The organism is Comamonas sp. HJ-2 (assembly GCF_053615495.1).
The window spans coordinates 1-57306 of the sequence record NZ_JBSIFD010000014.1; the positions used below are offsets into that span (position 1 = coordinate 1).

Sequence of the window (57306 nt, forward strand, 5' to 3'; positions counted from 1 at the left end):
CAGGTGGGCCTCATTGGCCAGGGTGAGTGGATCACCGAGGAAATGCGCACGTTTGCGGGCGCGATCATTGAGCGCTGTGCTCGAAATGCGTACAAGGCCGTGGAAGTGGGGGAGGTTCCGCAGGAGTTCATCGAGCGTGAGATGCGGCCTGAGCCCCTGGAGGAAATCAGGAAGGAAGACAGCTACACCTTCTCAAAGTCCAAAGTCGCGCTGCTGAATGGACTTGCAGCGGATGCTGGCCTCATTGAGCAAGGGGCCTGGATCTCAGAAGAACTGCGTCGGCTTGCCGGCGCGGTCATTAAGCGCTGTGCCTGGCATGCGAGACTTGCCTTGCTGGTTGATGAATCCCCGAGCGAATGTGTCCAGCGCGACATGAAGCTGGAGACTCTGGAGGAGGCGCGGCAGGTCATGGCCGAGTATTGGCGCGAGCTTGACGAGGAGCTTCAGTACGCTGGCGGCGGCAACATCAACGATGGCGACTGATGTGCAACCGCTATAACACCCCCACAGAGATCGAGATTGAGCGTCACTTTCGCATTGGCCGGGAATCGCCGGGCTGGTGGAAGGATGAGCGCCTGGACATATTCCCTCGAGCGCCTGGCCCGTTCCTTCGCCGCGCGGTCGATGACCCTGGCTACAGCATCGAGGGTGTGGCGGGCCAGTGGGGCCTGATCCCCTGGTTTGCGAAAGAGCGCACGCTGAAGTACAGCACCAACAATGCGCGCTCTGAGGAGCTGGCCAGCAAAGCCAGCTACAAGGCACCCTGGGCGCGCGGCCAACGCTGCATCATTCCCGCCTGGAGCTTTGATGAGCCGTGCTGGGAGACGGGCAAAAACGTATGGTGGAGATTTCGCCGGGCCGATGGCGCGCCGTGGGCGCTGGCCGGACTGTGGAATCGTTGGAATGATCCCAAGACGGGCGAGCTCGTGGAGAGCTACACCATGCTGACCATCAATGCAGACTCACATCCCCTTATGAGTCGCATGCACAAGCCTGACCCCAAGCTGCCGGCGGACCAGCAGGACAAGCGCAGCGTGATTGCGATCGAGATGCAAGACATTGATCAGTGGTTGGCGGGGACGGTGCGGGAGGCTGGGCAATTGCTTAGATTGACGCCAGTTGGTATGTTTGAAGCAGCCCCAGCCTAGTCCAGGAACCTGCCGGAGGCCATGAATAGATGCTCCGTGGAACGCGCTGCTGGCACTGTCTTTCCACAGCTTGCTCACATTCATGAAACTGCTCAATGAATGCTCCTGAAAAGCCGCCGCAAGTGCTCGGCAGCACTTGAGCTTGAATTAGGCTTTTTGGCGGCTTGTGGCGGCCTACTGTTGTTTGTTGCATGAATAGGCGCTCGGAGTTGGTATGGCGGGTTGGTGTGCTTCATAAGTGTTTGATTTATATGATAAGTGTAAACCTTTACACGGAGTAGGTCGGCGGTTCGAGACCGTCAGGACCCACCACTAAAAAACTAAAGAAATCAAGGGCTTAGAGCGATCTAAGCCCTTTTTCTTTGCCCTCTCTACCAACCCGAATAGCCTCCACAAGCCGCCTCTACCAACCGTAAATCGTTGCTTACCAAGCAACCTGAGCCTGGCGTGGCGCCCGGCAGGAGAGCTCATGGCCGCTTGAGAAAAGCCCGCGGCGGCGGGCCGGGGTTACATCTTTTCGGGCTTCTTACGCTCTCGCTCTCATACCTGCTTTTCAAGTGTCTCCGGAGCTTTCTAGATTTGTATCTCGCTCATCGGACAAGCATAAATAAGGTGAAATCAGAGCGAATACTGATGAGTGTCTCAGGGTGTGAGTTTTGCAAAATTGGCTCCATTTCGCGTAACTGGTCGGCCTAGCATGCTCATGTGTTCGATGACAGGAGGCCAATCATGAAATCTCTATCTGCTATTGCGTTGCTGGTGGCCGCTGGCGCGCTGAGCGCCTGCGATGACAAAGCACCAAAGCCTGAACTGGAAACGCGGCCGCCGGCAATGGAGGGAATACAGCGACCACAGCCAGATCCTGGGGCAGTAGTGCCGAGGCCTGAGCCATCTCCTGCGAATCCTAATCCACGGCCTTAAAGACTGGGACTTGGATAGGACTGCTAGGAAGTCTGCTCATTTGGTTGTTTGTGCGGGCTCGCTTCGTTGTTGTTCCCGGCCACGATCAGCCAGAGGGCTGACGCTGTTGCCGGCTGTTCGCTCCCGAGCCGTTTTTGCGGAAGGCTAGTCTGCAGCCGGGTGATCGATGATGTAGCTCGGCGGGAAGTCCTGGGTGCTATAGCGCTCACGCTGCATGAGCATGCGCAGCATATGTCCACGGTTACCTCGCGTTTGCCGGTGAGCCGGATACGTTCAGCAGGTCTACGGCTACCCGCCTGTAGCTTCGCGCGGTACATCTTCCGAATGTCCGCGCGATAGTGGCGAGTCTTTAGGGGCGGTGTTGGCATCGTGCGCGCCGACTGCGTCAGGTCATGGTTGATCCCCGTGTCAATGGAGCGGCCGCTGGCCTGCTCAATGCCTGTGCAGGCATCACAGGCACCGGTCAACAGGTCAATCATCAGCTTGGCAGGCAGTGCCCGCACGAATTGAGGTGTAAGCATTGGCTCCAGAAAACGAGCCTGCTTGGTGGCTGGCTGCTCAGCTTGAGAAGCTGGAGATTGCTGGTGCTGAAGATTCCAGTCCAGCGGTTTTGCTCATTGGGCTCATGGTGTTGGGTAGCGCCCACTTGTTGTGGGCTGGGCAGATGCGGTACCTTATAGATTAGGGCAACGGCGAGGGAATGGCTGATTTGATGGGTGTGTTCCGAGAGAACCGGAATATCAACCAGTTTGGCAGGACTCTTCACGCGACGGTCCCTAGCTAGGAGGTCGCCATGGAAACGATCGAACAGATGGCTGAAAGACACATTCGCGAGTCTGAAGCGGACTTGGTTCATATCGATGTGTTGATGAAGCGTGCACAGAAAATGAGTGCGAACGCTGCTGATCAAGTGGAAGCGGAGAGGCTTTTGGATCAAGCCATGAGGCAGCGCGCTAAGTTAGATCTGCATCTCGCGGCCCTAAAGAGCAAGCAAGAGTCCGATTGCGAGCAGCTGGCCGAGGAGGGCAAGCGCTTTAAGGAGACGCTTGAAAAAATACGGTCGAATATTGAAGTGATGCTGGCTTCCTGGCTTTGACCGCCAAGCGGTTGCGAAGATGGGCGACCTCCGAGCGCTCCTGTGTGGAGCAGCAGCAGTCGGCAAAAAAGGTCTGTTGTGGGGCACATCCTCCTGTGCCTGTAGATCGCCCTGCCAGTCGATGGCTGGGCACTAAATGGTCATGTTCTTGAGCATTGCTCGAACGCCAAAAGCCCGCTCAGTGGCAGGCTGGGAAAGCTCCCGCTACAGGGTTTTCACAAAGCGCTGCGGCAGGTCTCTTGCAACTATGGGTCGAGGCTGGGATGAGTGCTCTCGAGAGAGATATCTGGATAACTCACTCCCGATACATGCACTTGATCACGTCCGGCATTTTTTGCCTGATAAAGAAGCTGATCGGCTTCTCTCAAGGCATGGTCCAGCTGGGATGGATCGGTGATCGATGAAATCCCAAAGCTCATGGTCAATTTTGTGCCGGAGAGAAGAGTGTCTCTATTCGAGCTGAGGTCTTGTCGGATGCGTTGAGCAATTTCTTCTGCATCTCGCAGTGCGATGTCGGTCAACAGAATCACAAACTCTTCGCCACCGAACCGTGCGACGAGGTCGCGCTCTCGTACATGGTTTTGCAGAGTCGTGGAGACAAGCTGCAGCACCTTATCGCCACATTCGTGGCCCCAGGTATCGTTGATTCGTTTGAAGTGGTCTATATCACAGGCCAGCACTGCCATGGGATAGAGTCTCATATCGGTTAAAAGCTTCAAGGCATATTCATGGAAGGATCTGCGATTCAATATCTGGGTCAAAGTATCAAGGTCACGTTCTTTCTGTAGTTTGCCAACAGTTTCCTTTGCGGCAATGGCGGTCATGACCACGGTAAAGAGTATCGCGAAGTTCAATATGCTCACCAGTGTCAAGAGCCAATACGGCGATCTTGGAAATGACTGCGGATCCGGGTATCCCAGCAGCGAAATAATCATGGGTCGAGTAAGGGTGTAGGCTGTGAAAATGATGCTCAGCCAGAGCAGTGACTTGTCGAGCCAGTCAAATGAGCTCTTCCTTGAATAGACCTGGAGGATAGGTAGCAGTAAAACAAGGCCTGAACCAACACTGAAGGAGTTCACTCGAGCCCAGACGTTGGGGTTGATCCGGCTAAAGTAATACAACGCAGCTAAAGTGATACTGGCAATCAGTAGCGCTACAAGTGGCTGGGCCGATACACGCCATCTCTCTGCCCAACTTTTCGCAAGGCACCAAGCGCTCAGCAGGTAGAAACTGCCAATCAGGAGTGCGTAGCGAGTGAGCTCCTCCAGGGGCATCAAGGTTTGAGCTGCAAGAGGCAGTGCAGTGAGTGAATAGGCGCAAGCTTGCCAAAGCAGAAAGCGCTGAGATCGTTGGGCGAGCCAGGCCACGACCAATATGACTGCCAGAACAAAGATCGCCAGAGGTGGCGTCAGAACCAAGAGGTCGTTATTCGCGAACATATGACCAGAGCCTCCTCGATCGAAGAGCGGTAACGCCTGTTCCTTGAGCGCAAAGCGACAATCTACTTGCACCGCAAATGTGTTCCGCTATTGGCGTCACAATTTATTACAGCGTGCGTCCTCCCTCATCCATGTCAGCCTGCTTCTTGTTTGGAGTGGTAAATCAGTCAAAAATTGTCAATGCCAAGACTTTCTTCCATGAATGAAAATCGTTCCAGGTTATTGATTCGCATTCATCGCTGGCATGCAACTTCCGTGCGATTTTTGAAGCTTATGCAGTGACCTTTTTAATCTCCTGAATGTGAATAACCAGCCTGCCTTTATGGCCAGCTTCTTGTATTGCTGGGCGGCCTTTTGAAGGGTGTACGGCTTGCTGTGCACTGCAGTGCGAAGCCATGAGGCTTCGTGAGGGCTCCGGTGGCTTGTCGTCTGCCTTCTGTGTCATCTGGCAAAGCCGCTCATGGGACTGCATTGCCTCATCCAGCTTCCCGGGCCGGATGCCGGAGACCCGCCAGCCTTTGTGAACAGACACAGGTTTCGCCTTGGATGCCAGGCGACGCTGGCGCTAGAACTCCGCTCCTTGGGCGCGCATGTCAGCCATTGGCGAAGACCATGGGCAGCAGATCCAACTTAGGCTCATCCTTGAGATCGCGGAGCTCTTTCTTGCCAGGCTTGCGGCGGTTGGCCTTCTTGTTGACTTTGCGGTTGAGCCGCTGGCGGGCAGCACTTTGGTCTCGGTCATGAAGCGCATGGCTCATTGCTCAGCCAGCGGCGCGTTCGTGGGGCGCGTCGCACTCCTCGAACATTGTCTTTGCAGGCCATCCTCCTGCACCTGCAGATTGTTTTGCCAGCTCTTGGCAATGCGGTAAATGATCATGCTCTTGAGCACCTGAGTTCCAGAAAAGCGAAACCCCTGAGCAGCGGGTCGTGTTGTCGTTGAGGTGGGGGTGGGGGGAGCTGCGTGCCGTTGGGGTAGATCGGCAGGCCATGGGTGCGGCTTGGCAGCTCAAACACACGGAAGCGGCTATCAGGAATGCCCAGTGTGCGCCGCAGCTCTTTGCCGTCATAGCTGTCCTGGGCGGGATGTAGCGCTCTGCAGGCTCTCCAGGTGACAGGACTGACCAGACGAGCACCTTGCTTCACTGGGGATTCTGGTCATTGTTTCACTTTCAGGCATTGAACGGTCTTTTCATCCAGCCGCCCGGTGTGCATGCCGGGGCACGCGAATTCTTCGCTCAGCGTCTTGATGGGGAGGGTTGGCTCATCTGCTTGTGCGGGCAAGTTGCTGATATTTTTGAAGGTATAAACCTTTGCGCAGAGTGGCTAGGCGGTTCGAGACATTCAGTACCCGCCGCTACAGCGCAAAGAAGGCTTGGAGAGCTCAAAGCCTTCTTTGAGTTTTGGCGTCTATTGCTACTGGAGGTGACGGTTGTTCGGGGTATTTCTATGCAAGATGCCCTGGCTAGACAGCGGCAATGGAAAAGCTGGCAGTTAGAATGGACAGGATTAGCCTAACCCTGTTGGTGGAGGTTGGATGGCAGTTCTGTAGAGCATCAGTGCCCTGTAGAGGCCCGGTCGGTGGCGCAAGCGGGTCGCACGGCTTTCACCATTGTTAATGAGGCGAACGCAAGTTCGCCTTTATTTTTGCTGCCGCAGAAAGATTGACCATGTTCGAATCCATCCGCAAGCATTCCAAGTTCGTGATGATCTTGTTGTTCTTGCTGATCATTCCCTCTTTCATTTTTGTCGGAGTCAACCAGAACTACTTCACCGAGTCCAGCCAGACTGTGGCCCGCGTGGATGGGCATGACATCACCCTGCAGGACTGGGACAACGCTCACAGGGCTGAAAGCGACCGCCTGCGTGCGCAGAATCCGACCATGGATGCCAAGCTGCTCGACTCGCCAGAGGCGCGCTATGCCACGCTGGAGAAGCTGGTGCGTGATCGCGTGCTGGCAGCTGCTGCCGCCAAGATGCACCTGACAACGCCCGATGCACAGTTGGTGCGTACCTTGCGTGAAATCCCCGCGATTGCGTCCTTGCAAAAGCCAGATGGCTCGCTGGATGCGGAAGCCTACAAGGCTTTGGTAGGTTCGCAGGGCATGACTCCCGAAGGGTTTGAAGCCAATCTGCGTCGTGAACTGGCACTCAATCAGGTACTGGGTTCCGTCTCTTCGACCAGCTTCACGACTGCCGCGCAGTTGCAGCAGGCCATGGACGCCCTGTATCAGCGCCGAGAAATTCAAGTTGCCCGGTTTGATGCCAGTGCCTTTGCAGGCAAGGTCCAGCCCACGGAGGCCGAGCTCAAGGCTTTCTATGAAGCACACACCAACCAGTTCAAACAGCCAGAGGCAGCAACGGTGGAGTATGTCCAATTGGACCTGGCCGCTGTACAGCAAGGCATTGTTCTGAGCGAAGACGACCTGCGCACCTATTACAAGGAAAATGCTGCCCGTCTTGCCGGTCCCGAAGAGCGTCGTGCCAGCCATATCCTGATCAATGCGGCCAAGGATCTTCCGGCTGCAGAGCGTGAAAAAGCCAAGGCCAAGGCTGAGCAATTGCTAGCCCAGGTACGCAAAGATCCCAAGAGCTTTGCCCAGGTAGCCAAGGCCAACTCGCAGGATCCCGGCTCTGCTGCCAATGGCGGTGATCTGGGTTACTTTGGCCGCGAGGCCATGGTCAAGCCATTTGAAGAAGCCGTTTTCAAGATGAAGCAGGGCGACATCAGCGATGTGGTCGAGTCTGACTTTGGCTTTCACATCATCGAGCTGACCGGCATCAAGCAGCCCAAGGTGCCCTCGTTCGAGGAAATGCGCCCCAAGCTGGAAGCAGATCTCAAGCAACAACAGGCTCAGCGCAAGTTTGCAGAGGCGGCCGAAGCCTTCTCCAACGCCGTTTACGAGCAGTCCGAAAGCCTCAAGCCTGTGGCCGAGAAGTTCAAGCTGAGCATTCACAAGGTCGAGAACGTGACGCGTGAGCCAGCCCCTGATGCGCAAGGTCCTCTGGCCAACAAGCGTTTCCTTGAGGCATTGTTCTCCGCAGACTCTCTGGAGAACAAGCGCAATACCGACGCAGTGGAGCTGGCCCCCAGCAACCTGGTGGCTGGACGTGTGCTGAGCTATGCTCCTGCGCACACCCAGTCCATGGATGAAGTGGGTGAGAAACTCAAGCAGCTATATGTGGCGCACCAGTCCGCAGAGCTGGCCAAGCAGGAAGGCAAGGCCAAGATGGCCGAATGGAAGGCCAAGCCTGAAGCAGCTCAACTGCCTGCGGCTGTCGAGGTGGGTCGCGATCAAGCCAGGGACCTGCCGCGTGAAGTGCTGGATGCGGCATTGCGCGCCCCCACGAATGCCCTGCCTGCATGGGAGGGTGTCGACCTTGGCAATGCAGGTTATGCCGTGATCAAGGTCAATCGCATTGCCCAGCGTCCTGCGCAAGATGCTCAGGTGCTGGAGCAGCAAAAGGCGCAGTTCACGCAGTGGTCTTCCATGGCTGAAGTCATGGCCTACTATGAACAGTTGAAGAAGGCCTTCAAGGTCCAGATCAAGGTGCCGCGTCCTCAGTAAGGCATTTAAATCAGGCATGAGTTTATTTCCGGCCTGATTTATGCATTACAATAGATGCTTCTACGGTGGCTGTAGCTCAGTTGGTAGAGTCCAGGATTGTGATTCCTGTTGTCGTGGGTTCGAGTCCCATCAGCCACCCCAGAATTTCAAAAACGCTCTGCAGCGCAGAGCGTTTTTATTTGATGAGAGGTGTTTGCCTTGAATCGTTGCTAGTTCAGTGTTTATTGCTCTCAATTTTGATTTGATGGCTCAAATTCTGAAGTAGAATAGAGACTTCTACGGTGGCTGTAGCTCAGTTGGTAGAGTCCAGGATTGTGATTCCTGTTGTCGTGGGTTCGAGTCCCATCAGCCACCCCAGTTTATAAAATGCCCCACAGGTTTGCTTGTGGGGCATTTTTGTTTTTTGCAGCGCGCTGCTATGCAGCGAGCGCAGACTGTTTTGAGGCTCTACTTTCTCGCTAAACAGGCTGCCCGGTGCTTGAGAGCCTCGTGACAGTGGTCGGGCTTTTGCATTGCGCTACCTGCATGCGGTCAGCGGCGCGCACCTTCAAGTGCTGTCAGGACAGAGCTGCGGCTGCCTCGCCAGCAGACGGTGTGCGGCATCACTACGGCAAGCGCAGCGCCGTGCCAGCCATCCTTTCCTGCGGCCCCGAGGGGCGCTCGCTCATCATCCGTGGTGGATTTGTAAATGTGTGGCAGTACCTCGGCGAATGAAATCGGTGGACATGGCGGCTTGAATGCAAAGGTTTTTGGCTCATCTGCTTCACGACTGCAACTGATGGTGCAAAGTGCTCTGCCAGTGCCTTGCTGATCTGTCCAAGGGATTCGGCGGGGGAAGGCTTGGCGTTGCACAGGCGGCACAACTATTCAGGAGGCAAGGCCTCATAGATTGATTGCCTCTCCAGAAAAGAAAGACCGGCTGCGGCGGAAGGGCTGGGGCCAGAACTGCTAAGGACTTGCCTTCAGTCCGCTGTGTAGTCGATAGGGTCATAGGCATGTTGCCGGCCCAATGCTCCAGCCATGGATAGCAGGAACGCCAACCCACGGCGCACATCTGGCTCACCCGCCATGCGAAGAAGGCCAATTAAAGTAGGTGTTGTCTCGAGTCGCTCCATGCGGGCTGCGGCCATGCGGGCCGCGTTTCCGGCTGACCATGCTGCAGATACGCTTTCTTCAAAAGCTCTGGCCAGCTTTTCGACCATGTACGCATCGCTCATATCGACCGCATCGGCAGCCACGGAAAGCATGTCTACGACACGGTTCAGGCGGCGCCCTGCCAATAGAGGCTCGAGTTTGCTCATGAGTTCGGCCAAACCCTGAAGAGCGGCATCGTCGTTCAGCAGGCCTGCACTGAGTTTCATGGCAGATTCGTGCTCGGCCATCGGAATATCGGTAGTGCTATTCATCTCGAATCTCCTTGTGTACATCCATGAAGCTGGCTTAGACCAGGGCGCGTGCTACCGCCCAGTACAGGCCTCGATTGAAGCCCTTGCGCATCATTCCGCCGATCTTGGTGGGAGGCGTTGGCTTGACATCTACTTTGTAGTCATACCAAAGAGGCATTCCGTCATCGAGCCCCATCTGCGCGATGGCCACAACTCGGCCGTCGTATGCGTCGCAAGTACGGTCGAAGCGGATTTGCGATGCGATGTTGTTGACGACAACAGGTGACTGGCTGTGGCAGGAGCCATCGGCCTTGCTGACAGGAAGATCCACGGTGTCGCCGAGCACGTAGACATTCGAGGTGCCCAGCATTTGCATCGTCTCGTGGTCAGTGGGGAGCCAACCTTCGCCATCCTGTGCCTGGGACATACCGCTATCGCGTACGGCCTGTACTGCTCGAATGGGGGGTGTGGCCATGAGAATGTCGAAGTCTTCTGATTCGCCCTCTTCCGAATAGGCGATCTTTGCGTCCGGGTCCACGTGCGACAACGTGAACCCGCGCTGATAACGTATACCGCGTTGCTCGAACACCGTGGGGAGGATCTCGCAGGTATCCCTCTGAAGGAACAGGCAGTTGCGCAGCAATTGCGATACCGTGGGGTAGGTATAGATGATCTCCACTTTGTCTCTCACTCCGCGGCGGCGCAACAGATCGTCGAGCATCAGAGTTGTCTCGATCGGTGCGATGCCGCACTGGTGGGGGACGTTCGAGGTCTTGGGGAAGGTCACGGTGATGAATATTCGACCCTTCTCGATACGAGTCAGCTTGTCGGCCAATTTGCGGGCAGGCCCATGCTGGTAGAAATGGTCGCCGCCCTCGGCCAAGCCGGCAATGCGCTCTGGGGAAGGAACGCAGCCCGTGGATATCACAAGGTGGTCGTAGTTAAAGCGTTTTCCGCTTTTACATTGGACTGATTGAGCCGAAAAATCAAAGCTCTCCACTTCCTCGACTTGAAAGTCGATTTCAGGCCTCAGCAGTCCGCGTTGTTTACGTCTCAGTTCATCCCGGAAAAATGCATTGAAAGCCACATACATAAAGGCTGGCTTGTAATAGTGCCAAGGAGAATTGGAGAGCATGGTGATGCGCACCTTGCCGCTTAGCAATTCCGGATATAACTTGATGACCAGATGATTGGCTGTCATGGTTCCGCCAATGCCGCCGCCAATGATCAATATGTGATGCGCCATCCTGCTACTCCTCTTAACATTCAGTCGGAAAATGGCCGGCACCTGATAGGTGTCGGTTCGTGAAACCAAATTCAATCGGGCCGAAGTGAGCGCCATACTCCTTCCCACAAGGAGTCAAAGAGTTGTTCGAGCGGTGTGTCCACCAATCCGTCAAGGCGCAGGCAGATAATGCGGATGGCACTGCCATACATCAAACTGGCGGCAACCATGGGTTCCATTGAGCGAATCTCGCCGTCTTTCATGCCGGAGGACACAAAGCCGCGCATACGGACGAATGCGGAAGCGGAACAGATCGCTTGCTCCTCTGGCAGAAACTCGCGGTGGCGTGCGTTGACCACAAAACCCATTGCATCAGGCTCGGCTTCAGCCAAGGCGAACAGCATGCGCAGTACGGCTTCACAGCGTTCACGGCTGCTTGCGTGCTGCACTTCAATTTCATCCAGCAGCGCATTCATGCGGGAGAGCAGGTGTCGATAAAGCTCCCTGGCAATGCCTTCTTTATCAGCGAAGTGGTTGTAGAAATATCCGATAGAAACTCCGGCCTCGGTGCATAACTCTTGGATTGAAGTGTTAAAGAAGCCATTTCTTACAAAAAGCCTCAGAGCCACACTAAGCGTTTGAATATTGCGGGAGCTGGAATTTGGAAAGAATGTCCAAGTTTCTTTTTGCATCGTAAAAATAGAATGAATCTTCGTTCTATTTTTGACGTAATGATGATAGGGAAAAACAGGAGTAAACCCTGTTTACAGACAGTCGAAATTTAAAAATATTTGGAGATTGCAATTTGGCCGGGCATGCCTCTCGCCTTTTGCTTTTTGTTGTATGGAGAGGTCGAAACTCTATGGGGCTCTCTATCTGATGAGTTAACTTTCTTGCGTCTGGCTACCCGGCAGATGAATGCGTTGGTCATATCAGCTGGCTCGAACATGACGCGAACGGTTTCGGTTCCAGGCGGTCATCTTCTCGATTTCTGGAATTGCAATAGCCGTCACAAAGGGCTTTCATCTGCAATCAGCCTTTTGCTCCAGCTGTCCTTTGGACTATCCGGCAACGCCGCTCTTGGGCATGCTTTTTGTCCTCCTGCTTCCAGGGCTTGATACCCGAGACGCGCAAGGGGCGCGGTATCGGACCTGGTGACAAGGCACTTCTGACGCCTGAGCCTCATTCCTGGGCTCGTATCGCAGCCATCCTGGTCCTGGAAAGAGGGGCTGTGGGCTGTTGGGGTTCACTAAATTCGAGGCCACATGAGGCTACAGAAACAACAGCCAGTTCAAGGCTGGCTAGGCATGGCAGGAGCTTCACTTGCTTACACATCGAGTACCCGCAAGCGATTGAATAACCTAGACTTATTGCTATGAAAAAGTTACTTGGAGTCTCGGCATTTGCGCTGTTCTTGTCTGGCTGCTATGCACATCACGGGCATGGTTATGGGCACCGTCACCATGATGGGTACTACGGGCATCCGCACGGCCACAAGCATCATGGCCATCGGTCAGGTGGTCATGGAGGTGGGCATAAGCACCACGGCGGGCGTGGGAACGGTCGGCGCTAGACCTGAAACGCAAACAAAAAAGCCACCTTCGGGTGGCTTGGTTTATCTGGAGACCGTTTAGAAGGCGTCGGCGCTGTACTCGCCTTCGGGTGGGGTCTGGGACAGTATCCGCAGAACCTCTTCGGGAGAGTGGGGGTCAGGCATTGGCGTCATGATCTCTTGATTCGTCGCTTTGAGTTCGGGATAGGCGGCGTACAGGTAGGTCATGGCTACTCCTTGCAGGGGGGATGGAAGCTGATGAGTCCCTTTTTAATGCTTGACTGTGTCAGTTCGTTGACAGGAATGTAAGTTGTGAGCTGTGCTCGCGAATTCTCAAACAGGCATTGCACGGTCTTGTTGTCCAGTCGCTAGGCTGTTTGCACGGGTCGGAAAAGGCAGTGCGTGCAGCGATTCGGATTGCACTGCCAGAGAGGAATGAAGTTGCGGAAGAGGGGGGCGTCCGCCCAAGCCGGGCCAGAGGCTCATGGTATCGCGGCAGCGGAGGGGCGGGCAGCAAGCGCGATCGCGCCAAGTGGTTTAGCCATGGGTTTTCATCCTCTTCGGGATCGTTGCCGCGACGCAGGGCGGTGGATCAGTAGCGGCGATGGCCGGGTTTTGCAGGATGCTTGCCGTCAATCTGGTGCAGGACTCTGCCAGCCATATGCGGTGCGTGATGGCGCAGTCGAGAAGCTCTGGCCGGTGCTCCAGCCGGGAGACAGGCTTGTGGTTGCGCAACGGTATTTGGCCGTGCTGCTGTGGCTGACGACTTGATTGGCTCGATCGTGGAAAAAAGGCTTGGCTAATAGGAGAGGGCCGCTGGCTAGCTAAAACGCTGCAAGCCCCTGCTTGTCAGCGCCCCACGATGAAGAGGCGGTACAGCGACTCGCTGCACCATGGGGTGAATCATAAACGCAATTGAGAATCGTTTGCAAATAACCGTGTAATTCTCAGGACTATAAAAAGAGAGGATCGATGCCTGGAGGCATGAAACTGAATGGCACCAAGAGTTACCGGATAGATGCGGGCGCTGGGTTCAGGGCGGTTGGAAGAGGCTGCGAGGTGTCAGTGCCGAGGAGCGGTACCAGCCTCTGCGGCAGGAAGATGAGGCATTGCCTTCAATTCCGGACTGGGTGCTGGACAGGCTCAGCTTGTGCTGCAAGCCGCGTCCATGAAGCTCCATCACGTGCTGTTTGCAGCCTATGTCCTGGAGAAGGAGCACTTGAACTCTGTGCGCTGGCGTCTGGTCAGGGCTGGCATGATGTCGAATCCACGGTTTGCGTTCCCTCTGGTCGATATTTCGGATGCTGCTGACGTATCTTGATAAGGAACGCCCCGATAGCGGCCATTCATCGCAATACTGAGGCGTATGCCCAGGCTGCCTGGGGTAGCCAGCGGCGTGACCATAGTTTCAAGCATGATCAGCGGGCGCCTTTGTTTTGCGTTTGCCGTTGTGAGCAATTGATAGCGCGCAAGGGTTTGCATCACATGGATGCCCTGGCAGGTCCCACGGCCGTAGGCCTCACTAGCGCTTAACTTTGACCCAAGCCGCATTTTGCGGCTTTGTTCATAAGGAGGGTGTCATGAATACTGATCAAGTCAAGGGCACGTTGAAGGATGTGGCAGGCAGGATTCACGAGGAACACATAGATAAATCGCCCCGGCTTTTGAGGAGGTCCAACACTCTGAGAGGATTGAGCCATGAAGAAGTCAAACAAGTTCTCGTCAGAAGTCCGTGAGCGGGCAGAGAGGATGGTACAGGAGCATCGTGGGGAGTTCCACATCGCTGGGGGTGGCCTCGAGTCCATTGAGCCCAAGATTGGCTGCGTGCCGCAGACCTGAACGAATGGGTCAAGTGCTATGAAGTCGATGTCGGCATGCGTGAACCGGTGAGGTGCAGCGGATGAAGGAGCTTGAGCGCGAGGTCAAAGAACTGCGGCGGGCCAACCGGATACTGAAGCTGGCCGTTGCGTTTTTGCCCAGGCGGAGCTCGACCGCCGACTCAAGTCCTTCATCGACAAGCATCATGATGCCTTCGGAGTCGAGTCGCTCTGCAAGGTCTTGCAGGTCGCTCCGTCGGCCTAATGAAGACATTTGGCGCTGCTGCGCGAGCCACATAAGTGCGGTGCCCGCGCTCATCGCGACGAGATGCTGGTGTCACAAATTGAACATGTCTGGCATGTCAACATGCAGGTCTATGGCGCCGACAAGGTGTGTGGCAACTGGCACGCGAGGGCGTTGTCGCAGCTCGTTGCACGGTCGAGCGATTGATGTGCAAGCTGGGGCTGCGTGGTGTGATGCGCGGCAAGGTCGTGCGCACCAGCGCCGGTGATGCCAAGGCACCGTGTCCGCTGGACCGGGTCAATCGGCAGTTTCGGGCGCAACAGCCGAACCAGCTGTGGGTCAGCGACTTCACGTATGTTTCGACCTGGCAGGGCTGGCTATACGTAGCCTTCGTCATTGACGTATTTGCCCGGCGTATCGTGGGCTGGCGAGTGAGCAGTTCGATGCGTACGGACTTCGTGCTCGATGCGCTGGAGCAAGCTCTGTATGCGCGACAGCCAGAGCGTGAGGGAGTCCTAGTTTGTCACTCCGACAGAGGCCCGCACTACGTCAGCATCCGCTACACCGAGCGGCTCGCCGCAGCGGGCATCGAGCCTTCGGTGAGCAGTAAGGGCGAAAGCTATGACAACGCCTTGGTCGAGACCATCAACAGGCTCTACAAGGGCGAGTTGATTCACCGCCGAGTGCCGTGGAAGACAAAGGAGACCGTGGAATTAGCAAGACGCTCGAATGGGTGTCGTGGTTCAATCACCACCGTCGCTCAACCCCATCGGGTATGTGCCGCCAGCAGAAGCCGAGGCAAACTACTAACGGCAACTCGTCAGTAAGAACACAGCAGTGGTGGCCTGACTTAAACCAAACAGCCTCCTAAAAAGCCGGGGCGATTCAGTTCTTGGCAGCTCGGAATTTTGGCGATACGCCCGCCGGCCACGCTCATGGCCATGATGCCGTTTTCGATATCGCCGTCCACCAGGGCCTTCTGGATCAACATTGACATGGTCGCGGCCATCATTGCCTGCGTGAGTGGCATGGCGCCATGCGAGGTCATGCCCCTGGCCAATTTCAGCAGTTCGATCCACGAAGCGCAGGACTGCTTCTTCATTAACATGCTGGCTTCGATCGCCCGCATCCACATGTCGATCTTGCCCGATTTTTCGATCCGGTCCATCAGCTTCGAACGAACCATGCGCTGTGGAATACCGTCGAGCTTGGCGGTCAGGATGGTGCCATCGGTCGATGCACGCAGGTATTCACCTTTGGTCACGCCGGGGTCCGGGTGCCCATGGCGATACCCACTGCTGGCGATCATCGGCACGTTAACCGTATCGAGCACCTGCAGCAGCAGCACGGTGGTCGGCACCGAACCGGTGTGGCCATCGCTGCGATCCGACTTGTTGACCTGTTGGGCCTGGAGCATCGCCTTCATATGGCGTGTTTCGACGCATATCATGGGAAAGCCCGAGACGATCAGCCCGTTCGCCAGACACTGGGGCAGCGGACCAGCTTCGATCCCCACCCGGCCATATTCCTCGCCGATCGAGGCGAGGAGGGTACCGATGTCATCTGGTTCTGTCGGTACCTTGCGCTCGCAGACAACCTTGCTGGTTTCATCGACTACGTATACCGATGTCCCCTCCAACGAGACATCCAGACCCACAAAATGTGTCATCGCTCTCACTCCTTCCCTCTATGCACGAGGTTAGACGCGACCCCGATCAATCATCGTATGTGAAGGAGGCTGCGCTTCATTGCGTTCCAAAACGCAGCCGCAGTGATACACCATCTTTGTTCGCGAGGTTGGTTTGTCGATTGGATTGAGCAAGTTCGGAAACTCTGCTTTTGGCAGCAGGGAGTCCCCTTGTATGCACAGTTGCTACTCTGCCATTTCGGTCAGCAAAGTGATCATGCGGCGATGGCTGCGTAGATAGCTCGCCCGCGCTTGGCTACGAGTTTCGGACTCCGAAAGCGCAGGCAATCGCTTTGCCAGTTCACGGAAATTCCTCACCCAGGTGAGATGCATCTCCTGCGTGGATACCAACAATTCGACCGCATTGGCGACAAACAGGGAATGCGGTTCAATTCGATCTTCAGCGAGTATCTGTCCCACACCTTCCACTGCGCCCCGCAGGTAATGGAGCACCTCATCTTCCATCCGCGCAAGAGAGTCCGCAATGCCCTCCGGACTGCCTTGATCCTGAAAGAGAAGGCGCAGCATAGTTTCCCAATCGTTGGTCGCGGGTGTCGTTTCGCCACCCAGAAGCCACGCTTCAAGAGCGGAACGACCGGCCTCGGTAATGGTGTACACCTGACGTTTCCGCTTGCCATGGAAGTCTTCGCTGACGTCAGCAAGACCGTGCTTTTCCAGCTTTTTTATTTCTGCGTACAAATGGCTTGGCGCACGACTGTTGAACGCCGTCACCACACTTATCTGCATGTGCTTTGTCAATTCATATGCGCTCCAGGAACGCCGAGCCAACAGCCCCAGCAAGGCATAAGCGGTAGAAGTGAGCTTCATCATCGAGGCCAATCGTCCGTTGTCCGAGGCTTAGTTGTTATCAGTAAACTTGACATTTAATACTCCATACAGGACTATATGATGATCAAAAATGGATTAAGGATCCGCAATGAAATCTGCTCTTCGGTCCCTGGCTCTGGCCGCCTGCCTCGTGACTGCCACTGCCGGGGCGCAAACGCCTGTGTCAGATCCCCTTTGGGGAGATGGCCGGGTTTCCGACTTCTATACGTGGAGCGAAGCGATCCCTTCGACTCCAGGCGTACCGCTTCGTAAAGAACCTCTTCCCACACCTCTCGGACTCGCTGGAGCGGGCGCGCAGTTCCGCGTTCTTTATGGATCCACCAGTGGGGTCGATGGAAAGACCCCTGTCGCCGTCTCTGGGGCTGTTTTCGTTCCCAAAGGAGAGGCGCCCGCTGAAGGATGGCCGATCGTCGCTTGGGCGCACGGCACAGTGGGGGTAGCGGACGCTCTCGCGCCTTCATGGCATGGTCGATCCTATCGCGATGTGCAGTATTTGAACGCTTGGCTGAATGCAGGCTTTGCGGTTGTCGCGACCGATTATGAAGGGCTGGGGGTAGCCGGGCTTCACCCTTATATGGATATGCGCTCGGAGGCTTACAGCGTGCTCGACAGTGTTCGTGCAGCGCTGAAGAATATACCTCTTCTTTCCAATAGGATTGTCATTGTGGGGCAATCGCAAGGGGCTGGCGCCGCTTTCGCAACCGCAGGTTTCGCTCCCCAGTATGCACCGGATCTCCATATCCTGGGGACCGTTGCGACTGGTGTGCCTTATCCTACAAGCGATGTGCGTGCCGCAGCGCAGTTTTACGATCAAAAGGGACCTTTGGGTTCCTAAATGCTTTATACGGTGCTCACGGCTATGGAGGCCTCTCCTGGACTGAAAGCATCAGACGTCCTCACCGACAAGGCACTTCCCTTGCTGGACTTGGCACGCATCAAACATATCGCTTTGCTGCAGGCTGATATCGATAGTGTGGGTTTGACCTGGGCGGATAGCTTCAAACCGGGCGGACTCGAGAAGATTTGGGGCAGAAAAGCGGCGGAGTATCCAACATTCAAGCTGCAACAACCGCTTTTCGTAGGTTCCGGCACTATTGATTTGATGGCACCGCCACAAATGCAACGTAGGCTTGTGCAAGATGCCTGCAAGGCAGGCACCATTGTTGAAGTGCATCTCTATCCGGGCTTGGGGCACGATGAAACGGTGAACGCCTCCCTGAAGGATTCCATTCCCTTCGTGCGCAAGCTGTTGGCCGGACAGCCAATCGCTCCGATCTGCGAACCCTAGGGCCAGGACTCGTTGATTAGAGCCAGAGGATGACGGTGGCGGCAAGCTGATGGCAGAGAAGAAGACGGTCGGGCAGCCATTTCGCTTTGGGAAGCTCGTCCAGCAGAGCAGCGGCTGCGGTGTAGTCGCTGATCTGCCCTGCGGTCATAAAGAAGCTGAGTGGGCGGTCGTTGGCGTCGGTGATGGCGTGGAGCTTGGTGTTCATGCAGCCCTTGGTACGGTCGATCAGCCGCCCGAGATCACCTTTTAAACTGCAGGCTCGAAGCCGTGCGGTGCGCCTTCAAATATGTCGTATCAGTCATGACCGTCGCTGGTTTGGCGCCTTCAGAAGCCAGCCCTTCCATCATGCGAAGAAACACGCCCATATCCCCCATCGCAACCTGTCGCGGTTGACGAACACGATATCACTCAGAACTCGTCGATCGTCAACGCGCGGCTTGCCGTGGCTCTTGGGAAAGTGAGGACGCAGACGATCCATCTGCTCGTCGGTCAGCCAGTACAGGTCGCTCATGCTCAGTCTCCTCACGGAGCCTGGAGCCATAGGCGTGCAAAGCAAAATCAGAACGCGCCTCTCACATCAATGAGTCCTGACCCTGGTAACTGTCGCACAAATTCCTATTTCGAAAGGCGTTGCATTGCTCGTCAGGGTGTCCCGTAGGTGGCGGACCTAATTTTGCACTTTTCAACGATACGCCCAGCCGCCGAGTTGGGTAGGCTATGCTCAGGGAAGGGCTGGCCAGAACACCCATTTTCAAATCGATATTGCCAGTGAATAATAAGTATCGGTGGTTGCGTGCCCTCGCAACCAATAAAGCCCTGGCCGGAAACGGTCAGGGCTTTTTGCCATCTGTCTGTCATATTTCGAGAGCAAGATACGCATCGCTAGGTTCAGGTTGTAGCACTGAAAGATGGCTTAACCCCTGGCGCCAATTCCAAAGCCCTGGCCGTAGCAGCCGGGGCTTTTTCTTTTGTCTTCTGCCTGCCGAAAACTGGTTGCTGCGGCCCTGGTTCTGCCTCGACGGCTTTTCTTATTCCCTTGAGCCAGCCAAGGCCGCGCCCGGGTGGCATGTCGCGCGGATGATGCGGGCTGCTTCATCGCTCACGGAGAGCTCTTGCATGTGTCACTTTGGGCCGAAGGAGTGCAAGCTCGAATTAGGAGGGAGGCGTCAGCCTTCTTGCCATGAGGGCGCAAAGCATCGATGCTTCGTGCCGGCCTCAAAGAGGGTTAAGGCGGTTCTTAGTCTGCCAAGCCGCAAATAAATATGATGGCGCGCATAAGCCGGCAAGGTCGAGAAGCCTAGACAGACAAAAGGGGTTAGATCTTTCGATCTAACCCCTTGTCATTTGGTCGGAGCGGCGGGATTCGAACTCGCGACCCTCTGCTCCCAAAGCAGATGCGCTACCAGGCTGCGCTACGCTCCGAAGCCTCTATTCTAACTACAAAAAATTGCGCATCTTTTGAAAGTGGCGAATTTTTGATGATGAGGCGCTATTTATTTTGAACGAGGTGTCGTGGGGGCCGGGCCACGGTTGGCCAGGTGGCGGAAGGTAATACGGCCCTTGGTCAGATCATAGGGCGACATTTCCAGCGACACCTTGTCGCCAGCCAGAATGCGGATGTGGTGCTTGCGCATCTTGCCGCCGGTGTAGGCAATCAGTTGGTGACCGTTGTCCAGCGTGACGCGAAAACGCGAGTCAGGCAGGACTTCCGTCACGGAACCTTGCATTTCAATCAGTTCTTCCTTGGCCATTTGTTCAATCTCTTAGAAAAGGTCAGTTGCGGCGCTTGCTCGTCATCACCACGGAAAAGGCCTGAGCAGAACAACTGCTCAGGCCTCAATGTGGCAAGGGCGCTGCGCTGTTTGCGCAGACCGAACAAAAGGCCGATATCCAATCAAGCCGTGCTGTGAAACAGCATTCAGCTAAACATTGGAATTGTAGCGTCTCGCCTTCGCTTATGCCCTCATAAAGGGGTAAAGCGTCGCAGCGATGAGACGGGGGCATGGGTCTTTGTCATGACGCTTGCATCATTGAGATATCGCGCCTGGGCGGTGGCCCGGATGGGGTAAAACGCCTGTAGCCCCCAAAGACAGCCGCCGCTGCCGTGGTCTTGGCTAGAATCCTGTTCGACAGCTCTATAACTTTGATAGCAAAATTCCATTGTGTCTGATCGACTCGCCGTACTTTCCCAATATTTCTTGCCCAAGCAGGCGCTGACCGCGCTGATGGGAAAACTGGCGCAAGCCGAGGCCGGCGGATTGACGACGGCAGTCATTCGCCGCTTTATCCAGCGCTACCAGGTGAACATGGCCGAGGCAGCCAATCCCGACCCCGCAGCCTACAAGACCTTCAATGCCTTTTTCACTCGTGCGCTCAAGGACGGTGTTCGTCCTCTGGCGCAGGCGGACTGGATTTGCCCGGTAGATGGTGCGATCAGTCAGTTCGGCAGGATAGAAGGCGAGCAGATCTTTCAAGCCAAGGGGCATCAATACAGTGCGACTGCGCTGGTGGGAGGGGATGCGGCTCTGGCCCGTCAGTTCGATAACGGCAGCTTTGCCACGATCTATCTGAGCCCGCGCGACTATCACCGCATTCATATGCCCTGTGCCGGCAAGCTGCGCAGCATGACCTATGTGCCAGGGGATCTGTTCTCGGTGAACCCGGTTACCGCACGTGGCGTACCCGGCTTGTTTGCGCGCAACGAGCGCGTGGTCTGCGTGTTCGATACCGATCATGGGCCCTTCGTGCTGGTGCTGGTGGGAGCGACGATAGTGGGCAGCATGGCAACGGTGTGGCATGGCCTGATCAATCCTCCGCGTCCAGGCCATATCAAGACCTGGAATTACGAAGGTGCCGAAGCGGTGACGCTGGCTAGAGGCGAGGAGATGGGCCGCTTTCAGCTCGGCTCCACGGTGGTCATGCTGTTTCCTCAGGCTGCAGGCCTGCAGTTCAATCCGCAGTGGCAGCCGGCGGCACCGGTGCAACTGGGCCAGATCATGGCCAATGCACAGGCCAAGCTGGGCTGATAGCCGGGTTCCATAGAAAAAGCCGCTGATGCCATGAGCGTCAGCGGCTTTCTTGTTTCGAGGGATCAAAGAAACCAGGTCAGTGGTTCAGGCCGGCGTTCGGTGGTGAACACCGTGGGGGCAAGACTCAGGCGATCAGGTTTGACCGGGTCGTCGTGACCTCGGAGGTAGACCATCAGTTCGCGTCTGCGCAAGATGACATGGCTGACGATTTCGCGTCGGCCATTCTGAGTGACCTCGGTGCCGGGGCGAAACAACGGCATATGAAACAGGCCACTGCGTGTGGTGGGCGGCGATGCCGCAACTTCATTGGAGGCGAGCTGCATGGGCTTTCCGTAGTAGTGGTGACTGCTTATCGGCAGCGAATCATCAAACTAAAGCCCGAATTGCCGGGCCTGCTTCAACCGGGCTGGGCCAGGGCCTTGAGCAGCTCGGTCTCCATGCGCAACTGGCTGTTGTTGTCCTGCAGCTCAGGGCCTTCGATGAGGAAGCTGTCTTCCACGCGCTCGCCCAGGGTGCTGATCTTTGCCAGGTGCACGCTGATATGGTGCTGGGCCAGAATGCGGGCAATGATGTAGAGCAGGCCGGCGCGGTCTGACGCGGAGATGGACAGCAGCCAGTGCTGGGCTTTTTCATCGGGGCGCAGGATGACGCGCGGGGCGAATGGAAAGCTTTTGACGCGGCGCGACAGCCGTCTTTGCGAGGGTGTGGGCAGCGGGCCGCCCCGCAGCAGTGTCTGCGTCAGATCGCTTTCCACCATGTGCATGAGCTCGCGGTATTGCTCCTGCATGGTGGGTGCGACGACCTGGAAGGTGTCCAGCGCGTAATCGTTGTTGGCCGTGTGCACGCGCGCATCGAGAATGGAAAATCCGGCCCGGTCGAAGTAGCTGCAGATGCGGGCAAACAGATCGGGCTGGTCGGGTGCATAGACCAGCACTTGCAGGCCTTCGCCGGCCAGCGACCGCCGGGCGCGCACCACGGGCTTGCCCTGGCCCACATGGCGCGAGAGATGGCGGGTATGCCAGGCGATGTCGGCCGCTTCATGGCGCATGAAGTAGCTCACATCCAGTGTCTCCCAGAGTTTCTTGTGGGACTCAAAGGGCTGGGCGGAAAGGGCCAGTTGCACCAGCGCCTCACGCTTGCGGGCTTCGATTTCGGCGGCGGCATCCGGGGCGCGACCACCTAGCACGCGCAGGGTCAGGCGGTAGGTGTCTTCCAGCAGCTTGCCTTTCCAGGCACTCCAGACCTTGGGGCTGGTGCCGCGAATGTCGGCCACCGTCAACAGGTACAAGGCAGTGAGCTTGCGCTCGTTGCCAACGCGTTCGGCAAAGGCACGAATCACATCGGGGTCGGACAAGTCCTGCTTCTGGGCCACCTGGCTCATGGTCAGGTGCTCGCGTACCAGAAACTCGACCAGTTCCGCATCGGCCTTGTCGATCTGGTGGGCGCGGCAAAAACGCTTGACTTCGACGGCGCCGATCACGGAGTGATCGCCGCCTCGGCCCTTGCCGATATCGTGGAAGATGGCAGCCAGATACAGAATCCAGGGCTTGTCCCAGCCTGCGGCGAGCTGGGAACAGAACGGGTATTCATGGGCATGCTCGGCCATGAAGAAGCGCCGCACATTGCGCAGCACCATCAGTATGTGCTGGTCCACGGTGTAGACGTGGAACAGATCGTGCTGCATCTGTCCCACGATGCGGCGGAAGGGCCAGAGATAGCGGCCCAGTACCGAGGTCTGATTCATCAGCCGGATGGCATGGGTGATGCCGCGCGGTTGCTGCAGGATTTTCATGAAGGTGGCGCGATTGACCGGGTCGCGACGGAAGGCGCTGTCCATCACGTCGCGGCTGGCATACAGCGCACGCAGCGTGCGTGTCGACAGACCTGTCAGCCCCTCATGCTGCTCATACATGAGAAAGGTTTCGAGAATGGCATGCGGATCGCGCTCGTACAGATCGTCGCTGACCACCTCGATGGTGCCGGCCTTCTCACAGAAGCGATCATTGAGCTGAATCAGCTCGTGCGATCCGGGGTTCAGGCGCTCTTCGATGCTCATGCGCACGATCTGGCACAGCTGGGTCACTGCCTTGGCGGCCCAGTAATAGTGGCGCATCAGGGTCTCGCCAGCGCGCATGGCCAGCTTGCGGCCCTCCGGCGTGGTGGAGCGGTAGCCGAAGGCTTCGGCCACGGCAGTCTGCAGGTCGAAGACCAGCCGGTCCTCATGGCGGCCGGCAACGGCATGCAGGCGTGCACGGATCAGGCTGAGCAGGGATTCATTGGATTCGAGCTGCTGGACCTCGAAATGGGTGATCAGGTCTTGCTCGGCCAGCTCATGCCAGCTGTTGCCGAAGCCTGCGGCCTTGGCCAGCCAGAGCATGGTGTGCAGATCGCGCAGCCCGCCGGGCGATTCCTTGCAGTTGGGCTCGAGCGAATAGGGCGTGAAGTCGTATTTGGCGTGGCGCTGGCGCATCTCCAGCAGCTTGCCTTCGACAAAAGCCTTGGGATCAAGTTGCGCGCGGAACTGCTGCTCGAAGTCGGCAAACAAGGCCTTGCTGCCGGTGATGCGGCGTGACTCCAGCATGGCGGTCTGCACCGTCAGATCCTGTGCGGCCTCCTGCAGGCATTCGGCAATGCTGCGCACGCTGGAGCCGATTTCAAGGCCTGCATCCCAGCAACTGCTGATGAACTGCTCGATGCTGGCCGCCAGTTCCGCAGCCGGCGGTGCACTGCTTTGGGGCAGCAGCACCAGCACATCGATGTCCGAGTAGGGGAAGAGCTGGGCGCGCCCATAGCCGCCGACGGCCAGCAGGGCCGCGCCTTGCGGCATCTGCGCGCGTTGCCAGAGGGTGCGCAGCAGACCATCGGCCAGTTCACTGAAATGGTGCAGCACTCCGCGCACGCTGCGTCTGCCCAGCGTGGGGTTGCGCAGCAACTCCATCTGCCGGGCCTTGGCCTCGCGGTATTGCTCGCGCAGTCCCTGTAGCGAGGAGAGGTCGGAGACGTCGGCAGAGTTGGCGTAGGAGTGGGCAGAGGAGGTCATGCGCAGTAGAAAAAAGCGTTTCAACAGGGCAAGTGCTTGAGCGTCACCTTAACCCAACTGACTTGGGCTTGAGGCCTGTGATGGCAAAAAGATGAGCGCATGGCGCTTGCAGCACAAGGTCTACAAGCAAAAAATATGCCGCATCCGGCTTTGGCCGGTGCGGCATGCAGGTCAGCGGCAGCAGTGCGCTCAGGTGCGGATGGCCGTGATGAAGTCGGGCGGGGTGGGCGAGCCCTCGGACCAGGTCAGCACGTCATAGCCGGTCTTGGTGACGGCCAGCATCAGCTCCCACTGGGCAGTCAGGCTGCGGTCCTTGGTGACGACGGTCCAGCCGTCAGGCATGGCCTTGATGTCGCGCTTGCCCAGATTCAGCATGGGCTCGATGGTGAAGACCATGCCTTCTTCCAGCACCACGCCTTCGCCGGGGCGGCCGTAGTGCAGCACCTGTGGCTCGTCGTGGAACACCTTGCCGATGCCGTGGCCGCAGTATTCACGCACCACGGACAGGTTGTTGCTCTCCGCATAGGTCTGGATGGCGTGGCCGATATCGCCCAGCGTGGCACCGGGCTTGACCTGGGCAATGCCCTTCCACATGGCCTCGAAGGTCAGCTTGGACAGACGCTTGGCCGCAATCGTGCCTTCGCCAATGATGAACATGCGGCTGTTATCGCCGAACCAGCCGTCTTCGGTGATGATGGTCACGTCGACATTGACGATATCGCCCTTCTTCAAAGGCTTGTCGTTGGGGATGCCGTGGCACACCACATGGTTGACCGAGGTGCAGACGTAGGCCGGGTAGGGCGTCATGCCCGGAGGCTGATAGCCCAGGCAGGCCGTCTTGGTACCTTGCTCGGCCATGCGCTTGGCGCACAGATCGTCGATCTGCTGGGTGGTGATGCCGGGCTTGATGTGGGGGGTGATGTAGTCCAGCACATCCGAAGCAAAGCGGCCTGCAACGCGCATGCGCTCGATGTCTTCGGGGGTCTTCAGTGTGATGCTCATGGGCGCAATTATCCCATTGCGCGCTTGAACATGCAGGGCTTGTGGGTGTGAGCATTCGGACTAACCCCGAGGCACGGTAAAATCCGAGGCTCACCGAATTCAGCGCTTTGGCCCGGTCCTCTCAGGCAGGGGATTGGCCAGGACGCTTTTCAACAGCCTTCACATAAACAGGCCGCCACGTGACATTGCATCTGACACAGTTTGAGGGTGGAAACGCCCTGAGCTCGTTCCGCGCCCAACAGCTTCTGACCGATCTGGTCGCCATCCACCCCAAGATCACCGGCGTATCTGCACGCTTTGTGCACCTGGTTGCCACCGAGGGCGCAGTTGCGCCCGCATTGCAAGAGCGCCTTTCGGCGCTCTTGACTTATGGAGACCCTTACACGGGCAGCGCTGAAGGCCTGGCCTTCATCGTCACCCCCCGTCTGGGCACCATCTCTCCCTGGGCATCCAAGGCCACCGATATCGCGCGCAACTGCGGCCTGAATGTGTTCCGTGTGGAACGCATGACCGAGTATCGCGTGGACATGAAGTCCGGCCTGCTGGGTGGCAAGCCCGAGCTGTCGACAGAGCAGACGGCTCAGATTGCCGCCTTGCTGCACGACCGCATGACCGAGTCCGTGTTTGCGACACGTGCAGAGGCCGAGCAGCTGTTCACCACCCTGGCGGCACAACCCATGGAGTTTGTGGATGTGCTGGGCGGTGGCCGCGCAGCGCTGGAAACCGCGAACAAGCAATGGGGCCTGGCCTTGGCCGAAGACGAGATCGAGTATCTGGTCAACGCCTTCAACGATCTCAAGCGCAATCCCACGGATGTGGAGCTGATGATGTTCGCGCAGGCCAACTCCGAGCACTGCCGCCACAAGATCTTCAACGCCAAGTTCACCATCGACGGCGTGGAGCAGGAAAAGTCGCTGTTCGGCATGATCCGCAACACCGAAGCCTGCTCGCCCCAGCACACCGTGGTGGCCTATGCCGACAACGCTTCCATCATGGAAGGCCATGAGGTCGAGCGATTTGTCGCCAAGTTCGATGCCAAGGCAGACGCAGTCAGCGCGCCCAGCTACCAGAAGCAGGCGGCTACCAACCATGTGCTGATGAAGGTGGAAACACATAACCACCCCACGGCGATTTCGCCCTTCCCCGGCGCCTCGACCGGCAACGGCGGCGAAATCCGTGACGAAGGCGCAACCGGCCGTGGCTCCAAGCCCAAGGCCGGCCTGACCGGCTTCACCGTCTCCAAGCTCTGGGGCAGCGAAGTGGGCAAGCCCGAGCACATCGCCAGCCCGCTGCAGATCATGATCGAAGGCCCTCTGGGCGGCGCGGCGTTCAACAACGAGTTCGGTCGCCCCAATCTGACCGGCTATTTCCGCGAGTACGAGCAGCAAGTCGGCGATATCACACGCGGCTACCACAAGCCCATCATGATCGCCGGCGGCCTGGGCGTCATCGATTCCGAACTCACCAAGAAGATCGAGTTCCCGGCGGGCACGCTGCTGATCCAGCTGGGCGGTCCCGGCATGCGCATCGGCATGGGTGGCGGTGCGGCAAGCTCCATGGCTTCGGGCACCAATGCTGCGGAACTGGACTTTGACTCGGTGCAGCGCGGCAATCCCGAGATCGAGCGCCGTGCGCAGGAAGTCATCAACCATTGCTGGCAGCAGGGCGCAGGCAACCCCATTCTGGCCATCCACGACGTGGGTGCCGGTGGTATCTCCAATGCCTTCCCCGAGCTGACCAACGATGCCGGGCGCGGTGCACGCTTTGACCTGCGAGCCGTCAAGCTCGAAGAGTCCGGCCTGTCGCCCAAGGAAATCTGGTCCAACGAATCGCAGGAGCGTTACGTGCTGGCCATCGCTCCCGAATCGCTGGAGCAGTTCACGGCCTTCTGCGAGCGCGAGCGCTGCCCGTTTGCCGTCATCGGCACGGCCACCGAAGAGCGCCAGCTGGTGCTGGAGGACACGGCGGTCGAGTCCGGCGACCAGAAGTTCCCCGTGGACATGCCCATGAACGTGCTGCTGGGCAAGCCGCCCAAGGTGCACAAGGATGTGACCAGCGTGGAGCGCGAGCTGCCCGCCATGGACCTGACCGGCGTGCCGCTGGAAAAGGCCGTGATCGAAGTGCTGGCCCACCCCACGGTGGCTTCCAAGCGCTTCCTGATCACCATTGGCGACCGCGCCGTCGGTGGCCTGACCCATCGCGACCAGATGGTCGGTCCCTGGCAGGTGCCGGTGGCCGACGTGGCCGTGACCCTGGCCGACTACAAGGGCTTCAAGGGTGAAGCCATGGCCATGGGCGAGCGCACGCCGCTGGCCGCCATCGACGCGCCCGCTTCGGGCCGCATGGCCGTGGCCGAAGCCATCACCAATATGCTGGCCGCCCCCATCGAGCTGTCCAAGGTGAAGATGTCGGCCAACTGGATGGCCGCCTGTGGCGAAGCCGGTGAAGACGCTGCGTTGTACGCCACCGTCAAGGCCGTGGGCATGGAGCTGTGCCCTGCGCTGAACATCTCGATTCCCGTGGGCAAGGACTCCCTGTCCATGCGCACCCAGTGGAGCGAGAACGGCCAGACCAAGAAGGTCACCTCGCCCGTGAGCCTGATCATCACCGGCTTTGCCGCCATCGACGATGTGCGCACCACACTCACGCCCCAGCTCGACGCCGAGGTGGAAGACAGCACCCTGGTGCTGATCGACCTGGGCCGCGGCAAGATGCGCATGGGCGGCTCCATCATCGGTCAGGTGCTCAATCAGTCGGGCAACGAAGTGCCGGATCTGAATGACCCCAAGGATCTGATCGCCATGGTGGATGCAGTGAATGCACTGCGCGCCAAGGGACTGATCCTGGCCTACCACGACAGGGGCGACGGCGGCCTGCTGGCCACGGCCGCCGAAATGGCCTTTGCCGGCCATGTGGGCGTGGCCTTGAATGTGGACATGCTGATCACCGAAGGCGATGGCATCTCCGACAGCCGCATGGATAGCGGCGAAGGCAAGAACTGGGGCAAGCAGGTCTCCGGCCGTCGCGAAGACCTGACCCTGCGCGCGCTGTTCAACGAAGAGCTGGGCGCCGTGCTGCAGATCAGGACCGAGGACCGTGCCGAAGTGCTGCAGGTGCTGCGCGAACATGGCCTGATCCAGTGCAGCCATGTCATCGGCAAGACCCGTCCTGCTTCGTCCCCTGTGGACGCCGGCAAGGGCGAGCTGCAGGTGTGGCGCGATGCGAACAAGGTGTTCGGCGCAAGCCTGTCCGATCTGCACCAGGTCTGGGATGCCGTGAGCTGGAAGATCACCCAGCAACGCGACAACCCCGTTTGCGCCGACAGCGAGCATGCTGCGGCGGGCGAGCCTGCCGACCCCGGCATGCATGTGCATCTGACCTTCGACCCTCAGGAGAACGTGGCAGCGCCCTTCATCAACGTGGCTGCCAAGCCCCGCGTTGCGGTGCTGCGCGAGCAGGGCGTGAACTCCCATGTGGAAATGGCCTACGCCTTCACCGAAGCCGGCTTTGATGCGGTGGACGTGCACATGAGCGACCTGCAGTCCGGTCGTGCGCAGCTCAAGGACTTCGCCGGTGTGGTGGCCTGTGGCGGCTTCAGCTACGGCGACACCCTGGGTGCGGGCATTGGCTGGGCACGTTCCATCACTTTCAACGACCGTCTGTCCGAGCAGTTCCAGGCTTTCTTCGGTCGTAGCGACACCTTCGGTCTGGGCGTGTGCAACGGCTGCCAGATGTTCGCCGAGCTGGCCGATATCATTCCCGGTGCGCAGGATTGGCCGCGCTTCACGCAGAACCAGAGCAACCGCTTCGAGGCGCGTCTGAGCATGGTGGAAGTGCTGGAGTCGCCCAGCCTGTTCCTGCAAGGCATGGCCGGCTCCCGCCTGCCCATCGCCGTGGCGCATGGCGAGGGTTATGCCAACTTCCAGTTCCGTGGCAATGCCGAGCAAGTGGTCAAGGCCATGCGTTATGTGGACAACCACGGCCAGCCTACCGAGCAGTATCCGTTCAACCCCAACGGCTCGGCCGGTGGCCTGACAGCAGTGACGACCGCCGATGGCCGTTTCACGGCGATGATGCCTCACCCCGAGCGCGTATTCCGAAATGTGCAGATGAGCTGGACCTCGGGCGACAAGTCCGAATTCAGCCCCTGGATGCGCGTCTGGCGCAACGCCCGCAAGTGGCTGGGTTGATTCCCTGGCACTGCTAGTGCAATCAAAAGGCTCTGCATTCTGCAGAGCCTTTTTTCATGGTTCATGGTCTTCCCGGAGGCCGACTTCAAGGATCGGATGAACTGCTTTCCGCGTCCTGTCGGAAGCGTAGGTCTAGATCGTCTCCAGTTGCTGCATCAGATGCTGGCGCATCAACTCGGCCATCTGCGCGGCTGGCTTCGCATCTACATGCCAGCGGCCATAGCTGGTAAGGATATCGAAGCCTCGCCGCATGTCCGGCACATGGTGGCTCAACGCATAGCCGATCAACTGCGCTTGGTGGCAGGCAATCTGGGCTTGCGGCACGGTTGCCGGCACCAACGAAGCTGCTGCCGCAAAAGCCTTGCCATCGGCACGCTGATCGAAAATGTCCTGGCTCATGACTCAAAACTCCAGTCGGGCCTGATATGCAGGTCCTGGCGTTGGTGTTGAATAGCGCATGCTTTCAGCTGCGCCGATTTGCCCGCGACAGTCGTGCATGGATAGCTGATGCTTTGACAGCATCAAGTCCGTAAACGCCGGACTCAGACATAGGCTGAAATTGTCGAGCGCTACAGAACACATTCGTAGAGTGCCTGTTGTCAGGGCAGGCAAGATCCGTTGCCGACACTGCACCGGCTGTTGATCGGGAAGCGGCTATCTGGACTGTTCCGTGTCCATTGGGCGACCGTAGGCCTTGGCTCTCAAGTCATGTGCGGGCCTGCGCGTGAGGATGTAGCTGCTTCATGTCAAAATCTATCGATTGATGTGAATAGGTGCAGCAGCTCTGTGCAAAGGGCTGCTGCTTTTTGCCTCTAGTGCGGTGCTGTGAAGCGGCGCTAGCTTGGCTTTGGTATGGCAATGGTACGCAAATGCGTATATTTGTCAATATTGAGTTACACATATGGGTATTGGTGCGCGTTTGCGTGAGGAACGAGAACGCCTTGGCTTAAATCAGGAAGGGTTTGGCCAACTTGGCGGTGTGCGCAAGCAGGCGCAACTGCTCTACGAGAAAGACGAACGAAAGCCGGATAGCGATTACCTTGTTGCGGTTGCCGCAGCAGGTGTTGATGTGCTGTTTGTGCTGACCGGCCGGCGCCAGTCAGATCTTCCAGCGGGGGATGTCAGCGAACAGCTCTTGCTGGAGAACTTTCGACGCTGTTCGTTAGCTGCCAGACAGAATCTCTTGCAGTCTTCTGTGTTGTTGGCCGCGGGCTTGCCAGCCGAAGCCTCGTCAGTGGCTAATTCTCCGACCCAGAGCCGACTTCCAAGGCTGTGACACAGGGCGTGTATGGCGTCGAAGGTGTCCTGGTCGATTTGACCCAGAGCATTCAGACCCTCGGTAGCAATTTGACAGCCAGATAGGCAGCAAGGTGCACTTGCGGGCAGCTGGCGCGGTATGAGCACCGAAGCCGGGTCGAGCCATTGGTAAGCAAAAGTAGCGGGAATGTCGTGGCTTGGCTGCGGCGGAGTCGGTACTTGCATCTGCAGCAGCGTCGGTGGACTGAATGTTCACCGGGAACAGCGGTACCGCAGCTTGACGAGGAAGCCGGTTGATGCATGTCACCCAGCTTCTCTATGTTCTGATTTTTTGCACGTTTTCATCGGCACAGTGCCATGGCGATGATAGGCTGACGCATTGCGCGCAACGGTTTGCGCGGTCTGTCAAACCACAGTTTTTGCCGCGCTGAAAGCACTGTTTCAGCAAAGTGCGGACGAGGTTTTCCGAGGGTAGTCTCGCACTCGCCCTTGGTGCGTAAACGCCTCGAACTATCAAGATATTGCGTCGATTCGGGACGGGAGACATTGGTGTCGCGTGTATTAGCAACGGAAGCGGAAGTTTTGGCGCTGTCGCCGGATGCTGCGTCATCCAAGGCGGCCAAGGGACTGCAGTCCCTGAGCAAATGGCCGAACACAGGCAGCAATGATGCTGCGGTTTGGGGGGAATGCCAGGGCAGCGGCAGCAAGCCGTATCAGACTCAGGTCGATCTGAGCGGGCCGGCCTTCAAGTGCTCCTGCCCCAGCCGCAAGTTCCCCTGCAAGCACGGGCTGGCGCTGATGCTGTTGCGCGCAGGCGGCCAGGTGCCGGAGGGCGGCGAGCCCCCGGAATGGGTCAGCAACTGGTTGGGTGGGCGTCAGCAAAAAGCCGAGCAGAAAGAGGCCAAGGCGGCCGCCATTGCCGCTGCGCCAGTGGCGGATCAGGAGGCTCTGGCCAGACAGCAGGCCAAGCGCGAGGACAAGCGCTGGGACAAGGTTGCTGGCGGCATGCAGGAGCTGTCGCTATGGATGCAGGACATGGTGCGCACCGGCCTGGCCAATCAGGCCGGCGACAGCCAGACGCGCCAGCACTGGAACACCATGGCGGCACGCATGGTGGATGCCCAGGCCACGGGCATGGCCGCACGTATCAGGGAAGCCTGGGAGTTGGTGGACAGCCACCCGACCTGGCCGCGTGACCTGCTGGTGCAGCTTGGCCATTGGCAACTGCTGGTGGACGCGGTGCAGCGGCGTGACTCGCTGAGCCCCGAGGTGAAGGCCGACGTCATGGCTGCCCTGGGCTGGCCCATGGACAAGGCCGAAGTACAGGCCCGTGGCGAGACCATCAGCGACGATTGGCGCGTACTGGGCCAGCGCCTGATTGAGCGCGAGGGTCGTCTGCTGGAGCGTCGCGTCTGGCTGCAGGGCCTCAATACCGGCCGCGCGGCCCTGATGCTGGACTATGCCCAGGGCGGTCGCGGGTTCGAGACGGCCTGGGTGAGCGGCGGCGCTTACCGCGCAGCCTTGAGCTTTTATCCGGGCAGGGCGAGCCTGCGGGCGGTTGCCGTCAATGGGGTTGAAGCACTCGACAGCTGCGATGCCGCAGCCCTGACGCTCAAGGCTCTGGGCGAGCCGTTGCAGCAACTGGGCGAGCGCATTGCCGCCAATGCGCTGCAGCCGGTGCAGCCGCTGTGGTGTGCGAATGCCCAGCTGTTGTATGCCGAGGGGCAATGGCTGGTGGGCTGGCCCACAGGGCAGAGCCAGCCGGCGCCGGTGCCTGCGGTGATTGCCGACGACGAAGCCTGGCGGCTGCTGGCGCTGAGCGGCGGCACGCCTCTGGCACTGTTCGGCGAGTGGGAGTCCGGGCCGCAACTGGGGCGCTGGCGCTTGCTCAGCGCCTGGCAGCAGGGTGCCCACAGCCAGGACTTGTCCCCCATTTGGCAGAACCAAGGAGAGATGCGATGAGCAGCGCCAATTTATGGGCTGCGCTGCAGCAGTCAAGTCTGGTCGGCGCGGACAGGCTGGCCGTACCTGCGGTGTTGACCGCGCAGGTCGATGCCGCAGCCAGCCCCGGTTTGCAAGCCATGCAAGCCGCCTGGCTGCAGCCGGCTGCGTCAACGGCTGCACAACTGCTCAGAGCCAGCGCCGTCGCCGCCGTCCTGGAGCGGGCGGGCTGGCAACCCGGTGCGCAGGTCAGGCTCGGCGCACCTTTGAGCCCCCCGGCATTGCCGGCCGACGAGTCTCGCCGCGCGCCCGAGGATGAGCGCTTGCATGGCCTGATGCGTGAGGTGCTGCAGCATGGGCCAGAGAGCTTGCTGGCTCCCATGTTTGATGCACTCGATCAGGCTGGACAGCGCTTGCCTCATGCGCTCCTGGTCGATGCTTTGAACGAAGGCCGCCGTTCGGTGGAGCTGCGTACCTGGCTGACGCCGGTGCTGGGCGAGCGAGGACGCTGGCTGGCCGGGCTCAACCCGCAATGGAGCTATGCCAGCGGCGTGCAGGAGACAGCCAATGCCGAGCTGATCTGGCAGGAGGGCTCCATCGAGCAGCGCGTGGCGCTGCTGCACAGCGAACGTGAGGCCGATGCCGACCAGGCCCGCGCCAGACTGGAAGCCAGCTTGAAGGAACTCAATGCCAAGGAGCGTGCGCCCATGGTGCTGGCTCTGGGTGTAGGGCTGTCGATGGCGGACGAGCCGCTGCTGGAAAAGCTGCTGACCGATCGCAGCAAGGAGGTGCGTGAGAACGCGGCACGCCTGCTGTCGCGCCTGCCGCAAAGCGCGCACAGCCTGCGCATCATGGGCTGGCTGCAGTCCATGCTGAGCCGCAATGCCAAGGGGGAATGGCAGATCGAGCCGCCCGAGGAGGGCAGCAAGGACTGGGAGCGCGATGGCATTGCGCTGCAGCCGCCGGCCTATATCAAGGGCGTGAAAGCCTGGTGGCTGCAGCAGATGGTGGAACTTGCGCCGATTGACTTCTGGCTGCAGACCCTGGAGATGACGCCCGAGCAGCTCTGGGACTGGAGCCGCCGCAGCGACTGGAAGACCGCCCTGCGCCAGGGCTGGCTGGCGGCACTGCGCGATCAGCCCGATGTACGCTGGATTGCGCTGCTGCAGACCATGGAGCGCGATTCACGGGCCGAAGCGCTGCTGCCGGCCCTGCTGGACCGGCTGAGCCAGCAGGAGCGCGAGGCGCTCTGGCAGGCGCAGCTGCAGCAGGCCAAGGGCAGCCTGGTGGACCGCATCAACACCATCGAGAGCAGCATGCCCGTGGTTGGCGTGTTTTCCCAATCCATGTCGGAGCAACTGATGGACGCTCTGGACAAGGCGCTGGGCGGCAAGCAGGCCACGGGCAGCTGGCATAGCTGGCAGGCCGATCAGGCCGTGCTGGCCTGCGCGCGCCGGCTGCATCCGGCCGTTCTGCCGCGCTTTGTGCGGCTCTGGCGTCAGCCTCCACAGGCTGAGGAACCTGCCGTGCCAGAGCAGCAGCCCGAGGCAGCAGCCCCGTCAGGGCTGGCCGGGCTCTGGCAAAAATTGGTATCCAAGGTGGCCGATGCGGCCGAAGAGGCCACTACCGTTGCTGCGCAAAGCAGCCTGACTCCCGAACAACAGGCGCGGCTGGAGCGCGCCCGCCTGCGCCCCTGGGATGACGAGCGCGTGCTCGAGCAACTCAACCGTATCGCCGATCTGCGCCTGGCCCTGCATGCCGCGCTGCGCGCCTAAGCCTTCGAATTTTTCTGCATTCAACCCGAAAGTCATCATGAGCCAAGTACTACGTCAGCACGCCGAGGCGCAATTTGCCGAAGAACTCGATGCCCTGCAGAAGGTGGACGACCGTCCGCGCCCGCCCAACTGGAAGCTCTCGCCCTGGGCCGTGCTCCAGTATCTGATGGGTGGCAAGCTCAGCAACGGGTTTGAGCTCAGCCCCAAGTACATCGGCAATCCGCGCCTGATGGAGATTGCCGTGTCCACGCTGGCCACCGACCGTGCCTTGCTGCTGTACGGAGTGCCCGGCACGGCCAAGTCCTGGGTGTCCGAGCATCTGTCTGCGGCCGTGAGCGGCGATTCGACCATGCTGATTCAGGGCACGGCCGGCACCAGTGAGGAGCAGCTGCGCTATGGCTGGAACTATGCACAGTTGCTGGCCCACGGCCCGTCCGAGAAAGCGCTGATTCCCAGCCCGCTGGTCAATGCCATGAAGCTGGGCAAGATCGCACGCATCGAGGAGCTCACACGTATTCCCGCCGATGTGCAGGACACGCTGATCACCGTGCTGTCCGAAAAGACGCTGCCCGTGCCGGAACTGTCCATGGAGTTCCAGGCCGTGCAGGGCTTCTCGGTCATTGCCACGGCCAATAACCGTGACAAAGGCGTCAACGAGTTGTCGAGCGCGTTGAAGCGCCGCTTCAACACCGTGGTGCTGCCTGTGCCCGCCTCGCAGGACGAGGAGGTGCAGATCGTCACCAAGCGCGTGGCCGAGCAGGGGCGGGCGCTGCAGTTGCCAACCGAGCCGCCTGCGCTGCAGGAAGTGCGCCGCGTGGTGCAGATCTTCCGCGAGCTGCGCCACGGCCAGACCGAGGACGGCAAGACCGTGCGCCTGAAGTCGCCCAGCTCCACGCTGTCCACGGCGGAGGCCATCTCGGTCATCAACAGCGGCATGGCGCTGGCCGGCCATTTCGGCGATGGCGTACTGCGCGCGGCCGATGTGGCCTCGGGCCTGCTGGGTGCGGTGATCAAGGACCCGGTGCAGGACACGGTGGTGTGGAAGGAATATCTGGAGACCGTGGTCAAGGAGCGTAGCGACTGGAAGGATTTGTACCGCGCCTGCCGCGAGCAACTGTAATTCGGCGAGCGGCTGCCACAGCCCTTGATACTTCGTTGCTTTGTCTCGCCGTAGCGCTGCTACTGTCTTCGACAAAGACGCCTCGTCTCAAGCGCGAATCTTCGATTCGCTGGGCTGTGCCAACCGCATTGAAATGCAGTCGCTCCTCAAGAATTTCTGATTGACCCAGCCCATGGCCACTTCCGCTGATTCTGTTCATTTCTTTGGCATACGCCATCACGGCCCGGGCTGTGCTCGCAGTCTGCTGCAGGCGCTGCAAGCACTGCAGCCCGATTGCCTGCTGGTGGAAGGCCCGCCCGAAGGGGAGGTGCTGCTGCCCATGCTGCAAAATGCCGAGCTGCGCCCGCCCGTGGCCATGCTGGTCTATATGCAGGATGAGCCCAGCCAGGCCGCGTTTTATCCGTTTGCCGAGTTCTCACCCGAATGGCAGGCATTGCAGTGGGCCAGTCGCCAGGGTGTTGCCACGCGTTTTATCGACCTGCCGCAGACCCATGGCATGGCCATCGAGTTTGCACGACGCGAAGCGCTGAAGAAGGCGGCAGAGGATGCTGTGCAGGCGGCGGCTGTCTCGGACTCGGAGCAGGATGGCGCACAAGCGCCAGATGACGCGAAGGCCGCGACGCTGGCCGATATGCAGGATGGCGACGAGCATGAGTTGCAGTTGGACCTTCCGGCGCCGGCCCCTCAACACCTGCACCGCGATCCGCTGGACTGGCTGGCCCATGCCGCAGGCTTTGACGATGGCGAGAGCTGGTGGAACCGTCTGGTCGAGGAGCGCGGCGACAGCGAAGCACTGTTTGAAAGCATTGGCGAGGTGATGACGGCAGCTCGCGAAGAACTGTCCAGGGACGGCGAACATTGGCGCGGCGAGGAATACATGAAGCGCGAAGCACTGCGCGAGGCCCATATGCGCCAGTGCATTCGCGAGGCGATCAAGGCCGGTCACCAGCGCATTGCCGTGGTCTGCGGTGCCTGGCATGTGCCGGCGCTCAAGGCCAGCGTGACGGCCAAGGCCGACAGCGCCCTGCTCAAGGGCCTGCCCAAGGCCAAGGTGATGGCGACCTGGGCCCCCTGGACTTATCGCAACCTGGCCAGCAGCAGCGGCTATGGCGCGGGTGTGACTTCTCCGGGTTGGTACCAGCATCTGTGGCAGTGCTATCAATCGTCCCCGGGTTTTGAGTCAAATCAGCCTCAAACGTTTGATGGTAAAGCGCAAGCAGCTATCAAAAACGTGGTTTCTCCAGCCACGCTGCGCACGGCGGGCTGGCTGACGCGCGTGGCCCATCTGCTGCGCGACAAGGATCTGGACTGCTCCAGCGCTCACATCATCGAGGCCACGCGCCTGGCCGAGGGCCTGGCGGCGCTGCGCGGCCAGCCCATGCCCAGCCTGGAGGAGATCAACGAGGCCATAGTCACCGTGATCTGCATGGGCGAGGACGCACCGCTCAGGTTGATCGATGAGGAGCTGACCGTTGGTCATGTGCTGGGCCAGGTGCCCGCCGATGTACCCCAGGTGCCGCTGCAGCGCGATATCGAGCAGCAGCAGAAGTCGCTGCGCCTCAAGCCCGAGGCGGCAAGCAAGCTGCTGGCGCTGGATTTGCGCAAGGACATGGATCTGGCACGCAGCCATTTTCTGCACCGTCTGCGCCTGCTCGGCATTGACTGGGGCGTGCGCGCCACCGATGCCCAGCGCAACCGGGGTACCTTCCGCGAAAGCTGGCAACTGCAGTGGGAGCCCGAGCTGGCGGTGCGCATCATCGAGGCCAGCGTGCACGGCGCGACCGTGGCCCAGGCCGCCACGGCCAGGCTGCGCTCCAGCCTGACGCCCGAGACCTCGCTGCCCGAAATCGCGCAGGCCATCGACGATGCGCTGCTGGCCGATTTGCCGCAGCTGGTCGAGGCCCTGATTGCCACACTGGCCCAGCGTGCAGCCACCACGGGTGATGTGGCCCAGTTGCTGCAGGCCTTGCCGCCACTGGCCAATGTCTATCGCTATGGCAGTGTGCGCCAGACGGATACAGCCCTGCTGGCCGGCGTGATCGATTCGCTGATGCTGCGCGCCGCCATCGGCCTGCCTGTCGCCTGCATGGCCATGGATGAGGATGCTGCGGCCGCCATGAAGACCAAGGTGCTGGCGGCCCACGAGGCACTGCGGCTGCGCACCAGCGACGGCGATGCGCAGCAGGCGGTGGATGCCTGGCGCCTGGCACTGCGCAGCCTGGCCATGGGGGATGCCGCAGCGGCACTGCTGCGCGGCATGGCCTGCCGTTTGCTGCTGGACGAGCAGTTGCTGGAAAGCGCTGAAATCGTGCGTCAGTTCAACCGCAATCTTTCGCTGGGTGCGGCGCCCATGGATGTGGCGGCCTGGCTGGACGGTTTTCTGAACCAGCAGGCGCTGGTGTTGCTGCATGACGAGTCCATCTGGGGGGCGGTCGATGCCTGGCTCAGCGGTCTGGGCGAGCTGCAGTTTGCCCAGATTCTGCCGCTGGTGCGGCGCAGCTTCTCGACCTTCAGCAATCACGAGCGCCAAAGCCTGGGCGACAAGGTCAAGCGAACTCCTGTGGGGGGCGCTGCGGCACCTGGTCCTGCCGTGGGAGCTGCGGACGACGCCGCGCCCTGGGATGAGTCGCGTGCCTTGCGGGCCTTGCCCGTGCTCAATGAGTTGCTGGGATTGAATCTGCCCCAGGCGCTGATGGGACAAGCCCAGGCAGCTACCGATTTTGATGCGGCTGCGGCCAAGGTGTGACGATGAATCAAACAGCAAATTTGGCGACCGAGCCGCAACAGGAGTCCGAAGAGCTGCAGCCCACCACGCGGCTGCAGCGCTGGCGCATGGTGCTGGGCAGCCCCGCTGACGCCAGTTGCGGTGGTGTGACGGGTCGCTTGCAGGAGATGGACCAGGCGCTGGCCGCCTTGTATGAGGAAGACAGCAAGCTGGCATCGCGCAAGGGCGGACGCGGCAACTCCTCGCCCTCGGTATCGCGCTGGCTGGGCGATATCCGCAAATACTTTCCGAGCCAGGTCGTGCAGGTCATGCAGCGCGATGCCATGGAGCGTCTGAATCTGCGCGAGCTGCTGCTGCAGCCCGAGATGCTGGAGAATGTGCAGCCCGATGTGCATCTGGTGGCGGACCTGATTTCGCTGGGCTCGGTGATTCCGCAGAACACCAAGGCCACGGCGCGGCTGGTGGTGCGCAAGGTGGTGGACGAGCTGATGAAAAAGCTCGAAGAGCCCATGCGCAGTGCCGTGGCCGGGGCGCTGGACCGCAGCCAGCGCAACCGACGCCCGCGCCATGCAGAAATCGACTGGAATCGCACCATACGCGCCAACCTGCGCCATTGGCAGCCCGAGTACAAGACCATTGTTCCGGAGACGCTGATCGGCTATGGACGCAAGGCGCGCCGCCCGCAGCGCGAGGTGATTCTGTGCATTGACCAGAGCGGCTCCATGGCCAACTCGGTGGTCTATTCCAGCATCTTCGGTGCGGTGATGGCCAGCCTGCCGGCCGTGGCCACCAAGCTGGTGGTGTTTGATACGGCAGTAGTCGATCTGACGGAAAAGCTCGACGACCCCGTGGATGTGCTGTTTGGCGTGCAACTGGGCGGCGGCACCGATATCAATGGTGCGGTCGGCTATTGCCAGGGGCTGATCAGCGAGCCGCGCAACAGCATCCTGGTGCTGATCTCCGACCTTTACGAGGGCGGTGTGGAGTCGGGCCTGCTGCGCCGCGCCAACGAGCTGGTGGAAGCAGGCGTGCAGTTCATCACGTTGCTGGCGCTCAGCGACGAGGGTGCGCCGGCCTATGATGCGGAACTGGCGGCCAAGCTGGCGGCACTGGGCGTGCCCTCGTTTGCCTGCACCCCCGATGCCTTTCCACAGCTCATGGCAGCGGCCATCCGTCGCGACGATGTGGCTGCCTGGGCGGCGACACAGGGCTTCAAGACCAGCAAATAGGAAGACTGCCCGAAGAAGGCTGCTTGTTGAGGCTCAGTCGGGCAGAACGACGCCGAGCTTGGCCAGCCTGGCGGCCATCACATCACGGCGGCGCGCGGCCTTGGCAGCGGTTTCGCTGACCGTTGCAATGGTCTTGGGGCCTTTGCCCGCTGCGGCCTTGACCAGTTCCGCCTTCTTGGCGGCCTCTGCGGCAAGTTTGCGGTAGCTGGCAATCAGTTCGGCATGGGCGATGGCTTGAGTCACAGGGTTTCCGTTCGATGAGGGCGCTCATTGTCGCTGCAAAGCCAGTGCCGTGCCGAGCGCGCAGCTGATTGGCAACTTCCTGTCGCAATCGTGGCACGGTTTGCAGGCATGATGGCGATTTTGCAAACCAGCGGGAGAAGCGATGGCAGGTGCCGGCCTTTTGATGTTGCTAGACGATATTGCTAGCTTGCTCGATGACGTGGCCTTGATGACCAAGACCGCGGCAGGCAAGAGCACGGCAATTCTGGACGATGTGGCTACCCAGACCAAGGTGGCGGTGCAGAAGACGGCCGGCGTGCTGGGCGATGACCTGGCTCTCAATGCCGAGCAGGTCACGGGAGTGAAGGCCAACCGGGAGCTGCCCGTGGTCTGGGCAGTGGCCAAAGGTTCATTGATGAACAAGGCCATCCTGGTGCCGGCGGCGCTGTTGATCAGCGCTTTTGTGCCCTGGTTGATCACGCCCTTGCTGATGGTGGGGGGCGCGTTTCTCTGTTTTGAGGGCGTGGAGAAGATCCTGGAGCTGTTTCACAAGCATCAAAAGCATGATGCGCATGACGCCGTGGTGGATGCCGAGGAGGCGGCCCATAAAGGTGTTGCGCCTTCATCGGTGCGTGCCGCGCGTGAAAAGCAGATGGACCCGATGGAGTACGAGAAGCAGAAGGTCAAGGGGGCCGTGCGCACGGACTTTATCTTGTCGGCCGAAATCATGGCGATTGCGCTGGGTACGGTGTCCGCCAAACCCATCTGGGAGCAGGCCTCGGTGCTGATCGCTGTAGCTCTGGCCATCACCGTGTTCGTCTATGGACTGGTGGCCGGGATCGTGCGCATGGATGACGTGGGCGGCTGGCTGATGGCCAAGAGCAGCAGCGCTGCCAAGGCCATGGGCCGTGGTCTGATTGCTTTTACCCCGTGGCTGATGCGCGGGCTGTCCATCGTGGGCACGGCTGCCATGTTCATGGTGGGCGGTAGCTTGCTGGTGCACGGCATAGAGCCGGTCGAACATTGGATAGAGCAGGTGATTGTGCCCACTGGCGGTATTGTTGCAGCGCTGGGACCGGTGTTGGTGCATGTGCTGGTTGGGGCCGTCATTGGCGGTGCGGTTGTGGTGTGCGTGGAGTTGTGGCACAAGCTGCGACCAGCCAGGGTGGCTCATCCGAATTGACGACTACCATCACTGCTGACGCAAATTTTTGCGCTTCATCAGTATCCTGGGCGGACGTGGCCGATGGGCAACGTCCGCTTTTTTCTTTGCGGTGTTGGTGTGCGGGTTGACCTGGGACAAACCCGTGTGGCAGTGGCTTTGTTTCAATGGATGCCAAGGGATGCAAAGCATTGCACTCACCCAATTCTTCAAGGAAAGAACCCATGAAAAAGACTCTGATCGCGATTGCTGCTGTTGCCAGCGCCCTGACGGCCGGTACCGCTTTTGCCCAATCTTCGTTTGACGGCTCCAGCCCTTGGCAGGTTCGCGTGCGTGCTCTGCATCTGGACAGCGACAACGGTGGCGCTGCCGGAGACGCAGGCGTGAGCATCAACAACAAGTGGATGCCTGAGCTGGACGTGTCCTACTTCTTCACGCCCAACATCGCGGCAGAACTGGTGCTGACCTATCCTCAAAAGCATGATGTGCGCCTGAATGGCGGCAAGATCGGTTCGCTCAAGCATCTGCCCCCCACCTTGCTGGCGCAGTACCACTTCACCAACTTTGGGGCCTTCAAGCCTTATGTGGGGGCCGGCGTGAACTACACACGCTTCTCGAACGTGGACATCCTGGATGGTGCCGTGACCGTGAAGAAGAACAGCTTTGGCGGCGCGCTGCAGGTTGGCTTCGACTATGCGCTGGACAAGAACTGGTCACTGAACTTCGACATCAAGAAGGTGTATCTGGGTACCAAGATCACAGGTGCAGGCGTGTTTGAAAACACCAAGTTCAAGGTTGACCCATGGCTGGTGGGTGTGGGCGTGGGCTATCGCTTCTGATAGCTTCACGGCAAAGAGTGTTCTTGTCTGCGGCCTTCTTCCCGCAGGCGAGGCACGCACCGCAGGCTCTGCGGTGCATCGGAGTCAGCAGGTCGGCATGGCCTGATGACTTCGGAGGCTAGGGTGTATGTTTAGATCGGTATTCCGCCAGCGCGGGGTACCGATTTTTTTTGCTGAATTCTTTGACCAGTATTGACTTTGTCAGCATTGCTGCATGCGCATGCAGTAAAAGGATCGCTGGCTTCAGCCCTACTTCTGCCGATTGCCGGCCGCGCTAGGCTGAGGGTCTAAAGCAGGCTTGGCAGTGATGGCGCGGGCAATGGCTGCATCGCGCGATCAGCTCATCAGGAGGATCAGCATGCGCGCGACACCGGACAGGCAGGCAGCATCGATAGAGTTTGCATCACGCGCAGGGCGCATTCCATTGCCTCTGGCGTCCTCGTTGAGACCGCCACCGCTTCAGGACGATGGTTGCAGCTTCTTGGACGCGTATACCCCCCCGACGCATCTGCGCTATGAGCTGGCGCAGGGGCTGATGCAGCGGCAGGCGCAGATTTCTCCCAAGTTCCTATATGACGCGCATGGCTGCGCCCTGTTTGAGCAGATAACCGAGCTGCCCGAGTACTACCCCACAAGAACCGAGGCTGCCATCATGGCCCGCTATGACCTGGAGATCGCCCAAGCCATGGCGGGTTGCCAGGTGTTGATAGAGCTGGGCGCGGGCAATTGCGAAAAAGTGCGGCGCCTGTGCCGCAGCGTGGGGCCGCAGCAGTTTCTGGGAGTGGATATTGCGGTCGAGTTTCTGCAGGCCGCTGTGGCCAGGCTGGAGCACGACTTCCCGCGACTTACGGCTCGTGCGGTTGCGGCGGATTTCACGGGGGACTGGCATTTGCCGTCAGGCGTGCCACAGACGCGGCGTGAGCTGTTCTATCCTGGCTCCTCGATCGGCAACTTCGACACGCAGCAGGCTTTGCATATGCTCGGACATATGCATTCACTTCTGGGGGGCGACGGCGGGCTGCTGATTGGCATTGATCTGCCCAAGCCGGTACCGGTTCTGATAGCCGCTTACGACGATGAGCAGGGCGTCACAGCCGAATTCAATCTCAATGTGCTCAATCATGTGAACCGTCTGCTGGGCAGCGATTTCAATCTTCAGGACTGGGCGCATGAGGCGCGCTTCGACAGCCGGACATCGCGGATAGAGATGCATTTGCGCGCCCGTCGCCCCGTCATGGTGTGCTGGCCTCAGGGTCTGCGCTATTTTGCTCAGGGCGAGACCATCCATACGGAGAACAGCTACAAATACCCGCTGTCCGATTTCCTCTCCATGCTGGCTTGCGCGGGATTTGCCGAGCCCAGGGTCTGGACCGATGAGCAGCAATGGTTTGCCGTCATTCATGCCCATGCCTGAAACCATGGCGCGGCCATTTTGCATGACACCTGCTGCCGGGGACTGGATAGTGCTGGCGCAGCAGTTCGAGCGGGTGAGGGCCTGCACGCAAAAGCTGGCTGCGCCCTTGTCTGCAGAAGATGCCTGCGTGCAATCCATGCAGGATGCCAGTCCTGCCAAATGGCATCTGGCCCATACCAGCTGGTTCTTCGAAACCTTTGTACTGGCCGTGCACCAGCCAGGGCATCAGGTTTTTGACGGCAGTTTTCGCATGCTGTTCAACTCCTATTACCAGCAGGTGGGTGCACGCCATCCCAGAGCCCAGAGGGGCTTGTTGACCAGGCCGGCTCTGGCGCAGGTCATGGCCTATCGCGCTGTGGTGGATGAGCAGATGCTGGCGCTGATGGCCGCCATGAAAGAGAAAAGTCCGACGACTCAGCAGGCCGTTGCTCAGCTCGTCGCATTGGGCTTGCAGCACGAGCAGCAGCATCAGGAGTTGATGCTCACCGATATCAAGCATTTGCTTTCTTGTCACCCGCTCTGGCCTGCTTATGCGTCAGATGGGGTAGCAGAGGAGAACTCCGTGCAGGCCTATGCTGATCTCACATGGCTGCCACTTGAGGCGGGCATCTACAGCATGGGTCATGGCGGGGGCAGCTTTGCGTTTGACAATGAAATGCCCAGGCACAGTGTCTATGTGCAAGCTGCGCAGATTGCATCGAGGCCCGTGAACAATGGCGAGTTTCTGCGCTTTGTGCTGGATGGCGGCTACAGCCAGCCTCAATGGTGGTTGGCCGAAGGCTGGGACTGGTGCCAGGCCCAGCAACTGAGCCACCCCTGGTACTGGAGGCAAGCTGAAGATGCTGCGGGTGATGCGGGCTGGCAGGAGTTCAGCCTGTATGGCGTGACGGCTCTGCATGCACTGAGACCTGCCTGCCATATCTCCTATTTCGAGGCTGATGCCTATGCGCGCTGGGCCGGTGCGCGCCTGCCGACGGAGATGGAGTGGGAGGTGGCAATGGGTGCGCATGACTGGCCTGTGTCCTCGCCGGTGGGACATGCCAGCCTGCATCCTGAAGTCTCGGGCGCTCATCATGGGGTGGCAACTGGCCAAGTCTGGGAGTGGACGCATTCGTCCTATGCCGCCTACCCGGGCTTTCGCGTGGCCGAGGGGGCTGTGGGGGAGTACAACGGCAAGTTCATGGTCAACCAGTATGTGCTGCGCGGCGGCTCCTGCCTCACGCCTGCCGGTCATGCGCGGCTGACCTATCGCAACTTCTTTCCCGCAACGGCTCGCTGGCAGATGACGGGGCTGCGACTGGCGCGCGATGCCTGAGGTCGCGCGCCGGAATCTCAGCCCGCTTCAGACCTGTTCCAAGGCCTGGTTCAGGTCGGCCAGCAGATCGTCAATATGCTCGATGCCCACGGACAGGCGCACCATGCCTTCGGTCACGCCGGCCTTGGCCAGTTCGTCCGCATCCAGCTGACGGTGCGTGGTTGAAGCGGGGTGGGTGGCCAGCGACTTGGCATCGCCGATATTGACCAGGCGCGTGAACAGCTGCAAGGCGTCCAGGAAGCGTGCTCCGGCCGCACGGCCTTCGCTGCCCTTGAGGCTGAACGACAGAATGCCCGATGCGCGGCCGCCAGACTGTTTTTGCACGATGGCATGGTCGGGGTGGTCTTTCAGGCCTGCATAGCGCACCCATTCCACCTTGGGGTGTTTTTGCAGCGTTTCTGCAATCTTCTGCGTGTTTTCGCAGATGCGGTCCATGCGCAGGGCCAGGGTTTCGATGCCTTGCAGAATCTGGAAGGCGTTCTGCGGCGAGATGGCGGCGCCCATATTGCGCAGCGGAACGACGCGGGCGCGGCCGATGAAGGCGGCGGGGCCCAGTGCTTCGGTGTAGACCACGCCGTGATAGCTGACGTCGGGTTCGTTCAGGCGCTTGAAGCGGGCCTTGTGCTCCGCCCAGGGGAACTTGCCGCTGTCCACGATCGCCCCGCCAACGCTGGTGCCGTGGCCGCCCAGGTATTTGGTCAGCGAATGCACGACGATGTCAGCGCCATGCTCGAACGGGCGCAGCAGATAGGGAGAGGGCACGGTGTTGTCGACGATCAGCGGCACGCCTTGCCGGTGGGCCACATCGGCCAGAGCGCGGATATCGGTCACATTGCCCAGCGGGTTGCCGATGGACTCGATGAATACCGCCTTGGTCCTGGCATCGATCAGCTTGCCGAAGCTGGCCGGATCGCGTGGATCGGCAAAGCGCACCTCGATGCCTTGCTGCGGGAAGGTGTGGGCAAACAGGTTGTAGGTGCCGCCGTAGAGCGTGCTGGCCGACACGATGTTGTCACCCGTTTCGGCCAGGGTCTGGATGGCGGCGGTGATGGCTGCCATGCCCGATGCCACGGCCAGCGCTGCAATGCCGCCTTCGAGCGCCGCGACGCGCTTTTCCAGCACGTCGGTGGTGGGATTCATGATGCGCGTGTAGATATTGCCCGGGACCTTCAGATCAAACAGATCGGCGCCATGCTGGGCGCTGTCAAACGCGTAGGCCACCGTCTGGTAGATGGGCACGGCCACAGCCTTGGTGGTGGGGTCGGGGGAATAGCCGGCATGTACGGCGAGTGTCTCTATGCGCATGTGTGTGTCTCTTTGGCAAGTTATTCGAACGCCACAGCCCGGGCTTTGGCGTCATTGATTATGGGCAGGACGTTGACTCAGGAGAACGACCTAATGGCTATGTGCTTATGCCAGAGTGAAAGCGAGCGCTGTATTGGAATATTGGAGATACTTCTCGCCGGAGAATGGACGACGTTGAATTCACAGTTTCCTGCGCGGAGAACCTAAATTGGGCCAGCCTGCAGATTTGTACTTTGCCTTGATTGCGCCGGCTTGCGTGGTGTTGTTCGGGTTTGCCTTATTGGCTTGCTGGTATGTGCAGCGCCGACAGCCGCGTGCGCTGTTCCTGCTCTGGCTGGTGGGCGGTTATGTGCTGCTCGCGACAGCTCTGGCTGCGCAAAGCCTGATGAGCAATGCGCAACTGAGTCATTTCGCCCTGATGACGGCATGCCTGTATTTGCTGGGAACCTGGTCGCTGGCGCAGGGCATGTCCTTGCGGCTGGGGTCGGCAGGGGCAAGCGTGGCCGGCGGCCTGTTGATCGCTGTCGTCGCCCTGTCCGTGCTGTTCTATTTTTCCCGGATCGAGAATGATTTGTGGGTCCGCGTGCAGTGCCTGGCTCTGGCCATGGCCTTGCAGCTGGCCCTGGCCATGCCGGCGTTTCTCAAGGCCGATTCGTCAAAGGACTGGCTGGAGCGTGGCGTGCGCTGGGCCTATGGGCTCAACGTCTGTTATGCCTTGTTCAGGCCGGCGGCCGTAAGTCTGTTGCCCGTTCACGAAGTGCAGGAGCTGACCCGATCTGGATACTGGTTGCTCACCCAGGCCATAGCGCTTCTGTTTGCGATGTGGTTTGCGGTAGGACTGCTGGCCTGCTCGGTCAGGGATGTGATGACGACATTGCGCGAAGAGCGCAACCGTGACTCTTTGACGCGCCTGCTCAATCGCCGCGCCTTCATGGAGGCCGCAGAGTCGCGCTTGGCCGATCAGCGGCTGGTGCCCTGGGCCGTGGTTGCCGTGGACATCGATCATTTCAAATACATCAACGACAACTGGGGCCATGCGGCCGGCGATCAGGTGCTACAGCAACTGGCTCAGTTGCTGACTCAGCAGGTCAGAGACTGCGATCTGGTTGCCCGCTTCGGCGGAGAGGAGTTTGTCTTGCTGCTCTCGCGAGTACAGCTGTTCGAAGCGCAAGCCATTGTGGAGCGTGTGCGTGAGCGCTTGCAAAGCCAGGTGCTCGGAGGATTGGCTGCGCAACTCAAGGTAACAGCCAGTTTTGGCATTGCTGCACTCAGTTCCGCACAGGATTTCGAGCAGGCACTGGCTCGGGCCGATGCGCTGCTATACCAGGCCAAGAAGGCAGGGCGGGATTGTGTCATGAGCTCTGCGCAGGACGAGAGCGAGCTGCAATGGAGAATGATTGCCTGAATCCCGCTGTCGGGCGCAGAGCCTATGGTGCTTTGACGATTGGCTTCTTTTCGCGATCTGAGGGCTGAACGTTTACGACCTCGGACTCCTGGGGCCGCGTCGGGGAAGGACTGGTTGTGTGCTTTCCCAGGCGGGAAGGCGGGCATAGATCACGACCGGAGCATGGGCGTCATTGGCGGCATAACGTCGCTGGGCCGGGCTGAGTTCTGTGGCAGCCCAGTTGGAGGTGGTGGTGCGCTTGGACTTGCGAAAGCTTTGCTGGAGCACCAGCGCTGCGGCGGCGCGCACACCCACTGATGGGCCATAGCCGAGCCGCTTGAAGCGGCTGTCCAGATCCTGAATATTGATCAGCGGTGCCCCCAGCCTGCGGGGCAGGGAGTGTTTATCGTTATCGAGCCCGAAGCCGACCTTGCAGATATGTTCTGCAGCCAGCACCATGCGCGACACTTCCAGAGCCATGGGCCTATGCAGTTGCAGCAGCCAGACCTGACTGGCCGTGGCAAGCTGCACCAGATGAGGGCCGCTGTCTTGCTGGCCAATATTGAAGATGGGTTTGCTTTCAGTGTCAAAGCCGAGCACGGGCTCGGCATTCATGGCCTTGAAGGCGGCTTCAAATTCGGTTTCGGACTGCGGTATGTGGATTGCATGTTCGGGCAATTCCAGAAACGGAGGGAGCAGGGCACTTTCGTCCTTGCTGGGTGCAATCAATCGGGGCATGTCGGCAATTACACACCAGCTTCGTGCTTATCCCCAGAACATGTGGTCTGGCCTGTGGGTAAATATCGGAATAAATGCGCAAAGCCTTGACTGGCAAGGCTTTGCCTGTTGCGCCTAAAAAACAGGCAAACGATTCAGCGACGCTGAAACACGGGCTTGCGCTTTTGCAAAAAGGCAGTCACGCCTTCGAGGCTGTTGCCGGAGCGGGCGCAGCCCAGCATGGCTTCGCGCTCGGCACCCAGTTGCTGCTGAAGATCTTGCCGATGTGCCGAGTCACAGAGGCTTTTGATGCCCGCCAAGGAGTTTGTGGGGCCGCCGGCAAGCTCTTCGGCCAGCGCGGTTGCCGCCGCCAGCAGCTGTTCGGGCTCGTGCAGCTCGTCGACCAGGCCCATGCGCAGACAGTCCTCTGCCGCGACGGCGCGGTTGCTCATCAGAATGTATTTGGCCCTGGCAGCACCGGCACGGCGGGTGAGATAGCCCGATACACCAAGATCCGGGCTCAGGCCGATGGCGGAGTACCCTCCGCGCAAAAACATGTGACGGCTGGCCAGTACCAGGTCCGCACACAGTGCGAGCCCGATGCCGCCACCTCCGACAGGGCCTTGCACGGCACTGATGACTGGCAGCGGCAAGCTGGCCAGCTGATGCATGACAGGGTTGAGCAGATCAAGCATGGCGCCGATCAGCGGTGCCAGTCGCTCGCGATGTTCGCCAAACTCGCTGATATCGCCCCCGACGCAGAATTGCTTACCGCTTGCGGAAATGAGCAGGGCACCGATATCCGCGTTGCAGGCCCGCTCTACCACTGCCTTCAGGTTGTGAGCCATGGCCGTGCTGATCACGTTGCCCCGCTCGGGCTGGTTCAGGACCATATGACCTACGCCGTTACGAACTTCCCAGAGAACCAGATCAGACATCAGGTGACCTTTCTTTCATGATGGGCCCAGAACGGGGCCCGCAAGCTGGTCTTGAGGATCTTGCCTGCACCGGATAGCGGCATGGCCTCGACAAAGGAAACATCACGGGGACATTTGTAGCCGGCGATGCGCTCCTTGCAGAAATGGATCAGCTCCTGGGCTTCCAGGCTCTGTCCGGGCTTAAGCACGATGAAGACATGGACCTGCTCGCCCCAATGCTCATGGGGAATGCCTATGACGGCGCACGAGGCCACGGCAGGATGGGTGGCAATAACGCTCTCCACCTCGATGCTGTAGACGTTCTCGCCACCGGTAACGATCATGTCCTTGATGCGGTCCACGACAAAGACGTAGCCTTCGTCATCCATGCGGCCGCCATCGCCCGTATGCATCCAGCCATCACGGATGGCGGCTTCGGTTTCGGCGGGCTTGTTCCAGTAGCCCAGCATCACTCCGGGGCCCCGAACCACAATTTCACCGACCTCGCCACGTGGCACCTCCCGCCCTTCGGGATCGACGATGCGCACCTCGGTGCAGGCCGTGGCGCGTCCGGCGCTGCGGTGGCGGCCCTTGGCCCGGCCTGGCTCGCGGTGCATCTCGGGGGAAAGAATGGTGGCGATGGGGGATACCTCCGTCATGCCATAGGCCTGCACAAAATCCACGTCGGGGATGGTCCGCATGGCCCGGTCCAGCAGGCCCTCGGAGATGGGTGAGGCTCCATAAGCCATCTGACGCAGCGACTTCAGATCATATTTGTGCAGATCGGGGTGGTCCACCAGCATTTGAATCATGGTGGGCACCAGCAGCGTATCGGTCACGCCGGTGCTGGCGATGGCCTGCAGTACAGCGAGAGGATCGAAGCGCGGCACCATGACATGGCAGCCGCCTGCGGCGAACAGGGCATTCATGAAAGCACCGTCAGCCAGATGGAACATGGGGGCTGCGTGCAGGCCAATGCTGCCTGCGCGCACGATCTGTGACGACACGCTCGAAATGGCATTGGTATAGAGATTGCGATGGCAGAGCATGACCCCCTTGGGAGAGCCAGTGGTGCCACCGGTATAGAAGACGCCGGCCAGATCGTCGCCGCTGCGCATGGAGTCTTCAACCGGGCTGCTGTCTGCCACCAGCGCTTCATAGGAGAGCATGTTCTGCGGGGCAGGGCCATCGCCCAGATGGATCAGCGTTTGCAGGGAGCGGGACAGCTTGAGGAGCTCCGGTGTCAAAGGCGAAAAACTGTCATCCACCAGCAGAATGCGAGTGTCGCAATCATCGAGGGAGTAGGCGATCTCGTTGGCGCTCCAGCGGATATTGATGGGGTTGACGGCCACGCCTGCCCAGTAGCAGGCCATGTAGTACTCCAGATACCAGTCTGAGTTGAGGCTCAGAATCCCGACCCGGTCGCCAGCCTGGGAGCCCAGCGCTTGCAGCGCACCGGCGAAGCGGGCGACGCGGTCTCCCAGCTGCGCAAAACTGCGTTTGCGACCGTTGTAGATGCTGGCTGTGGCATGGGGCGTCTGCTGCACGGCGCGACGCAAGCTTTGCGTGAGATACATGGCTGGCCTTTCTTGAAACAGAGAAAGCAATCAATGCGAGGCTATTGGGCGAAAAGGCGTCTGGCGATCAGGTCCTTCATGATTTCGTTAGCGCCGCCGTAGATCTTCTGGATCCGGGCATCGGTGCACAGGCGCGCGATGGGGTATTCCTCCATATAGCCGTAGCCGCCGAACAGCTGCAGGCATTCATCCATCACCTTGCACTGCTGCTCGCTGCACCACCACTTGGCCATATAGGCGGCCTCGTTATCCAGAGTGCCGTCGAGCAGGCGCTGTATGCAGTCGTTGACAAAGCTGCGCACCACATGGGCCGTGGTGGCGCATTCGGCCAGCTTGAAGCGCGTGTTCTGGAAATCTGCAATCGTCTGGCCGAATGCCTTGCGTTGCTGGGTGTAGTCCACGGTCAGTGCAACAGCCATCTCGATGGCTGCAGCGGCGCTGACCCCCAGTAGCATGCGTTCATAGGGCAATTGGCTCATCAGCTGCTTGAAGCCTTGCCCCTCGGTGCCTCCCAGCAGGTGGCTGACGGGTATGCGCAGGTCTTCAAAGAACAGCTCGGCAGTGTCCGAAATATGCTGACCGATCTTGCCTAGCCTGCGGCCCACGCGAAAGCCAGGCAGGTTTTCCGTCTCCAGCACCACCAGCGATACGCCGCCGCTTCCGGCATCTCCGGTGCGCACGGCCACCACCAGCAAATTGGCCGTGTAGCCATTGGTGATGAAGGTCTTGGAGCCATTGATGACGTAGTGCTCGCCATCGCGCTGGGCCCGTGTACGCATGGCCTTGAGGTCGGAGCCCACGCTGGGTTCGGTCATGGCGATGCCGGCCAGCAATTCGCCGCTGCAAAGCCTGGGCAACCAGCGCTGCTTTTGTTCCTCGGTTCCATAGGCCAGCAGGTAGTGCGAGGCGATGGTGTGCACGCTGGTGATGGCATGTACCTCGGCCTTGGTCAGCTCTTCCTGCACCACCAACTGATAGGCCAGATTGCCGCCACCGCCACCCCATTGCTCGTCCATCTCGGGCAGCAGAAAGCCATATGTGCCAAAGCCGCGCCAGATCTCGCGCGGCACGTAACCCTGGGCGCGCCAGGCGGGTACATGGGGTGCCAGTTCGCGCTCTATGTAGCGGCTTACCTGCTCTCTGAAAGCATCGATATCTGCATTCATCCAGGCATGTTGAAAGGGTTTGGGCAGCAGCATGTTCAGACCCCCGTCAGGCCGCCGGTACACATCAAGGTCTGGCCGCTGATGTAGTCCGACTCGGGTTGGCAAAAGAGGTAGACCGCACCCGCCGCTTCGTCGGGCGTGCCGGCGCGACCCAGGGGAATCGTCTGTTCCATGGCTGCCATCAGGCCGGGGTTCACGCCTACCTTGATGTCGCGGCCTTCGATGCGGGCCGTCTCGCCATTGGCGGCGGAGTTGGTCAGCCTGGTCTTGATGAGTCCGAATGCCACGCAGTTCACATTGACGTTCATGCGTCCCCACTCTTTGGCCAGCGTCATGGTCATGCCCGTGATTCCGGCCTTGGCCACGGAGTAGTTGGTCTGGCCCGCATTGCCGAACAGGCCCGCTACCGATGAGATATTGACCACCTTGCGCATGACGCGCTGGCCAGCTTCCAGCTCGGTCTTGGATAAGGTCCTGATAACAGGCTGGGCCGCACGCAGTATGCGAAACGGTGCCGTCAGATGGCAGTCGAGAATGGCGTACCACTGCTCGTCGCTCATCTTCTGGATGACGTTGTCCCAGGTGTAGCCGGCGTTGTTGACGATGATGTCCAGTCCCTGGTATTGCTGGACGGCGGCGCCAACAAAGCGCTCGGCAAAGTCGGTGTGGGTGACATTGCCCACGCAGGCAACGGCCTCGCCGCCCATCTCGCGTATCAGGGCCAGGGTCTCATTGGCGGGTTCGGCATCGAGGTCGTTGATGACCAGGCGTGCGCCTTCGCTGGCCAGCTTGAGGGCGATGCTGCGGCCTATGCCGCGGCCCGATCCTGAAACCAGGGCTACCTTGCCGTCGAGTTTTCCTGTCATTGCTGTCTCCTTGGGCGAATCAATACGTTCTCAGGGCAGGCTGATCCAGGCATCGCCCGCGATCTTGGTCTGGCCATGCTGGTTGGTGCTTTGCACCTCGACGCGGACGCTGCGGTCCGCATCTCGTTTTTCCATAACGCGGCCCGTGCACGAGATCGCATTGGCCAGATGGGTAATGCCCTGAAAGCGCACGTCGAAGCGGCGCAGCCTGGATTGCGGCGCCCAGTTGGTCAGCAGCCGCCCCAGCCAGGCCATGCCCAGCATGCCGTGGGCAAACACATCGGGCATGCCGGCCTTGCGCGCAAAGTCGGTGTCGATATGAATCGGGTTGTGGTCGCCCGAGGCTCCGGCAAACAAGGCCAGCGTGGTGCGGCTGATCGGGGACAGTTCGAGGGCCAGCAGTGCATCTCCAACCTGGACCTCGTCGTAGCGGGGGGTGTTCATTGCCGGTCCTTTCTAGTTGCGAACCACGATGACGGAGCGCATCTCGGCCACCAACTCGTTGTTCTGATTGACAGCGCGCGATGACTTCACGACAAATTCCAGTGCGCCGTTCTTCTTGCTGTAGACGTCATCGATCCTGGACTGCACTGTGATGCGGTCTCCGGCGCAGGCGCTCCGGTGATAGCAAAAGCTCTGCTCGCCATGCAGGATCTTGGCGATCGGGATGTTCAGGGTTTGCAGGAGCAGGTCGGACGCGCCGCTGTCCATCTCCGCCGCAAACAAAAAGGTGGGGGGCGCGGGCAGGTCCGGGTAGCCCGCTGCGCGGGCGGCTTCCAGGTCGGTATAGATGGCGTTGTTTTCACCGATGGCCTTGGCAAAGAAGCGCAGGCGGCTGCGGTCCAGGCTGAGCTCGGAAGAGGGCAGGGCATGCCCTATCCATTGGGTGTCAATCATTGGCAGCTCCTTCAAACGCGCTCGTAGAGGGTGACCACGCAGGCGCCACCGAGGCCGAGGTTGTGCTGCAGCGCCAGGCGGGCATTGGCAACTTGGCGCTGATCGGCGCGGCCGCGCAGTTGCTGCACCAGCTCCGTGCACTGGGCAAGGCCGGTGGCGCCCAGCGGGTGGCCCTTGGACAGCAGGCCGCCCGAGGGATTGGTCACAAACTTGCCGCCATAGGTGTTGTCGCCGTCACAGACAAACTTTTCCGCGCTGCCCACAGGGCACAGGCCCAGGGCCTCGTAGGTCAGCAATTCGTTCTGTGCAAAGCAGTCATGCAGCTCCACTACGTCCACGTCCTGGGGGCTGATGCCGGCCTGTTCATAGACCTGGCGCGCAGCGTCCTGTGCCATGCTGAAGCCCACCACTTCGCGCATGTCGTGGGCCTCGAAGGTTCTGGGACTGTCCGTGGTCATGGATTGGGCGCGGATGCGCACGCTGTGGTCCAGGCCATGCTTGAGCGCATAGGCTTCCGACACCAGCAGGGCCGCCGCCGCGCCGCAGGTCGGTGGGCAGGCCATGAGCCGGGTCATGACGCCCGGCCACATCACGGGAGAGGCCATGACCTCCTCCTCTGACACCTCGGTGCGGAACAGGGCCAGGGGATTGCGCGCTGCATGGCGGCTGGCCTTGGCGCGGATCTTGGCAAAGGTGGAAAGCTGCGTGCCGTACTGGTCCATATGCGCCTTGCCTGCTCCGCCGAAGTAGCGCAGGGCCAGTGGCACGCCGTTATCGCCGACCAGGGCATCGGTTTCCGCTTCGAATCGGTCAAAGGGGCTGGGCCGGTCGCTAAAGACCGAGCCCAGTGCGCCAGGGGTCATCTGCTCGAACCCCAGGGCCAGCACACAGTCGGCAGCGCCGCTGGCCACGGCTTGACGTGCTAGGAACAGTGCGGTGGAGCCGGTGGAGCAGTTGTTGTTGACATTGATGATGGGAATGCCGGACATGCCCACCTCATACAGCGCTCTCTGCCCGGCGGTGGAGTCACCGTAAACATAGCCCACATAGGCTTGCTGCACTGCGTCATACGCGAGGCCTGCATCTGCCAGCGCCAGGGACGTGGCGCTGGAGCCCATCTGGAAGTAGGGATCACTCTTTCCGGGCTTGGCAAATGGAATCATGCCTACGCCGGCAACAAACACATTGCGACTCATGGGGGCTCCTTGGGAAAGTGGCAAACAGGTGTTGGGCAATGAGAGCCATCGTAGGAATTACCGATGCGCAAACCCATTGCCGAGCGCATCTTTCGTATGTCAAAAGACCTCAATGTGATCTGTTCATGGCTGCTGCTTCCATCATTCCTTTCACGATCTCCATGGCGCTGGTGCGGGGTATTGCTGCCGGGGTGAGAAGACGCGGCCATGACTGCGAGGAGCTGCTGCTGCGTGCCGGCATAGCCCCTTTGCTGCTGGCGCAGGACGGCGCCAGAGTCACGGCAGACCAGTATGTGGCGCTGATGTGGCGAGTGGTGGAGATGCTGGGGGATGAGGCCATGTGCCAGTTCTCCAGACCGCTCAAGCGCGGCAGCCTGGAGCTGATTGCGCGTCAGGCCCTGTCAGGGCATGGAATGGAGACCGCGTTGCAGCGCATGTGCCAGGCCCATGTGCTGCTGCAGGATCAGGTGGATGTGCAACTGGTGCGTGATGGAGCGCTGGCGGGCATTGTGCTGCGCCCTGTGGGCGATGAGCCCTTGCCCAATTTCCTCTATGAGTTTTCCCTGCGCGTGCTGTGGCGGCTTACTGCCTGGCTGATGGGCGGAACGCTCAAGGTGCAGCACTTTGACTTTGCCTTCGGCCAGCCTGATTACGCCAACGACTACGGCGATACCTTTCCGGCGCCCTTGCATTTCGGTCTGCCGTTTTCGGCATTCTGGTTTGATGCGCGCAAGCTCGCCCGTGTCTGCAGTCGCGACGAGCAGGCACTGCAGACCTTTGTGGCCAGCTGGCCGGCGGCAGCCATCATGCCGCCGCGTACGGGAGAAGGTGTGGATGCCCGTGTGCATGCCCATTTGCTGCAGTCGCGTCCGCAGTGGGCGGGGCTGGAAGCCACGGCCGCCGAGCTGAACATGTCGGCCCCTACGCTGCAGCGCAAGCTGGCGGCTGCGGGCACCTCCTTTCAGGCCATCAAGGATGAGCTACGCCGGGATATCGCGGTCTCCCGATTGGGAACCAGCAAAGTCAGTTTTACGGAGCTGGCGGCAGACCTGGGGTTTGCCGACGCAGCGGCGTTTCAGCGTGCCTTCAAGGGCTGGACGGGCAGCTCGCCAGGCCTTTACCGTGCCAGGCCGGTTGAGAGCTGATTGCTTGAAAACCCTTGCGTACAAGCCCTAGTTATTTTTACAAAGCAAATGATTGGTAAAAATAGCAAAGGCCGATATGCTGCGTCTCATGCAAACAAGTCATGAAGCAGTCATAGCAAAAAAGCGCGGTCGCGGCAGGCCACCCAAATCGGCCGATGAGCGCAATGAAAGCATGCGTCGTGGCGAGCTGGTGAAGGTCGCGGCGCAACTGTTCAGACAGCGCGGATTTCACGGCACCAGCACACGCGACATCGCCGCAGCCGCAGGCATGCAGCCAGGCTCCCTGTTCTATTTTTTCGAGAGCAAGGAGGCCATCCTGCATGCGGTCATGCGTGACGGAATGGCGCAGGCTGCCGCGAGTCAGGCCGCTGCGCTCGATGGGTTGACGGCGCGTGCCAGCGGTGTGCAGCGCCTGAGGGCCCTGGTGCGCAATCACCTGCAGATCATGGTCGGCCCCGAGAGCGACTTCATCCCCGTCATGCTTTACGAATGGCGGCTGCTCAGCGAGGAGCAGCGTTTGGATGTGGGGGCGCAAAAAGACGAATACGAGGCGCAGTGGATGCCTGCACTGCAGGCGCTGCATCACACGGGAAAGCTCAAGGCCAGTCCCGAGATTGCGCGCCTGTTGATCTTCGGTGCGTTGAACTGGACGGCTCAATGGTTTGCCGAGGGCCGCGGGCTGACGCTGGATGAGTTGACCGAGCAAGCCCTGGCCTTATTCATTGGAGAGCGCTGATGTACCGATCCGTATTCCGTGCCGCATTGTTTGCGGGGCAGGTGGTTGTGGTGACCGGTAGCGGCTCGGGCATCGGCCGCTGCGTTGCGCACGAGCTGGCATCCCTGGGCGCCACAGTTGCCTTGGTGGGACGCAATCAGGACAAGCTGGCTGCTGTTCAAGCCGAGTTGCAGCAGGCCGGAGTATCGGAAGATAGAGTCAGCCGGCACAGCGCGGATATACGGGATGAGGCTGCCGTCAAAGCGCTGGTGACCGAGGTTCTGGCCCGCCACGGGCGCATCGACGCCCTGGTCAATAACGCGGGTGGGCAGTACATCGCGCCCCTGGCCAGCATCGGAGCCAAGGGCTGGCAGGCCGTGCTGGACACCAATCTCACAGGCGGCTTCCTCATGGCGCGCGAATGCTTTGTGCAACACATGGCAGAGCATGGTGGCTCCATCGTCAACATGGTGGCCGATATGTGGGGCTCCATGCCAGGCATGGGGCACAGCGGCGCGGCGCGAGCAGGCATGGTCAGCTTGACAGAGACGGCTGCTGCGGAATGGGCGCCCCATGGCGTGCGTGTGAATGCCATCGCACCCGGCTACATCGCCTCCAGCGGCATGGATCATTACCCACCCGAAGCGGCAGCCATGCTGCGCAAGATGCCCGCTACCGTGCCGGCGGGGCGCTTTGGCAACGAGGCCGAGGTTTCCGCCTCCATCGTGTTTTTGCTCAGTCCCGCAGCCAGTTTCATCAGCGGCACGGTGCTGCGCGTCGATGGCGCCCGTCCCCAGGTGCGCATGGGCATGGGGCCGGTGGCCGCCAGTGCCGAGGTGCAGCAACGCGGCGCAGTGCGTGCATTTGACGGCTTTTCTCTCTACCAGACTCCCAAGGTGTTTCAGTCATGAGCGTCTTTGCATCGCAATGGAATGCAGCCGGCG

The 57306-nt window shown here is 59.9% G+C and carries 47 protein-coding genes, 3 tRNA genes, 3 pseudogenes and 1 other annotated feature (1 of these 54 only partly in view); of the genes and pseudogenes, 27 read left to right on the top strand and 26 right to left on the bottom strand.

Going from position 1 to position 57306, the window contains the following annotated elements; genetic code table 11:
- The 3 genes from ACWGXF_RS12840 to ACWGXF_RS12850 form a co-directional block, all read left to right on the top strand.
- Positions 1-483 (top strand): hypothetical protein (locus tag ACWGXF_RS12840; RefSeq protein WP_452102000.1); only part of this gene is annotated, 483 nt, incomplete at its 5' end.
- The gene (locus ACWGXF_RS12845; RefSeq protein WP_177340770.1) at positions 483-1148 is read left to right on the top strand and encodes an SOS response-associated peptidase; all 666 of its coding nucleotides are present in this window, start codon (positions 483-485) and stop codon (positions 1146-1148) included. The genes ACWGXF_RS12840 and ACWGXF_RS12845, both read left to right, overlap by 1 nt.
- Before the next feature lie 1714 nt (positions 1149-2862).
- Complete coding sequence (locus ACWGXF_RS12850; protein ID WP_003066420.1) at positions 2863-3165, top strand: hypothetical protein; 303 nt, start codon at positions 2863-2865, stop codon at positions 3163-3165.
- Positions 3166-3410: 245 nt separating this feature from the next.
- Here the strand turns inward: ACWGXF_RS12850 and ACWGXF_RS12855 are convergent, their stop codons facing one another.
- A complete protein-coding gene (locus ACWGXF_RS12855; RefSeq protein WP_452102001.1) occupies positions 3411-4604 on the bottom strand; it encodes a diguanylate cyclase domain-containing protein in 1194 nt (397 codons plus the stop codon).
- Between the two features lie 605 nt (positions 4605-5209).
- Positions 5210-5493 (bottom strand): annotated as a pseudogene (gene rdgC / locus ACWGXF_RS12860) (recombination-associated protein RdgC); the annotation flags it as partial.
- 778 nt (positions 5494-6271) lie between these two features.
- Here rdgC and ACWGXF_RS12865 point away from each other — a divergent pair.
- The 3 genes from ACWGXF_RS12865 to ACWGXF_RS12875 all read left to right on the top strand — a co-directional run bounded on the left by ACWGXF_RS12865 (position 6272) and on the right by ACWGXF_RS12875 (position 8527).
- Entirely contained in the window at positions 6272-8170 is a 1899-nt protein-coding gene (locus ACWGXF_RS12865; RefSeq protein WP_452102002.1) for a SurA N-terminal domain-containing protein, read from the top strand.
- 65 nt (positions 8171-8235) lie between these two features.
- Positions 8236-8311 (top strand) — tRNA-His (locus ACWGXF_RS12870).
- A gap of 140 nt (positions 8312-8451) precedes the next feature.
- A tRNA-His gene (locus ACWGXF_RS12875) sits at positions 8452-8527 on the top strand.
- Between the two features lie 605 nt (positions 8528-9132).
- Here ACWGXF_RS12875 and ACWGXF_RS12880 read toward each other — a convergent pair.
- The 3 genes from ACWGXF_RS12880 to ACWGXF_RS12890 all read right to left on the bottom strand — a co-directional run bounded on the left by ACWGXF_RS12880 (position 9133) and on the right by ACWGXF_RS12890 (position 11472).
- The gene (locus tag ACWGXF_RS12880; protein ID WP_452102003.1) at positions 9133-9576 is read right to left on the bottom strand and encodes a DUF1641 domain-containing protein; all 444 of its coding nucleotides are present in this window, start codon (positions 9574-9576) and stop codon (positions 9133-9135) included.
- Positions 9577-9610: 34 nt separating this feature from the next.
- A complete protein-coding gene (locus tag ACWGXF_RS12885) occupies positions 9611-10801 on the bottom strand; it encodes an NAD(P)/FAD-dependent oxidoreductase (protein ID WP_452102004.1) in 1191 nt (396 codons plus the stop codon).
- 71 nt (positions 10802-10872) lie between these two features.
- Positions 10873-11472, bottom strand: a complete 600-nt coding sequence (locus ACWGXF_RS12890; RefSeq protein ID WP_452102005.1) for a TetR/AcrR family transcriptional regulator — start codon at positions 11470-11472, stop codon at positions 10873-10875.
- A gap of 756 nt (positions 11473-12228) precedes the next feature.
- On the opposite strand from ACWGXF_RS12890, the gene ACWGXF_RS12895 reads away from it, so the two are divergent.
- Positions 12229-12414, top strand: a complete 186-nt coding sequence (locus tag ACWGXF_RS12895; RefSeq protein WP_452102006.1) for a hypothetical protein — start codon at positions 12229-12231, stop codon at positions 12412-12414.
- Here the strand turns inward: ACWGXF_RS12895 and ACWGXF_RS12900 are convergent.
- Complete coding sequence (locus tag ACWGXF_RS12900; protein WP_003066434.1) at positions 12411-12560, bottom strand: hypothetical protein; 150 nt, start codon at positions 12558-12560, stop codon at positions 12411-12413. The genes ACWGXF_RS12895 and ACWGXF_RS12900 overlap by 4 nt on opposite strands.
- A gap of 1470 nt (positions 12561-14030) precedes the next feature.
- Between ACWGXF_RS12900 and ACWGXF_RS12905 the strand changes: the two are divergent.
- Positions 14031-15203: pseudogene (locus ACWGXF_RS12905) on the top strand (IS3 family transposase).
- Positions 14298-14405 (top strand) — a sequence feature (AL1L pseudoknot). Its footprint overlaps the pseudogene before it by 108 nt.
- 40 nt (positions 15204-15243) lie before the next feature.
- Here ACWGXF_RS12905 and ACWGXF_RS12910 read toward each other — a convergent pair.
- Both ACWGXF_RS12910 and ACWGXF_RS12915 read right to left on the bottom strand, forming a co-directional pair.
- Entirely contained in the window at positions 15244-16062 is an 819-nt protein-coding gene (locus ACWGXF_RS12910; RefSeq protein WP_256630204.1) for a hypothetical protein, read from the bottom strand.
- A 204-nt stretch (positions 16063-16266) separates the two neighbouring features.
- A complete protein-coding gene (locus ACWGXF_RS12915; protein ID WP_256630205.1) occupies positions 16267-16911 on the bottom strand; it encodes a PadR family transcriptional regulator in 645 nt (214 codons plus the stop codon).
- A gap of 511 nt (positions 16912-17422) precedes the next feature.
- On the opposite strand from ACWGXF_RS12915, the gene ACWGXF_RS12920 reads away from it, so the two are divergent.
- Positions 17423-17764 (top strand): lipase family protein, encoded by a 342-nt coding sequence (locus tag ACWGXF_RS12920; RefSeq protein WP_452102007.1) that lies wholly within the window; start codon positions 17423-17425, stop codon positions 17762-17764.
- Complete coding sequence (locus tag ACWGXF_RS12925) at positions 17765-18217, top strand: hypothetical protein (protein WP_452102008.1); 453 nt, start codon at positions 17765-17767, stop codon at positions 18215-18217.
- Between the two features lie 16 nt (positions 18218-18233).
- Here ACWGXF_RS12925 and ACWGXF_RS12930 read toward each other — a convergent pair.
- The 4 genes and pseudogenes from ACWGXF_RS12930 to infA form a co-directional block, all read right to left on the bottom strand.
- Positions 18234-18467, bottom strand: a pseudogene (locus ACWGXF_RS12930) (hypothetical protein); the annotation flags it as partial.
- A gap of 93 nt (positions 18468-18560) precedes the next feature.
- Positions 18561-18728 carry a hypothetical protein gene (locus tag ACWGXF_RS12935; RefSeq protein WP_370466557.1) on the bottom strand — a complete coding sequence of 56 codons (168 nt, stop codon included), beginning with the start codon at positions 18726-18728 and terminating at the stop codon, positions 18561-18563.
- An 834-nt stretch (positions 18729-19562) separates the two neighbouring features.
- Positions 19563-19639, bottom strand: a tRNA-Pro gene (locus ACWGXF_RS12940).
- 71 nt (positions 19640-19710) lie between these two features.
- The gene (gene infA, locus ACWGXF_RS12945) at positions 19711-19968 is read right to left on the bottom strand and encodes a translation initiation factor IF-1 (RefSeq protein ID WP_003056533.1); all 258 of its coding nucleotides are present in this window, start codon (positions 19966-19968) and stop codon (positions 19711-19713) included.
- Positions 19969-20379: 411 nt separating this feature from the next.
- On the opposite strand from infA, the gene asd reads away from it, so the two are divergent.
- Complete coding sequence (asd, locus tag ACWGXF_RS12950; protein ID WP_003066437.1) at positions 20380-21243, top strand: archaetidylserine decarboxylase; 864 nt, start codon at positions 20380-20382, stop codon at positions 21241-21243.
- Between the two features lie 65 nt (positions 21244-21308).
- On the opposite strand, the gene ACWGXF_RS12955 is transcribed toward asd, so the two are convergent.
- From ACWGXF_RS12955 to map, 3 genes are all read right to left on the bottom strand, one after another.
- Positions 21309-21569 carry a hypothetical protein gene (locus ACWGXF_RS12955; RefSeq protein ID WP_003056528.1) on the bottom strand — a complete coding sequence of 87 codons (261 nt, stop codon included), beginning with the start codon at positions 21567-21569 and terminating at the stop codon, positions 21309-21311.
- Between the two features lie 74 nt (positions 21570-21643).
- Positions 21644-24286: a [protein-PII] uridylyltransferase gene (locus ACWGXF_RS12960; protein WP_051517644.1), complete on the bottom strand. Its 2643-nt coding sequence runs from the start codon at positions 24284-24286 to the stop codon at positions 21644-21646.
- Positions 24287-24475: 189 nt separating this feature from the next.
- Entirely contained in the window at positions 24476-25288 is an 813-nt protein-coding gene (gene map / locus ACWGXF_RS12965; protein ID WP_039048430.1) for a type I methionyl aminopeptidase, read from the bottom strand.
- A gap of 179 nt (positions 25289-25467) precedes the next feature.
- Between map and purL the strand changes: the two genes are divergently transcribed.
- Positions 25468-29478, top strand: coding sequence for a phosphoribosylformylglycinamidine synthase (gene purL / locus ACWGXF_RS12970; RefSeq protein WP_452102009.1), 4011 nt, complete (start codon positions 25468-25470; stop codon positions 29476-29478).
- Between the two features lie 132 nt (positions 29479-29610).
- On the opposite strand, the gene ACWGXF_RS12975 is transcribed toward purL, so the two are convergent.
- Positions 29611-29877: a hypothetical protein gene (locus tag ACWGXF_RS12975; RefSeq protein WP_012837829.1), complete on the bottom strand. Its 267-nt coding sequence runs from the start codon at positions 29875-29877 to the stop codon at positions 29611-29613.
- Positions 29878-30379: 502 nt separating this feature from the next.
- Between ACWGXF_RS12975 and ACWGXF_RS12980 the strand changes: the two genes are divergently transcribed.
- The 6 genes from ACWGXF_RS12980 (at position 30380) to ACWGXF_RS13005 (ending at position 39525) form a co-directional block, all read left to right on the top strand.
- A complete protein-coding gene (locus ACWGXF_RS12980) occupies positions 30380-30754 on the top strand; it encodes a helix-turn-helix domain-containing protein (protein WP_012837830.1) in 375 nt (124 codons plus the stop codon).
- Between the two features lie 563 nt (positions 30755-31317).
- Positions 31318-32697: an SWIM zinc finger family protein gene (locus tag ACWGXF_RS12985; RefSeq protein ID WP_256631217.1), complete on the top strand. Its 1380-nt coding sequence runs from the start codon at positions 31318-31320 to the stop codon at positions 32695-32697.
- On the top strand, positions 32694-34451 hold the full coding sequence (locus ACWGXF_RS12990) for a DUF5691 domain-containing protein (protein ID WP_256630209.1): 1758 nt from the start codon (positions 32694-32696) through the stop codon (positions 34449-34451). The genes ACWGXF_RS12985 and ACWGXF_RS12990 overlap by 4 nt, the downstream gene beginning before the upstream one ends.
- A gap of 37 nt (positions 34452-34488) precedes the next feature.
- Positions 34489-35571, top strand: coding sequence for an ATP-binding protein (locus tag ACWGXF_RS12995; RefSeq protein WP_012837834.1), 1083 nt, complete (start codon positions 34489-34491; stop codon positions 35569-35571).
- A 172-nt stretch (positions 35572-35743) separates the two neighbouring features.
- Positions 35744-38317, top strand: a complete 2574-nt coding sequence (locus tag ACWGXF_RS13000) for a DUF5682 family protein (protein ID WP_256630210.1) — start codon at positions 35744-35746, stop codon at positions 38315-38317.
- Between the two features lie 2 nt (positions 38318-38319).
- Positions 38320-39525 carry a VWA domain-containing protein gene (locus tag ACWGXF_RS13005; protein WP_034351664.1) on the top strand — a complete coding sequence of 402 codons (1206 nt, stop codon included), beginning with the start codon at positions 38320-38322 and terminating at the stop codon, positions 39523-39525.
- A gap of 33 nt (positions 39526-39558) precedes the next feature.
- Here the strand turns inward: ACWGXF_RS13005 and ACWGXF_RS13010 are convergent, their stop codons facing one another.
- Entirely contained in the window at positions 39559-39768 is a 210-nt protein-coding gene (locus ACWGXF_RS13010) for a hypothetical protein (RefSeq protein WP_003056494.1), read from the bottom strand.
- A gap of 142 nt (positions 39769-39910) precedes the next feature.
- On the opposite strand from ACWGXF_RS13010, the gene ACWGXF_RS13015 reads away from it, so the two are divergent.
- The 4 genes from ACWGXF_RS13015 (at position 39911) to egtB (ending at position 44477) form a co-directional block, all read left to right on the top strand.
- A complete protein-coding gene (locus ACWGXF_RS13015; protein WP_003069734.1) occupies positions 39911-40930 on the top strand; it encodes a DUF808 domain-containing protein in 1020 nt (339 codons plus the stop codon).
- Between the two features lie 203 nt (positions 40931-41133).
- Positions 41134-41748 carry an OmpW/AlkL family protein gene (locus ACWGXF_RS13020; RefSeq protein WP_003069736.1) on the top strand — a complete coding sequence of 205 codons (615 nt, stop codon included), beginning with the start codon at positions 41134-41136 and terminating at the stop codon, positions 41746-41748.
- A 358-nt stretch (positions 41749-42106) separates the two neighbouring features.
- Positions 42107-43162, top strand: coding sequence for an L-histidine N(alpha)-methyltransferase (egtD, locus tag ACWGXF_RS13025; RefSeq protein ID WP_370466559.1), 1056 nt, complete (start codon positions 42107-42109; stop codon positions 43160-43162).
- Positions 43149-44477 carry an ergothioneine biosynthesis protein EgtB gene (gene egtB, locus ACWGXF_RS13030; RefSeq protein WP_256630211.1) on the top strand — a complete coding sequence of 443 codons (1329 nt, stop codon included), beginning with the start codon at positions 43149-43151 and terminating at the stop codon, positions 44475-44477. The genes egtD and egtB overlap by 14 nt, the downstream gene beginning before the upstream one ends.
- Positions 44478-44504: 27 nt before the next feature.
- Here the strand turns inward: egtB and ACWGXF_RS13035 are convergent, their stop codons facing one another.
- Positions 44505-45782: an O-acetylhomoserine aminocarboxypropyltransferase/cysteine synthase family protein gene (locus ACWGXF_RS13035; RefSeq protein ID WP_256630212.1), complete on the bottom strand. Its 1278-nt coding sequence runs from the start codon at positions 45780-45782 to the stop codon at positions 44505-44507.
- Positions 45783-45990: 208 nt separating this feature from the next.
- Between ACWGXF_RS13035 and ACWGXF_RS13040 the strand changes: the two genes are divergently transcribed.
- On the top strand, positions 45991-47187 hold the full coding sequence (locus ACWGXF_RS13040) for a GGDEF domain-containing protein (RefSeq protein ID WP_256630213.1): 1197 nt from the start codon (positions 45991-45993) through the stop codon (positions 47185-47187).
- Between the two features lie 72 nt (positions 47188-47259).
- Here the strand turns inward: ACWGXF_RS13040 and ACWGXF_RS13045 are convergent, their stop codons facing one another.
- From ACWGXF_RS13045 to ACWGXF_RS13080, 8 genes are all read right to left on the bottom strand, one after another.
- On the bottom strand, positions 47260-47904 hold the full coding sequence (locus tag ACWGXF_RS13045) for a 3'-5' exonuclease (RefSeq protein ID WP_034351677.1): 645 nt from the start codon (positions 47902-47904) through the stop codon (positions 47260-47262).
- Positions 47905-48038: 134 nt separating this feature from the next.
- Positions 48039-48821 (bottom strand): enoyl-CoA hydratase/isomerase family protein, encoded by a 783-nt coding sequence (locus tag ACWGXF_RS13050; protein WP_256630214.1) that lies wholly within the window; start codon positions 48819-48821, stop codon positions 48039-48041.
- The gene (locus tag ACWGXF_RS13055) at positions 48821-50377 is read right to left on the bottom strand and encodes an acyl-CoA synthetase (RefSeq protein ID WP_012837843.1); all 1557 of its coding nucleotides are present in this window, start codon (positions 50375-50377) and stop codon (positions 48821-48823) included. The genes ACWGXF_RS13050 and ACWGXF_RS13055 overlap by 1 nt, the downstream gene beginning before the upstream one ends.
- A gap of 41 nt (positions 50378-50418) precedes the next feature.
- Positions 50419-51576: an acyl-CoA dehydrogenase family protein gene (locus ACWGXF_RS13060; protein WP_452102010.1), complete on the bottom strand. Its 1158-nt coding sequence runs from the start codon at positions 51574-51576 to the stop codon at positions 50419-50421.
- 2 nt (positions 51577-51578) lie between these two features.
- Positions 51579-52409 (bottom strand): SDR family NAD(P)-dependent oxidoreductase, encoded by an 831-nt coding sequence (locus tag ACWGXF_RS13065; protein WP_256630215.1) that lies wholly within the window; start codon positions 52407-52409, stop codon positions 51579-51581.
- A 30-nt stretch (positions 52410-52439) separates the two neighbouring features.
- Entirely contained in the window at positions 52440-52853 is a 414-nt protein-coding gene (locus tag ACWGXF_RS13070) for a MaoC family dehydratase (protein ID WP_256630216.1), read from the bottom strand.
- A gap of 12 nt (positions 52854-52865) precedes the next feature.
- Complete coding sequence (locus ACWGXF_RS13075; protein WP_256630217.1) at positions 52866-53306, bottom strand: MaoC family dehydratase N-terminal domain-containing protein; 441 nt, start codon at positions 53304-53306, stop codon at positions 52866-52868.
- A gap of 11 nt (positions 53307-53317) precedes the next feature.
- Complete coding sequence (locus tag ACWGXF_RS13080) at positions 53318-54502, bottom strand: lipid-transfer protein (protein WP_256630218.1); 1185 nt, start codon at positions 54500-54502, stop codon at positions 53318-53320.
- Positions 54503-54627: 125 nt separating this feature from the next.
- Here ACWGXF_RS13080 and ACWGXF_RS13085 point away from each other — a divergent pair, with 125 nt between their 5' ends.
- The 4 genes from ACWGXF_RS13085 to ACWGXF_RS13100 form a co-directional block, all read left to right on the top strand.
- Entirely contained in the window at positions 54628-55647 is a 1020-nt protein-coding gene (locus ACWGXF_RS13085; RefSeq protein WP_012837849.1) for an AraC family transcriptional regulator, read from the top strand.
- A gap of 88 nt (positions 55648-55735) precedes the next feature.
- Complete coding sequence (locus ACWGXF_RS13090) at positions 55736-56383, top strand: TetR/AcrR family transcriptional regulator (protein ID WP_256630219.1); 648 nt, start codon at positions 55736-55738, stop codon at positions 56381-56383.
- Positions 56383-57273, top strand: a complete 891-nt coding sequence (locus ACWGXF_RS13095) for an SDR family oxidoreductase (protein WP_012837851.1) — start codon at positions 56383-56385, stop codon at positions 57271-57273. The genes ACWGXF_RS13090 and ACWGXF_RS13095 overlap by 1 nt, the downstream gene beginning before the upstream one ends.
- Positions 57270-57306 carry the 5' portion of an acyl-CoA carboxylase subunit beta gene (locus ACWGXF_RS13100; protein ID WP_256630220.1) on the top strand. 1607 nt of this gene lie beyond the right edge of the window, so the window shows 37 of its 1644 coding nt (coding positions 1-37); it begins with the start codon at positions 57270-57272; its stop codon lies off the right edge, out of view. Before ACWGXF_RS13095 ends, ACWGXF_RS13100 begins: the two co-directional genes overlap by 4 nt.

Bases quoted from the DNA above. Each gene is read 5' to 3' on its own strand.
- ACWGXF_RS13060 (WP_452102010.1), bottom strand. From the start codon at position 51,576: ATGCTGCTGCCCAAACCCTTTCAACATGCCTGGATGAATGCAGATATC.
- egtD (WP_370466559.1), top strand. From the start codon at position 42,107: ATGCGCGCGACACCGGACAGGCAGGCAGCATCGATAGAGTTTGCATCA.
- ACWGXF_RS12895 (WP_452102006.1), top strand. From the start codon at position 12,229: ATGGGCACCGTCACCATGATGGGTACTACGGGCATCCGCACGGCCACA.
- ACWGXF_RS13005 (WP_034351664.1), top strand. From the start codon at position 38,320: ATGAATCAAACAGCAAATTTGGCGACCGAGCCGCAACAGGAGTCCGAA.
- ACWGXF_RS13020 (WP_003069736.1), top strand. From the start codon at position 41,134: ATGAAAAAGACTCTGATCGCGATTGCTGCTGTTGCCAGCGCCCTGACG.
- ACWGXF_RS12880 (WP_452102003.1), bottom strand. From the start codon at position 9,576: ATGAATAGCACTACCGATATTCCGATGGCCGAGCACGAATCTGCCATG.
- ACWGXF_RS13015 (WP_003069734.1), top strand. From the start codon at position 39,911: ATGGCAGGTGCCGGCCTTTTGATGTTGCTAGACGATATTGCTAGCTTG.
- ACWGXF_RS12855 (WP_452102001.1), bottom strand. From the start codon at position 4,604: ATGTTCGCGAATAACGACCTCTTGGTTCTGACGCCACCTCTGGCGATC.
- ACWGXF_RS13085 (WP_012837849.1), top strand. From the start codon at position 54,628: ATGGCTGCTGCTTCCATCATTCCTTTCACGATCTCCATGGCGCTGGTG.
- ACWGXF_RS12935 (WP_370466557.1), bottom strand. From the start codon at position 18,728: ATGAGCGACCTGTACTGGCTGACCGACGAGCAGATGGATCGTCTGCGT.
- ACWGXF_RS13075 (WP_256630217.1), bottom strand. From the start codon at position 53,306: ATGATTGACACCCAATGGATAGGGCATGCCCTGCCCTCTTCCGAGCTC.
- ACWGXF_RS13080 (WP_256630218.1), bottom strand. From the start codon at position 54,502: ATGAGTCGCAATGTGTTTGTTGCCGGCGTAGGCATGATTCCATTTGCC.
- ACWGXF_RS13070 (WP_256630216.1), bottom strand. From the start codon at position 52,853: ATGAACACCCCCCGCTACGACGAGGTCCAGGTTGGAGATGCACTGCTG.
- ACWGXF_RS12845 (WP_177340770.1), top strand. From the start codon at position 483: ATGTGCAACCGCTATAACACCCCCACAGAGATCGAGATTGAGCGTCAC.
- ACWGXF_RS13065 (WP_256630215.1), bottom strand. From the start codon at position 52,409: ATGACAGGAAAACTCGACGGCAAGGTAGCCCTGGTTTCAGGATCGGGC.
- ACWGXF_RS13035 (WP_256630212.1), bottom strand. From the start codon at position 45,782: ATGCGCATAGAGACACTCGCCGTACATGCCGGCTATTCCCCCGACCCC.
- ACWGXF_RS12980 (WP_012837830.1), top strand. From the start codon at position 30,380: ATGGGTATTGGTGCGCGTTTGCGTGAGGAACGAGAACGCCTTGGCTTA.
- map (WP_039048430.1), bottom strand. From the start codon at position 25,288: ATGAGCATCACACTGAAGACCCCCGAAGACATCGAGCGCATGCGCGTT.
- ACWGXF_RS12960 (WP_051517644.1), bottom strand. From the start codon at position 24,286: ATGACCTCCTCTGCCCACTCCTACGCCAACTCTGCCGACGTCTCCGAC.
- ACWGXF_RS12910 (WP_256630204.1), bottom strand. From the start codon at position 16,062: ATGACACATTTTGTGGGTCTGGATGTCTCGTTGGAGGGGACATCGGTA.
- ACWGXF_RS13045 (WP_034351677.1), bottom strand. From the start codon at position 47,904: ATGCCCCGATTGATTGCACCCAGCAAGGACGAAAGTGCCCTGCTCCCT.
- ACWGXF_RS12865 (WP_452102002.1), top strand. From the start codon at position 6,272: ATGTTCGAATCCATCCGCAAGCATTCCAAGTTCGTGATGATCTTGTTG.
- egtB (WP_256630211.1), top strand. From the start codon at position 43,149: ATGCCCATGCCTGAAACCATGGCGCGGCCATTTTGCATGACACCTGCT.
- ACWGXF_RS12975 (WP_012837829.1), bottom strand. From the start codon at position 29,877: ATGAGCCAGGACATTTTCGATCAGCGTGCCGATGGCAAGGCTTTTGCG.
- ACWGXF_RS12900 (WP_003066434.1), bottom strand. From the start codon at position 12,560: ATGACCTACCTGTACGCCGCCTATCCCGAACTCAAAGCGACGAATCAA.
- ACWGXF_RS13095 (WP_012837851.1), top strand. From the start codon at position 56,383: ATGTACCGATCCGTATTCCGTGCCGCATTGTTTGCGGGGCAGGTGGTT.
- infA (WP_003056533.1), bottom strand. From the start codon at position 19,968: ATGGCCAAGGAAGAACTGATTGAAATGCAAGGTTCCGTGACGGAAGTC.
- ACWGXF_RS12915 (WP_256630205.1), bottom strand. From the start codon at position 16,911: ATGATGAAGCTCACTTCTACCGCTTATGCCTTGCTGGGGCTGTTGGCT.
- ACWGXF_RS12955 (WP_003056528.1), bottom strand. From the start codon at position 21,569: ATGCAGCTCGCCTCCAATGAAGTTGCGGCATCGCCGCCCACCACACGC.
- ACWGXF_RS13090 (WP_256630219.1), top strand. From the start codon at position 55,736: ATGCAAACAAGTCATGAAGCAGTCATAGCAAAAAAGCGCGGTCGCGGC.
- ACWGXF_RS12850 (WP_003066420.1), top strand. From the start codon at position 2,863: ATGGAAACGATCGAACAGATGGCTGAAAGACACATTCGCGAGTCTGAA.
- ACWGXF_RS12890 (WP_452102005.1), bottom strand. From the start codon at position 11,472: ATGCAAAAAGAAACTTGGACATTCTTTCCAAATTCCAGCTCCCGCAAT.
- ACWGXF_RS13000 (WP_256630210.1), top strand. From the start codon at position 35,744: ATGGCCACTTCCGCTGATTCTGTTCATTTCTTTGGCATACGCCATCAC.
- ACWGXF_RS13050 (WP_256630214.1), bottom strand. From the start codon at position 48,821: ATGTCTGATCTGGTTCTCTGGGAAGTTCGTAACGGCGTAGGTCATATG.
- ACWGXF_RS12995 (WP_012837834.1), top strand. From the start codon at position 34,489: ATGAGCCAAGTACTACGTCAGCACGCCGAGGCGCAATTTGCCGAAGAA.
- ACWGXF_RS12885 (WP_452102004.1), bottom strand. From the start codon at position 10,801: ATGGCGCATCACATATTGATCATTGGCGGCGGCATTGGCGGAACCATG.
- ACWGXF_RS12990 (WP_256630209.1), top strand. From the start codon at position 32,694: ATGAGCAGCGCCAATTTATGGGCTGCGCTGCAGCAGTCAAGTCTGGTC.
- ACWGXF_RS13055 (WP_012837843.1), bottom strand. From the start codon at position 50,377: ATGTATCTCACGCAAAGCTTGCGTCGCGCCGTGCAGCAGACGCCCCAT.
- ACWGXF_RS12925 (WP_452102008.1), top strand. From the start codon at position 17,765: ATGCTTTATACGGTGCTCACGGCTATGGAGGCCTCTCCTGGACTGAAA.